The following is a 43,748-nucleotide window of genomic DNA, read 5'->3' as shown; positions in this document are numbered from 1 at the left end:
CCGTCGAACGCGAGACCATCAGTGAAGAAGTTGTCGTCGACAGACTCCACCGGCAGATTGAAATGCTGCATCACACCCGGCAGGTCACAGAAACGAACATCGACGAACTTCACGTCCTCGGTCGCCAGATAGCGCGGAAGCTCCTGCGGGTCGGTGAACATGGAGTCCTCCCACGGTGGTCCGGACATCGGCCAGGTCGGCGGCCTGACCTGCGCGGTCGGCGAGCCGTCACCTGACGGTACGACGACGTGCGGCGTCACGTCGGCCATCCGCCCGGCTTCGCCCGGGCTCAGCCGGTCACGGCGCTACTGGGCCGGTCACGGCGCTGCCGGGCCGGTCGCCGTCAACGGGCCGGTCACGGCGACGCCTGCGGGCCGGTCGTTCGACGGGTACGACTCAGACCCGGGTGGTACGCGGCGCGACGGCCGGGGGCCGACGGCGCGGGTACGGGGCATCCGGCAGGCCCAGCAGGGCGGTGATCGCCCGCCCGCAGCGCCGGGCGGCGTGGCCGTCGCCGAAGGCCCGGCTCTGCCTGGCCGGTGTCGGGTGGTCGAGCCGGTCGCGCACCGCGCGGACGATCCGGTCGGGGTCGGTGCCGACCAGGTCGCCCAGGTGCTGCGCGACGATCTCCGGCCGTTCGGTCGCGGCCCGGGTCACCACGACGGGTACGCCGAGGCTGGCGGCCTCCTCCTGCAGGCCCCCGGAGTCGGTGACGACCACCCGGGCGGCGCGGAGCAGGCCGATCATGTCGGGGTAGGGGAGCGGGTGCAGGAGGCGGACGTTCGACGCGCCCTCGACGCCGGCCCGCACCTGTGCGGCCAGGTGCGGGTTCGGATGGGTGATGAGGGCCAGCTCGACGTCGGTGTGTGTCGCGGTGACCCGGGTCAGCGCCCGCAGCACCTGGCTGATCCCGGTGCCCCAGTTCTCCCGCCGGTGCGCGGTCGCCACGATCAGTCGACGATCGGGGTCCACCCAGGACGGTACGCGGGCCAGGCCCTCGCGGAGCAGGGTGTGCACGGCGTCCACCACGGTGTTGCCGGTGACCACGACGCGGTCGGCGGGTACTCCCTCGGCCAGCAGGTTGTCCCGTGCGGTGGTGGTCGGGGCCAGGTGCAGCGCGGCGATCCGGGCGAGCATGGCCCGGTTGGCCTCCTCGGGGAAGGGCTGCGTGAGGTCGTGGCTGCGGAGGCCGGCTTCCAGATGGATCACCGGTATCCGGTTCCAGAAGGCCACCAGCCCGCCGACCAGCGCGGTGGTGGTGTCCCCGTGCACCACCACCGCGTCCGGCCGGTGGAGGGCGAACAGGCCCTCCACGGCGGTGCTCAACCCGGCGGCGAGTTCGGCGAGCGTGCCGGTGTCCCGGGCGACGCTCAGGGTGGCTGTGGCGTGGAGCCGGAACGGCGCCAACGCCTCGTCCACCCGGCCGGGTTGCTGGCCGGTGTCGACCACCGTCACCGTCAGGCGTGGGTCGTGACAGAGCAGGCGCACCACTGGCGCGATCTTGACACCCTCGGGACGGGTGCCGGCCAGGACCATGATCTGGCGGGGCCCCACTCTGTCACGACCCATCGGTCAGCTCCGGCGCGCGGCGCGGTGACGGCGCAGGAAGAAGCCACCGGCGCCGGCGACGACCGCGCCGAGACCGAGGGCGACCGGAGCGCCGGCCAGCGGGATCACCGGGATGGGCGGCGCCACGGCGTTGACGCCGCAGCTGGAGGTGCCGATGACCACCGAGGCGAGCGCGCCGCCCAGGGCGGACAGGTCCAGGGCGGTGACCGTCAGTTGCCCGGTCGTCGAGCTGGTCTGGCCGTTCAGGGTCAGGTTCAGCAGCCCCGGAACGCTCAACCCGGTGTTGGGCGCCGGGTTGGCGGGCAGGCTGAGCAGCGTCGTCGGGATGCCCAGCAGGGTCGAGACGATGCGCGCGTTGACCAGGGTCGCCGAGCCGCTCGCCGACGGGCTGCTGGTCGCGGTGCACTCGGAGTAGATGGCGTCCGCCACGAGGCTGATCGTGGCGAGCCCGTTGGTGCCCAGCGTGAGGGTCACCTCGGAGCCGGGGGTCACGATGCACGAGCCGCCGGCCCCGATGGTGATGGCGCCACCGGCACCGAGCACGCCGGCACAGGCGGCGGAGGTGCCGTCGTTGTAGGCGCGGACGGACTGCCCGAGCACACCGGCGGTGATGACGGTCTGACCGCCGAGCACGGCCAGCGGCGGGTTCGTGTTGCCCGAGATCGACTCCGTGGTGCCGTCGTTGGTGGCGCTCGCGGTGCCGGAACTCGCCAGACCGCCTCCGACGAGGCTGATCTGCAGTGCGGAGGCGCTGGACTGCGAGGTGTCGGCCATCGCTGGCGACGCAACGGCCAGGGCCATCACCAGACCACCGGCGATCGCCGTCGCAGCCCGGGCGACGCCGGACCTTACTTTGTGCATGTGAGATCTCTCTTTCTGCTTCTGACGGTGACGTCGGGGCGGTCGAACGGGGTGGGCTGCACCGGGGGTTGCGGCACGGAGACCGTGCCGCGCGGGCGGTAGTGCGGGCGCCGAACGGTGGCGGTGCCAATGGCGGTGCCGGAGCCCGTGACAGGGCCGGCGGCCGTGACAGGGCCGGCGGTCCTGGCAGAGCCCGTGCCGGTGGCGGCGGGTGCCTTTGGGGCGGCCACGTCGTCGGGGGCCGGGGTCTGGTCGGCGTCGCGGGCGGTCTTCTGCCACTCCGAGCGGGAGGTGAGCATCCGGGCGAAGGCGAACCAGACGGCCACCGACTGCACGTAGCTGTAGAGCCAGTGGCTGACCCCGAGGCCGAGCGCGGCGGAGACGGAGAGGTGTGGTTCGGAGCGGTTGCGGTAGACCAGGCCCCAGATCGCGAAGGGCAGGACCCCGAAGACCACGATCAGCGGCAGTACGCCCCAACCACCCGCCGTCCACCAACCCGTCAGGCCGCCCGGTGTCCGGGAGACGTACCAGCCGAGGACGGCGAGGCAGCCGAGGTAGACCGGGGTGCCGAGAAGCTGGAACCACGGTGCCGCGAGGAAGTGGGCGATCTCCAGGGTGGCCGAGTTGCTGACCCGCCGGGAGTGCAGCACGGCGGCGAGATAACGACCGCACTGCATCGAGCCCTGGGCCCAGCGGGTCCGCTGACGGATCAGGGGCCGGATCCTGGTCAGCGCCTCCTGGGCGACCCAGCTCTCCGCGCAGTACTCGGTGCGGCTGCCCTGGAGCAGGATGTGCAGGCCGAGTTCGAAGTCCTCCAGCAGGGCCCCGTGCCAGGGTGTGCCGTGCTCGGCGGCGAGCTGCTTGAGCAGCGACACCCGGGTGAACTGGCCGTTGCCGCCCATCGCCACGCTCGCGGTGTAGCGGCGCAGCGACTGCATCGCGGCGATCGGCGCCCGGAACTCCATGTCCTGCAACCGGACCAGCAACCGGGCCAGGCGGCCCATTCCAGCGGTCGGGCGGGCGCACTGGATCATGCGGACCTCGACCTGGACGGCGGCGACCGCGGTGGAGCCGAAGTAGCGCGGGCCGGCGAGCGCGGAACGGCACCGGGGGTCCAGGTAGCTGTCGGCGTCGAGGACACCGAGGATGACCCGTTCCGGGTCGACGTCCGCCGGCAGGTGGCGTTCGATCGTCTGCCACGCGGCGTTCAGCGCCGCGCCCTTGCCCAGGACGGCGTCGGGCAACCGGCGGGAGACGACCCGGACGCGGGGATCGCCGGAGAAGGACTGCAGGACGGCGTCGGTTCCGTCGTCGGACGCGTCGTCGACACACCAGACCGTGACGTCCGGCAGGTCACGCAGCAGCCGGTGCAGGGTGTCCGCGATGACGCTGGCCTCGTTGCGGCACGGGATGACGATGTGCCAGTCGAAGCCGGTGTGGTCGCCGCCCTGGGAGCGCGGGGTCCGCAGGTGCAGCACCAGGATGCTCAGCACGTACGCGCAGAAGTAGACGCAGAGCAGGAACGCCGCCGTGTTCAGGACGGCCAGGGACTGGATCTCAACGGGCACCGGCGGACCTCCGTACCCGGCCGCCGCGTCCCACCAGGAAGAGGAAGACGATGGCGACGGCGATCAGCCCGACGGTGCTGATCGCCGAGCCGATCAGGACATGGCTGCGCTGGTAGCCGACCTCGAAGCCCCACAGCCGCATCGAGGCGACGACGGCGGCGAGGCGCATCTGGTTGACCACCACGAGCAGCCCGACGGCGAGTGCCACCGCGACCAGGCCCCGGGTCAGGGTCACCCGCCGGAAGCCGACCAGCAGTGCGGCCAGCACGAACGGCGGTATCAGCAACAGCGCCACCGAACATCCGGTGGAGACCAGGAAACCGACCCAGCGCTGGTCCAGCGGGAAGATGACGGCCGCGCCGATGGAGTCGGTGTCGGCGAGCCCGATCGCGGCGACGAGCCGCGCGTTCAGCCACGCCTCGACCACTGCCACGTCGTGCCACCGCTTGAGCAGCAGGGCGCCCAGGGCGACGCCGCAGACGGCGCCGAGCGCCGCCTGCAGCCAGCTCGCCACGGTGGACCGGGTGGTCGGCCGGTCGTTCATCTGGGTCGGCTCACGAAGGTGGCGAGCCACAGGGCGGCACCGAGCAGGACCAGCCCGATCCCCACGAGCAGCCAGGACTGAATCGCCACTCCGGTCGTCGCGAGACCTCCGCCGATCGCCGGACCTTTCGTCGGGTACATCCGCCGTCACCTCTCCGTTGGAACGCTGCCCCCAAGCGGGCCAAAGCGAACATATCGGACAGAACCGTACGTAGCGGATGTTCCTTGAACGTGACGAAAGCTCGGGACCGGCACGGGCTCCGGGCCCGATCGGCGGGGTGTGCGAAGCGGCCCGGGTCGGCGGCGCCGGGCGGCTGGGCCGGGGCAGCGCGAAGCGCCCGGCCACCGGCCGGCCGGTCGGGCCGCGCGGACGCGGGCCGACCGGCCCGGCCGGGCGCCGGGCGCTACGAGGTGACGGAGATCGGTGAGGTGGTGCGGAAGGTCAGTGGCCGACGCCCACCGGCTGGCCCTGGCGAGGCTGGTAGCTGCGCGGGGCGCCGGTACGCCGCCGCCGTGCCTCCCGCACGGTCAGCTGGACTCCCTCGGTCAGCCCGATGGTCGGACGCCAGCCCAGTTGGGTGAGGGCCTTGCTGCTGTCCAGCGCCATCCGGCGCACCTCCTGCGGGTGTGGATGCGGCGCGTAGTGCGGGTCGCAGTCCGCGCCGACCACCGAGCAGACCAGCTCGAAGAGGTCGTTGACGGTGGTCTCCCGGCCGGTGGCGATGTTGACCAGCCCCGCACCCGGGTAGTGGCAGGCGCGGGCCACCGCGTCGGCCACGTCCACGATGTGCACGTAGTCGCGGGTCTGCTGGCCGTCGCCGTAGATGGTGGGCGGTTGGCCGTTGAGCAGGGCCTCGGTCATCAGCGCCACCACGCTGGTGCCGCCTCCGGTCGGGCGCGGTCCGTAGACGTTGCCGAAGGCCAGGGCGGTGTACGACATGCCGTGTTCGCGCCGGTACCAGTCCAGGTAGCAGATCCCGACGGCCTTGCTGATGCCGTACGGGCTGGTGGCCGCCAGCGGCCGGTCCTCCCGGATCGGCAGGGCGTCCGAGGAGACGTTGCCGTAGATGGCGCTGCTCGCCGCGTGTACGAACAGCCGAACTCCGCTCCGGGCGCAGGCGTCCAGCACGTTGATCGTCCCGAAGGTGTTCACGTCGGCGTCGAACAGCGGCGACTCCCGGGCGGCCTGGAGGCTGCCCTGACCGGCGAGGTGCACCACGACCTCGGGCCTCCATTCGTGGATCACGTCGACTGCCTCGGCGGTGCGGATGTCACCCCGCAGGACATCCGACTGTGACAGCCCGCCGTACGCGGCGTCGGCGAGGTTCTCGACCCGACCGGTCGAGAAGTCGTCGAGCACTTTGACGTGGATACCCATCAGCATCAGGCGTGCGACGACGTGACTTCCGATGAATCCGGCTCCACCGGTCACCAGCACGCGATTGGGAACCGAGCTGCCTTGCGCGGATGGCTCGGCTCCGTTCAGCGGAACTTCCATCGTGAACTCCTTGGCGGCGGGGTGGTCAGTTCTGGTGGGCATCGGCGGTGTGACCAGCCAATTCCCTACTATCAGCGGGATCATTCTGACATATCACCCGCAAAGGGATGTCGATTACCATAAACGAAAAAGCTTTGTTTTGCGGCAAATGAACTGTTTATGCTGCTGAATCGTTCATAGTGCTGTCGAGGGCATTCAGGGGGAGCGCTCCGCCGCGTGGCGAGGAGGAAAGCCACATGGAGAAACCGTCGGTCGCCGTCCCGTTCGACGAGGACCTGCGAACGGTGGCCCCGGAGCCGGTACGCCGACACGGCCGTGAGTTCCTGCTCAATGGTCATCGACGCGGCTCAGGGCAACATGCGGCACCACCGGCACGCGGTCGCGTCCGCGCGCTGGTGATCGAACCGGTGGAGACACCCGCGCGGCCGGACCGCCTCAACGACGAGTTCGACGTCGTCCTGCGGCTGCCCGTACCCGCCGACGTCGAGCAGCTCACCGCGGTCCTCCGGCGACTGCGGCCCAAACTCCTGCTGCTCAAGAACTCGCTGGACAGCATCGACGAGCCGATCGTGGCCGCCTGCCAGCAACTGGGCGTGGAGATCCTGGTGCTGGCGCGGCCGGTCTACGGGCTGCTGCCCACGCCCAGCCTGCGGCGCTTCGGCGGGCTGCCCTGGATCCGACTCCGGTCGGGACCGCACCGCCGCACCGGTGAACGCGTCAAGCGCTACCTCGACCTCGGCGTCATCGCGCTCAGCGCGATCCTGGTGCTCCCGCTGATCCTCGCCATCACCGTCGTCGTCTCGTTCACCGGGCCACCGTTCTATCGCCAGCAACGCGTCGGTGCGGGCGGGCGACTCTTCTCCATGGTCAAGTTCCGCACCATGCGACCCGGGGCGGAACGCGAGACCGGGCCGGTGCTCGCCCAGCCGGACGACCCCCGGATCACCCGCGTCGGCCGCCTGCTGCGGCGTACCCGCCTGGACGAACTGCCGCAACTGTGGAACGTCGTACGCGGGGACATGAGCCTGGTCGGTCCCCGTCCGGAGCGGCCCGAGTTCATCGCCGAGTTCCGGCAGTTGCCGTACTACGACCTGCGCCACCTGGTCCGGCCCGGACTCACCGGGCTCGCCCAGCTCACCGGTGGCTACGCCGCCACGGTCGAGGAGAAGCTGCGCTGCGACCTGCTCTATCTCAACTGTCGATCGCTGCGGGTGGACCTGACCCTGCTGGCGCTGACCGCCCTGGAGTTGGTCCGGGGATTCCCTCGTGGCTAGCGCGGCCGGCACGGTCGGCGCACGCCTGACCCGCAACACGCTGAGCATGCTGGGCGCCCGGATCGTCATGGCGCTGGCCGGCCTGGTCTCGTTGCCCGTCGTCTATCAGCACCTCGGGCCGGAGGCGTTCGGCGTCTGGGTGCTGCTGACCGGACTGCTCGCCGTCGTCGCCCTCTTCGACCTCGGGCTCGGCTCGGCGCTGGTCCGGGAGGTGGCGGCGGCCGAGACCGAGGCCGGACCCTCCGACGTGCTGCGGCGGCTGCTCGGTCTCGGTCTGACCTGGGGGCTCGTCCTGGGCGGGCTCACCTTCGCCGCCCTCGCCGCCGGCTGGCCCTGGATCGCCCACCTGCTGCGGCTCGGCGAACTGACCCGCGACGCGTGGCACGCCACCCTGTGGCTGCTGCTCGGCGTGGTGGCCGGCGGCGTGGAACTGCCCTGGCGGGCGGTCCTTGAAGGCGTCCAGCGGTACGGCGCGCTCGCCCTGGTGAACGCCGTGACGGCGGTCCTCGGCGCGGTGCTCACGATCGCGGTGGTCCGCCTCGGTGGCGGTCTGGTCGCGCTCGCCGCCGCCGCCGCGTCCACCGGCGCGATCCGGACGATCCTGCTCGCCGCCGCCGCGTACCACCGGCACCGCGACCTGACGCCCCGCTGGGGCCGCCTGGCCGGACCCGACCTGCGCCGGGTCGGCGGGTACGGCCTGCGGGTCCAGGTGTCCAGCGGCGCCGCCGCGGTGAACGTGGAACTCGACCGGCTGGTGCTCGGCGGATTCTTCGGCCCGGCCGTCGCCGGTGACGCCGACCTCGGCACCCGCCTGCTCAACCTGCTGCGCCTGCCGCCCGGCTTCGCGTTGCTGGTGCTCTTTCCCGCGGCCGTGCGACGCGCGGTCACCGGCGGGCGGGCCTGGCTCGACACCTTCTACCTGACCACGGTGCGGTACCTGGCCGTCTTCCTCGCACCGGCCGGAGCGGCGCTGATGGTCAGCGCCGACCCGCTGGTGCGGCTCTGGCTCGGACACCCGGTCTCCTGGGCGGGGGCGACCATCGCCATCCTCGCCCCGGCGTACGCGCTCAACCTGATCATGGGTGCGGCCACCATCGTCGCCCGGGTCGAGGGTCGTCCCGGCCTCGAGACCCGCTACGTCCTGCTGTCGGTCGTGCTCAACGTGGCGCTGACCGTACCGCTGCTGATGCTCGCCGGCCCGCTCGGCGTGCCGACCGCGACGGCGCTCGCGGTGGTGCTCGCCACCGGGTACTTCCTGGCCCACTTCCACCGGGCCACGGGGCGTCCGATCCGGCCGGTGCTGCGCACGCTCTGGCCGCCGATCGCCGCCGCGACCGTGGCGGGCCTCGCCACCGCCGCACTGCTCGGGCATCTGCCGGACGGGCCGGGACGGTCCGGCGCGGCGCTCGCCGTGGCCACCCGCGCCGGCCTGACCCTGACGTTCGCCGCCGCGCTGCTCGTCGGCGGCGGATACCTGAGCACCGACGAGCGGGCCCGGCTGCGCACGCTCGCCCGGCGGGCTCGCGCGCTGACCCCGGGAGTACGCCGATGAGCCTCGACGTCCGCCCCACGGCCTGCCTCAACTGCGGCGACGACCACCCGCACCGGGGTGACCTGGACGGCGTGCTGCGCCGCTGCTCCGGCTGTGGACTCGGTTGGACCGTGCCCGACCCGCACGCCGCTCCGGCCCGCTACGACCTGGACTACTTCACCGGCGGCGGCTACGAGGACTACTTCCTGGCCGCGCCCCGCCGGTTCGAGGCGGGGCGGCGGTTGCGGTGGTTGTCGTCGGTGGTGGGGCCGTCGGTGTTGGTGGAGGCGGGGTGTGCGGGTGGTTATTTCCTGGAGGCGGCGCGGGGTGCCGGTTTCACGGTGACGGGGGTGGAGGTGTCTCGGGTGGCGGCGGCGTTTGCCGTGGATCACCTGGGTGTGCCGGTGCGGCAGGGGTATTTCGAGCAGGTCGCGCCGTCGTTGCGGGCGGATGTGGTGTGTGCGTGGCATGTGTTGGAGCACGTGGATGATCCGCGTCGGTTCCTGCGGGCGGCGCGGCAGGTGTTGACGCCGGGTGGGTGGTTGGCGTTGGAGGTGCCGAACATCGCCTCGCCCGCCGCCGCCCGCCTCGGTCACCGCTGGCCCGGCCTGCAACCGGAGTACCACCCCTGGCACTTCACCCCGACCTCGTTGACCAGGCTCCTGGCCGCCACCGGATTCGAGGTGGTCCGGCAGGACACCACGGTCTTCCGGTTCTACATGCCCGTCGCATACCGGATGCGACACGCGCGGCGGCTGCTGCCGCCGGACCTGATCACCCTGCGCTCGCCGCGCCTGACCCATCGGTGGCGGGGAGACCTCCTGCGGGTGATCGCCCGCAGACCGCGCGACGGACGGAACGGCTGATGAAGCTCAGAGACGACGAACTGACCACCTGCGCGTTGTGCGGCCGGGACGGGCACGCCGCCCCGGCGCTCGACGGAGTGCTGCGCCGCTGCACCGACTGCGACTTCCGGTGGACCGCGGAGGCCGCCCCGCCTCCCGACGAACTGTACGACGAGGACTACTACCTGACCGGCGGCTACCAGGACTACTTCGCCTCCGGCCGGCAGCGCCGGTTCGAGGCGGGGCGGCGGTTGCGGTGGTTGTCGTCGGTGGTGGGGCCGTCGGTGTTGGTGGAGGCGGGGTGTGCGGGTGGTTATTTCCTGGAGGCGGCGCGGGGTGCCGGTTTCACGGTGACGGGGGTGGAGGTGTCTCGGGTGGCGGCGGCGTTTGCCGTGGATCACCTGGGTGTGCCGGTGCGGCAGGGGTATTTCGAGCAGGTCGCGCCGTCGTTGCGGGCGGATGTGGTGTGTGCGTGGCATGTGTTGGAGCACGTGGATGATCCGCGTCGGTTCCTGCGGGCGGCGCGGCAGGTGTTGACGCCGGGTGGGTGGTTGGCGTTGGAGGTGCCGAACATCGCCTCGGCCGCTTCCGGTCGTCTCGGTCACGGCTGGCCCGGCCTGCAACCGGAGTACCACCGCTGGCACTTCACCCCGGCCACCCTGACCCGGATGCTGCGCCAGACCGGCTTCGAGGTCGTCTCGTACGACACGGTCTTCTCCCGGTTCTACTGGCGGCCGATGGCGCGCCTGCGGCAGGCCCGGGACCTGCTCGTCGCCGACGTCGCGGCCAGCCGCTCGCCCCGGATGCGCCACCCGCTCCTCGGCGACCTGCTGCGCGTATTCGCCCGTCGCGACGCCTCGGGGGTGACCCGATGAGCCCCGAGCCCCGCCACCGGGACGCACCGCCGTCCCTCTCCATCCTGCTGACCAGTTGGAACACCCGGGAGCAGACCCGGCAGTGTCTGGAGTCGCTGGCCGCGACCGTGCCACCGGACCTCGACTACGAGGTGGTGGCGGTGGACAACGCCTCCCGCGACGGCTCGGCCGACCTGCTCGCCCGCTCGCCGCGCGTACACCTGATCCGCAACGCCCGCAACGTCGGCTTCGCCGCCGCCGTCAACCAGGCGTACCGGCAGGCGCGCGGCGAGCTGATCCTGCTGCTCAACAGCGACGTCGCCTTCCACCCCGGCGCACTGTCCACCATGGTGACGTTCCTGCGGGACCGGCCCGAGGCGGCCGGTGTCAGCCCGCTCTACCTCAACCCGGACGGCACCTTCCAGCAGCACTACGTGCAGCAGCCCAGTTTCCCGGCGTCGATGGCCCTGGTCACCGCGCTGCGTCGGGTCCCCGGTTTCCGGCAGGCGCTGCACACCTTCCAGATGCGCGGCCAGGACTTCAGCCGCCCCCGACGGCTGGCCTCGGGCAGTTGCATGCTGCTGCGCCGCGCCGCACTGCCCGCGCACCACATCTTCGACGAGCGGTTCCCGGTCTACTGGAACGACGCCATCCTCGCCCGGCAACTCGACCGGGCGGGCCAGCAGTTGTGGATGCTCCCGGACGCCGTGGTGACCCACGTCCGGGGCGCCTCCTGCCGGCTCCTCGGCCCGGCCATCCGCTTCCGCCACCTGCTCGGCAGCCTCGTCGGCTATCTGCGGCTGACCCAGCCCGGTCACCGGGTCGCACTGTTCCGGCTGGTCGTCCTCATCGACCACGCGGTGAAGCGGATCTGCGGACGCCACGTCCAGCTCACCCTCGCCGACCTGCGGGCCGCCCTGCGGGGCGACGTCGGCCCGCTGCCGGACGGCGACATCCGGGACTGGCTGATCGTCTTCACCCGCACCCCCTCCACGGCGGAGGCCGACCAGTCGGTGATCACCGAGTCGCTGCTCGACGACCCGGACCGGCGCCTGCTGCTGGTCGACCCACCGGCGCCCCGCCCACGCTGGCGCAGCCGGATCACCCCCATCGACGACGCCGCCTGGCACCTCACCCCGCCGACCCCGCTGCCCTTCGGCGCACGGTGGCGGACCGCCGACACGGTCAACCGGCGCTTCGCCGCCGCCGCCGTACGACGGTGGCTGGACCGCCAGGCCGGTGCCCGGCTGCTCCGGCTCGACGACGACTCGGCCCGACCCGTGCTCGGCCGCGTCGGTGAGGACGAGGTGCTGCCGGCCGCCCGGCGGGTACCGGTCAGACAGCGGGCCGGTCGTGACTGACCTGGGCAGCCGGGAATCCCGGACCGCCCCGCCCGACGCGGCGGGGGCCGCCGCCGACTGGGTGGTCTACTTCAGCGCCACGCCCTGGCACGGCGGCGCGCACCGGCAGCACGCCCTGGCGCGGCAGCTCGCCACCGGATACCGGGTGCTGTTCGTGGACCCGCCGGGGCTCCGGGTGCGGACCGGCACCACCGTGCGTCGGGTCGAGCCCGCCGTCTGGCACGCCGTGGCGCCCACCCCGGTCCCGTTCGGCCGGCACCTGCCGACGGCCAACGCGGTCAACCGGCGGGTGGCGGTGGCCGCGCTGCGGCGCTGGCTGCGCCACGACCCGGCGGGCGTACGACTGGTCTGGCTGGACGAGGACCTGGCCGCGCCCTGCGCCGACCGGCTCGACGCCGCCGCCGTGGTCTACGACGCGACCGACCTGGACTGGACCTTCACCCGCCGGTGGAACCGGCACCACCTGCGCCGCAGCCTGGACCGGGCGGTCGCCGCCGCCGACCTGGTGCTGGCCTCCTCGGCCGCCCTGCCGACCCGGATGCCGGCCGGTCGACACGCGCCGGTGGTGCTGCCCAACGCCTGCGACCCGGAGCACTTCGCCCCGCAGGGACCGACCGTGCCCCGCCCGGTCGCGGCGTCCCGGCCGCTGATCGGGTACTGCGGTGCCGTCGACACCCGGGCCTTCGACGCCGACCTGGTCGCCACCGTGGCCCGGGCCCACCCCGACTGGACGTTCCTGCTGATCGGCCCGAGCACCGCCGCCGGTCGGGCGCCCCTGGCCGGCCTGGCCAACGTGCTGCTCACCGGCCCGATCCCGTACGCCGACCTGCCGGCGACGCTGCGCGCCTGCGACGTGACGGTGATCCCGTACCGGATCGGCGGGCTGGTGGACTACGTGCACCCGAAGAAGTGCTACGAGTACCTGGCGCTCGGCAAGCCGGTGGTCGCGACACCGCTGCCGGCGTTGACCGCGCTGACCGACGTGGTCCGCCTCGCCGCCGGTCCCGACGAGTTCGCCAGGGCGATCGCCGGGGCGTTGACCGACGCGACCGCCCCGGACCAGCTCGCCCGCCGCCGCGCGGTGGCGACCGCGAACAGTTGGGCCGCCCGGGGCGAGCACCTGCACCGACTGCTCGCGGGGCTGGCCCGGTGAACCGGGTCGTGGTCGGAGTGGGCGTGGCCACCGTCGGGGCCGCGCTCGGCACCGCCGTCTCGCTGGCCACCATGCTGCCCGGGATCATGGCGTTGGCCGCCACCGGTGCGCTGGTCTTCCTCGCCGTCTTCCTGCTCTGGCCGTGGACCGTACTGCCGGTGGGGATCGTCGGCGGCGCGGTGGCCGGCGGCCTGGTCGGCGGGGGAGACGTCCGCACGTACGTGGCGGCGCACCTGCTGCTGCTGGCCGTCGGCGCGACCGCCCTGCTGATCCGCTACGCCTTCGGCATCGGCCGGGGCGGCCGGCGGACCGCCGCCGACACCGGCATGCTGATGGTGATCGGGCTGACCGTCGCCGCCGCCTGCTACGGCCTCGCCATCGGCAACCTGCCCACCGAGGTCGTCGTCGCCGGATACCAGATCGCGATCCTCCCGCTCTATTTCTTCCTGGCCACGCACACCCTCATCACGGATCGCCGGCTGGTCGCCGCCGGGCTGCTCTACGTCGGTGTCGTGGCGGTCCTGGCCGCCATCTCGATGACCGTCCCCGGTCGGCACGGCGGGCTGCTCACCCTGCTCGCCGTCCCGCCCCTGATCTGGTACGCCGGGCGGGCCCGGGGCTGGCGCCGGGTGGCCTCGGTGCTGCTCGCCGGCTTCTTCACCATCGACGTGGTGCTCGCCTCGTACCGGGGCATCTGGCTCGCCGCCGGGGTGACCCTGCTCGTCATGCTGGTCTTCGGCGGCCGGGCGGTCCGCACCGGACTGGCCGCCACCGCCGCCACCGGCTGCGTCGTCGCCGCGCTGCTGGCACTCGATCCCGGCGTACGCGAGCGCGCGCAGGAGATCGCCACCGGGCTCGAACAGTCCGCCGGTTACCGCGCCTCGGAGTCCGTCGTCGGGCTGGACGTCTTCGCCCAGCGGCCGGTCCTCGGCGCCGGGCTCGGACAGTCCACCACCGACGTCTACCTGGCCGACTTCGCCCTCACCGACGTCGGCCCGGTCTACCACGCCTTCTACGTCACGTTGCTGGCCAACGTCGGCCTGCTCGGGCTGGCCCTGGTGCTCTGGCCGGTGCTGCGCGGCATCCGGTCCGGGATCGCCGACCGGGACGGCGCGGCCCTGCCGTTCGCGGCCCTGTGCTGTGGCTTCCTCGGCGCGGCGATCTTCGCCGCCCCCACCGACGGGCACTGGGAACTCGGGCTGCTGCCCGCGCTGGCGCTGCTGACCGTCCGCACACGCCGGACCCGGGATCCCGGGCTGCTGCCCTCGCCCACGCGGATCCCCGAGGCGGTGTCGTGATGGTCGACGCGACGGCGATCGTGGTGACGTACAACTCGGCGGGGCAGATCGCCGCCGCGCTCACCGCGCTGCGGCAGGCCGGCCTGCCGGTCCGGCTGGTCGACAACGGCTCCACCGACCGGACCGTCGCGCTGGTCCGGTCCGAATTCCCCGAGGTCACGGTCGTGTCCGGCCAGGGCAACGTGGGCTTCGCCGCCGCCGTCAACCGGGCCGCCTGCGGTGTCCGCAGCGAGGTGCTGCTGCTGGTCAACCCGGACTGCGTGGTGCCACCGGAGACCGCGCGGGCCCTGGTCGGTGCGGTGCTGGGCCGCCCGGACGTCGGCGTCGCCGGGCCACGACTGCACGACGCCGCCGGCCGGGTGGCGGTCAGCGCGCATCCGTTCGAGACGCTCGGCACGGTGGTGGCCAGCCGGTTCGGCGGGCCGCTGGTGCCGGCGCAGGTACGCCGGTGGCTGGGCGGACGGCACCGCCGGGCGGCGTACGAGGCGTGTCAGCGCGGCGCCGAACCCACCCCGGTCGACTGGGTCTCGGGCGCGTGCCTCGCTGTGCGGACCAGCCTCTTCACCGCCGTCGGCGGGCTCGACGAGGCGTACTTCATGTACTACGAGGACGAGGAACTCTGTCTCCAGGCCCGCCGTCGCGGTGCCGAGGTGCTCTATCTGCCGTCGGTGGCCGCGATCCACAGCGGCGGGGCGAGCAGCAGCGACCCGGCCTGGATCTGGCCGCACCTCTACCGCAGCATGCTGGTGTTCTTCAGCCGTCACCGACCCCGGTCACGACAGGCCGTCCGGGCCGTCGTCCTGCTCCGGGCGCTGCTGGGAGTGGCCCTGGCCACCGTACGGCTGTCCCTGCAACCACGGGCCGGCATCGCGCGGATGCGGGCCTGGACCCGGGTGGGCCGGATCGCGGTCACCCGTCTCCACATCGGAGGAAACCACTGATGCACGTACTGATCACGGTCGTCGGAGCGCGCACCGAGCACTGGATCGACCTGTTCGACTCGCTCTGCGAGCGACCCGACCTGCGGCTCACCGTGCTGGCGGCCGACGTGTCACCGACCACCCGCCGGGAGTTCGAGCGCCTGGAGCGGCGGCACCCCGGCTTCCGGGCGCAGATCCTGCCGCACCGGCTGGGGGAGGGCCGGACCGGTCACATGGCCTCGGTCATGTTCCGCTTCGGCGGCCGCAGCGGACCGCCGGTGTCGCCGCCGCCGGACGTGGTGCACATCATCGGCGAGGCCGCGTACCTGTCGACCTGGCAGGTCCTGCGGATGTGCCGCCGGCACTGGCCGACGGTGCCCACGACGTTGTACGCCGCGCAGAACGTGGTGATCCGCTTCCCCATGCCGTTCCCGGTCCTGGAGCGGTACGCGTACCGCCGGGTCGACATGGTCCTGCCGATCACCCCGGCGGCCCGGCAGGTGCTGCAGGTCAAGGGTTACCGGGGCGCGGTCACGACCGTCCCCCTGGGCGTGGACACCAGGATCTTCCGCCCCCGACCCGAGCCGGACACCACCCGGCCCTTCACGGTCGGCTTCGTGGGCCGGTTCGAGGCGCACAAGGGTGTGCTGGACCTGCTGCGCGCGGCCGAACTCGTCGACTGCGACGTGGTGCTGGTCGGCGAGGGCAGCCTGGACGACGACGTGGACCGGGCCGCGCGACGCCGTCCCGGGCGGGTCCGGCGGTACGGCTGGACCGGCCACACCGAGCTGCCCGACGTGCTGGCGCAGACGAGCGTGCTGGTGCTGCCCGCGCTGGAGATCGTGCAGCGCAACGTGCTGCCGTGGGTCGGCATCCCGCTGCGCGAACAGTTCGGCCGGGTGCTGGTCGAGGCGATGGCCAGCGGCGTCCCGGTGATCGGCAGCGACGTCGGCGAGATCCCGTACGTCGTCGGCGACGCCGGGCTGATCTTTCCCGCCGGGGACGTGACCGCGCTCGCCGACCGGCTCGGCCGGCTGCGCGACGACCCGGCGACCGCCCGCGAGCTGTCCGAGGCCGGGCTGCGCCGGGCGACCGAGGAGTTCGCCTGGGACCGGATCGCCGACCGGCTGGACCGGGTCTGGCGACAACTGCACGAGGAACGAATGTCCATACCCGTCCCGGCGCGAGCCGGTCAGAAGGTCCGCGACGACGCGGACCGAGAGGTGGCCGCGTGATGCGTACCGTCGACTTCAACGACCTGCTGGACACCGCCCGGCGGCGGATCGCCCTGCCGCTGCTCGGTCTGCTCGCCGGGCTGGCGGCGGCCCAGGCGGTGTCGCCGCTGCTGCCGGCCCGGTACGAGGCGCACGCCTCCGTCCTGGTGGTGGCCGACACCCCCGAGGGCGACCGCCCGGCGGAGATGAGCCTCGCGCTCGCCCAGAACCTGGCACCCACCGTCGCCAAGCTGATCGGCTCGCGGGAGGTGGCCGTCGCCGCCGCCGGCCGCCTGGGTCTGCCCGAGGAGGCGGTCACCGGCAACGTGCACGGCACGTTCGAACCCGGCCTCCAGATCGTCACGGTACGGGCCGACGCGGCCTCCGCCGGCCGGGCCGCCGCAATCGCGAACGCCGTCAGCCAGGCCATGGGCGAGCAGTTGGAACGCCTGAAGCTGGGCGGCGACACGGTGGTCACCACGCGGGTGGTGGACACCGCCAGCGTGCCGACCCGGCCCGCGTTCCCCAAGCCGCTGCTCAACAGCGCCCTGGGCGCGCTCGTCGGCCTGCTCGCCGGCTGGGGGGCGACGGTGCTGCGCGACCGCTTCGACCGCCGGCTGCGCGACATCGCGCAGATGGAGTCCCGCCTCGGCCTGCCGGTCGTCGGCGGCCTCCCGCACCTGCCGAAGCGGTTCGCCCGCCACCACGCCGCCGCGCTGTTCGCCCGGCGGGAGATCGCCACCTCGACCCGGGCCACAGTTTCGGCACTCAGTGTGCTCACCACCTCGTCCCGACGCCGCCTGCTGGTCACCAGCGCGCACGACGACGACGGTGCCACGCTGGTCAGCGCCCTGCTCGGGCTGGCCATGGCGGCCGAGCGACGCAAGGTCACCGTGATCGACGCGGCGGTCCGCGACCCCGCCCTGGCCGGACACTTCCCGGACGCCTCGTTCACCTGGCAGCAGGTCCGGACCGGACAGCACGCCCCGGTGCCGACGCCCGACCTGCCGACGCTGACGGTCCTGCCGACCGAGCCACGGGAGAGCCTGACCACCGTGCACGCGCGGGAACTCGGCCAGTTGCTCGACGTCCTGGCGGACACCGAGGACTGCGTGATCGTGCACGCGCCACCGGTGCTGGCCGGGTGCGACACCGCGACCCTCGCCGACCACGTCGACGGGGTGCTGCTCGTGGTGGCGGCCGGACAGACGAACCTGACCGAGGCGGCGCGGGCGGCCCGGCTGGTGCGCCGCCTGAACCTGCCGCTGGCGGGCATCGTCGCCGTCGGGGCGATCGACCGGGTCGGCCGTCCCGGTACCGACGAGGTGACGCCGACGACCCTGCCGGGCAGCACGAGCCTGCGGCCCGTACGGCGGGTGCCGTCGGGCGCGCACCGGGTCCGCGAGGTGCCCTCGGGCGGGGTGCACCGGGCCCGGGAACTACCGCCGGTGTCCCCGGCGGGTCCGTCGACGTCGCCCGAGCCGGCCCGGACCGGCCCGCCGCCCGGCGGTGACCAGACCGTACCCGTCGAGGTGGTCACCGACGTGCGCCCGACGCCCGCCCGCGTCGACCACCTCACCCCGGCACCCGCCCGCGTCGACCACCTCACGCCGGCGCCACCCCGACAGGCTCACCCGGACGTCGCGGTCACGGCCCGTTGGCGCTCGGGGCCGCCCTCACCGATCGACGACGTGGCGCCCTGGTCCACCCCGCTGGTGGCGGGCGGACGCGAAGCGGTCGGTTCGGCCCTGGGCCGACCGTTGGCACCGCGCGCGGAGACGTCCGGACGGGTCCACCGGTCCGCCTCGGCGGCACCGATCGAGCCCGCGCCGTTGCGCCGTCCGGCGGACTCGCCGGTGGCCCCGCAGTACGTCCGTGGCGAACCGGTCTCCGACCTCGACCACCACCGACACACCACACCCGACGGTCCCCGCTGGCCGTCCAACTGAACCCGCACCGAGTACCGATCAAGGAGTAACCGATGAGCGAGACGCTCACCCACCTGCCGTCCACTCTCAGCGACCCGCGGGCGTTGTACTGCGACCTGCTGAAGAAGGCGCTGACCCGATACGTCTTCCAGGAGACGTGGATGCCCTACCAGCCCCGGGCGGCGTCGCTGCACGGCCGGGTGTACGCCCGGTACAAGCACCTGCTGCAACGGCGCGGCCTGGAACTGGTGCTGAAGTTCCCGTTCGACGCCGACGCGCGGGCCAACGGTCGGGACTGGCCGCCGGAGGCGGACACGATGATCGGCCTGCGCCGGCTCGACAACCTGGAGCGGTGCCTGCGGGACGTGCTGGCACAGGACGTACCGGGTGACCTGATCGAGACCGGGGTGTGGCGTGGCGGCGCGGTCATCTTCATGCGCGGCATGTTGCAGGCGTACGGCGACCAGAGCCGATCGGTCTGGGTGGCGGACTCGTTCCGTGGCCTGCCCAAGCCGGAGGCGCACCGCACCGAGGACGTCGAGGACGCGCTCTGGACGCAGCCGTTCCTCGCCGTCTCACTCGACCAGGTCAAGAACAACTTCCGCCGGTACGGGCTCCTCGACGACCGGGTGCACTTCCTGCCCGGATGGTTCAAGGACACCCTGCCCACCGCGCCGGTCGAGCGGCTCTCGCTCATCCGGCTCGACGGCGACCTGTACGACTCGACCATGGTCGCGCTGCGCAGCCTCTACCCGAAGCTCTCCGTCGGCGGATACGTCATCGTGGACGACTACCACGCGGTACGCGGCTGCAAGCAGGCCGTCGACGACTTCCGGGCCGAGCACGGCATCACCGACGAGCTGCACCAGGTCGACTGGACCTGCCGGTACTGGCAGCGGACGAGGTGAACCGCTCAGTTCGGCGCTGACGTGGCGGACCGGCTCGCGAACCACTCGTCGAGCCGGTCCTCACGTACCGCCGCGAACAGGGCGGCGGACCGCTCCTCGTCCAGCAGCACCGACGAGCCGGCCGGGGTGGTCAGGTCGGTGTCGGCGGCGGGGACGGTGACGAACCGCAGGGACGACGCCGAGATCCGCCGGACCGCCAGCACCAGCTCGGTGAGGTCGAGGTCCTGGTCCACGGTCAACGACTCCGCCGTGGTGGTCAGCACCCGGTCCAGTCGGGCCGGATCGGTGAGCAGGTTCTCCGAGGTGACCTTCTCCACGATGGCCCGTACCACGAACTGCTGGTTCTTGATCCGACCGAAGTCGCCGCCGGGCACGTGGTGCCGCTGCCGCATCAGGTCGTCGGTGTTGCGCCCGTCGAGCTGATTGCAGCCGATCGGCCACCGGGTGGCGGTGTCGGTGGAGAGCACCTCGTACGGCAGGCAGACCGTGATGCCGCCGATCGCGTCGACGATCCGCCGGACTGCGGCGAAGTTGGCCACCAACACACCGTCGATGGTCACGCCGGTGAGCCGGTGCACGGTCTCGGCCGCCAACGAGGCGCCGCCGAACGCCAGCGCCGCATTGATCTTGTTCTTGCCTCCGGCCCAGCTGCCCTCCCGCGCCGGAACGTCGACGTAGCTGTCCCGGGGAATCGACACCACCGTGGCGGCGTCGCGCGTGGCGTTCAGGTGCACCAGCATGATGGTGTCCGACCGCTGCCCCGGGTAGAGGCCCTGGTCCGGCTCGCCGTCACGCGAGTCCGAGCCGAGCAGCAGCAGGTTCAGCGGCCCCTCGGCCCACCGCTCGTCGTCGCGGGGCGCGGTGCCTCGACCGAGGATGTCCTCCCGCTGCACCCGGCCCTCGTACCGGTGCTTGAGGCCGACGCCGAGCGTCACCAGCCCGACGCAGGCGACCCCGAGCAGCGCGACCAGGGCGATCGTGGCCTTCTGCCACTCCGCCAGCCGTCGTCGGATGCTCGCCGGTGCGATGTCGTTCGTCATGTCGATCAGCGCTTTCTCGTCTCCGGTCCGGGCTCGCGCCGACGCGGCGACCGTCCGTCGGCCGCCCTACGGCGGACCACTTGATCTAGCAATTATCTCCCAAATGGTGTATATCGGTGCAAAAGCCGCAATCCTGCGGCGGTGATCGCGACGCGCCGTGGCGAGGTGGGCGCGGGTGTGGCGCGGACGCGGGCTTGGGCTTGGGCTTGGACGAGAGTGCGTGGTGGCGGCGGGCTGCCGGCGGTCGACCTGACCCCCCTCGGTCCCTTTGCTCTGCTTACGCGGACGCAACGGCCGGGATGCCGCAAGGGGGCCGTTGCGTGGGTTGAAGCAGAGCAAAGGGGCCGAGGGGGGGCAGGGGTCGGCGGCGGCGGGATGAGGGCCGGCGGCGGGACAAGAGGACGGCGGGGGAGAAGGTGGCGGGGACCGGGACGGCGAATGCGGGCGGCGGGGAGCGTCGGGCGCTCGCGGACTCGCCGTGCTAATTCGTATTAGCGTCTTGACCGCCGGGTAACCACACGCGCAGACTCATCGATCACATGAACCGGTTCGGGGCGAGTATTCGCAGCGTATCGGCTGCTCGCCGTGGGTGACTGGCGTCCGCTGACCCGTCCCGCCCGGTCCCGTCCCCCTGCCCCCGTCGTCCATCCTGAACGGAGGGAACGATGACCCGTACCCCTGAGAGCCCCTTCACCCGACGCACGCTGCTGCGCGGTGTGGCGGCGGCCGGTCTCGCGACCGCGACCACCGGCGCCGGCCTCGCCGTCACGTCCGCACCGGCCGCCGCCGCACCCGCCGGTTTCCCCAACTACCGGTACGTCCGGGACGCGCTGCCGGCGTCGTTGCGCTACAACCCGACCCGGGAGTTCATCTTCCCGTGCGTCCGTGGCGTCTACGACAAGGTCAGCAACTATCTCGGCCGCTACTACCTCTACTATGCGCCGCACGACGCGCCGGGCGGCATCTGCCTCGCCTACGCCAACCGGCTCGAAGGCCCCTACACCGAGTATTCCGGCAATCCGGTCATCGACCGGGTGCTGCCGACCACGACGGTGAGCCACGTGTCGTCCCCGCACGTCATCTGGGACGCCCCGACGCGGCAGTTCTACCTGTACTTCCACGGCGAGAACTTCACCACCCGGGTGGCCCGCTCCACCGACGGCGTCCGGTTCACCGACGAGACCCCGATCCTGTCGACCAGGCTGGTGCCGAACACCACCGAGACCTCGTACGCGCGGGTCTTCGAGCACTCGGTGGCGGGCAAGGGCAACCGCTACGTGATGGTCTTCATGGGTGCCCACACCATCGGACCCGGCACCCGGAAGATCTTCTGGGGCTGGTCGCCGAACGGCTGGAGCGGTTGGCAGTTCGCGCCGAACCCGCTGGTGTCGCCCGCCGGCGACGGCCTCACCGACATCTCCGCGCCGCACCTGCTCAAGCGCAACGGCACGGCGTACCTGGCGTACCACGGCAACAACGGCAACATGTACCTCACCGAGGTCGGCAACAACTTCGACCGCGAGGTGCACCTCGGCGTCTTCCACCGGCCGATCGCCTCGGACAACGGTCGGGTGGCGTCACCGGCGTTCGGCACCGACGGCGGCGTGTCGTACATGCTCTACGAGGCCGGACCCCGCCTGAACGCCCGCATCTGCGTGGCCCGCGAGGTCTAGGGACACCGCCGACCGGCCCTTCGCGGGCCGGTCGGCGGGATACCGCTCAGCCCTTGAGGCCGGTGTGCGCCAGGCCCTCGACGAACTGCTTCTGCGCGATCACGAAGACCACCAGCACCGGCAGCGCCGTCATCGACGCCGCCGCGAGCTGCACGTCCCACATCGGACCGCCGTACGCGTCGACGAACTGGGTGAGCGCCTGCGGCAGGGTGAACTTCTCCGGTGTGGAGAGGAACACGATCGGTTCCAGGTAGAGGTTCCAGCTGTGCAGGAAGGTGAAGATGGCGACCGCGCCCAGCGCGGGCCGGGACAGCGGCAGCGCGATCCGCCAGAACGTGGCGAACCGGCCCAGCCCGTCGACCCGGGCCGCCTCCTCCAACTCCCCGGGCAGGGCGAGGAAGAACTGCCGCATGATGAACGTCGCCAGCACGCTCGGCGCGCCGAGGATCGGCACCAGGATCAGCGGCCAGTGCGTGTCGATCAGCCCGAGCCGGAAGAACATCTGGAACAACGGCACGATCGTCACCTCGCTCGGGATGAGCAACCCGGCGAGGACGACCAGGAACAACACGTTCTGGCCACGGAAGCGGATGCGCGCGAAGGCGTACCCGGCCAGGGCCGCCACCGCCAGCGTGCCGACGGTGACCACCAGCGCGATGTAGAGGCTGTTGAGGTACTGCTGCCCGAAGGGTTGCAGGTCGAACACCCGCTGATAGGCGTCGAGCCGCGGATCGACCGGCAACAGTTGCGGCGGGAAGGCGAAGATGTCCGCCACCGGCTTCAGCGACGAGGTGACCATCCACCAGGTCGGGAAGACGAAGGGCACGGCCAGCACCAGCAGCGCCCCGTAGAGCACGAGCTTGGTCCGGGGCGACAGGTCACGACTCATGGAAGACCCACCTCTTGCGCATCTGCCACTGCGCCACGGTCAGCGCGAGGACGATGCCGAACAGCACGATCGACAGGGTGGCGCCGTAGCCGAAGTGGTGGAACTGGAACGCCTGCTGGTACAGGTAGTAGACGAGCACCGTGGTCGAGGTGCCCGGACCGCCCTGGGTGAGCACCGCGATCTGGGCGAAGACCTGGAGCGAACCCACCACCGTGATGATCGAGGTGAGCAGGATCGTCGGGCTGATCAGTGGCACGGTGATCCGCCAGAACTGGCGCAGTCGGCTGGCCCCGTCCACCTCGGCCGCCTCGTACAGCTCGGCGGGCACGCCCTGGAGGGCGGCCAGGAACAGCACCATGTTCAGGCCGACGTTCTTGAACACCTGCACGACGACGACCGAGAACATGGCGGTGGCCTCGCCGCGCAGCCAGTTCGGTCCGTCGACGCCGATCGTGTCGAGCAGGCCGTTGACGCCGCCGTTGTCCTGCAACAGGAAGCCCCAGACGATCGTCCAGGCCACCAGCGACACCACGACGGGGGAGAAGAACAGCGTGCGGAACACGATCGTGCCGCGCAGCTTCTGGTTGAGCAGGACGGCCAGCAGCAGGGCCAGGGCCAGGTTGAACACCACCAGGCCGACGGAGAAGAGCCCGGTGGCCCGCAGCACCGAGCCGAGGTTCGGGTCGTCGGCGAGCGCCGCGTAGTTGTCGGTGCCGACGAAGTCGAACGTGCCGGCGAGCACGTTCCACTCGTGCAGGCTGTACCAGACGACGAGGGCCAGGGGCAGGATCACGAAGACGGCGCTGCCGAGCAACTGCGGGGCGATGAACAGGTAGCCGGTGAGGTGGTCGCGACGGCGGCCGGTCCAGAACGGCCGGGCCCGGTCCGGGGTGGACCCGGCCGTGGCCGGGTCCACCCTGGTGTCCGTACGGGTCATCGGTCGCCTTACTTCGCCAGCAACGGCTGGATCTTGCCGCAGACCCCGTCCAGGACGGCCCTGACGTCCGCGTCGGCCTTCCACAGCGGGTCCAGACCGGCGCGGACCTGCTGGCTGATCTCGGCCTGCCCGGCGTGACTGGGCTTGACCACGCCGTTGGTGATCCCGTCGATGACGACCTTCTGCAACTGCTCCGGTTCGAGCTTCGGGTTCGTCTTGGCCAGCGTGTCGGCGGTCAACTGGGACTGGCGCGGCGGCGGGAAGAACTGGGCCAGCTTGGCGGAGTTGGTGGGGTTGGTGAGGAAGGCCAGGAAGTCGGCGGCGGCCTCGGCGTTCGGGCTGCGCTTGAGCACCCCGATGCCGGCCTGTCCGACCACCGCGTACGGCCCCTTCGGCCCGGCGGGCAGCGGGACCAGGTCCCAGGCGAACCCGTCGTCCTCGAGCAGTGACGCGCGGGAGATCTGGGTGATGGTCATGGCGGCGTCACCGGCGAAGAAGTCGGCGGTGGTGCCCGGGCCGGGCAACGCCTTGTCGGTGAAGACGGCACGGTGCAGCCGCGTCATCGCCTCGACCATCTCGGGTTCGGCGAAGCCGCAGGTCCTGCCGTCCTCGCTCCAGGCCCGAGCACCCCACCCGGTCCAGATCGTGGACAGGTTGCTCCAGTCCTTGTAGTCGAAGTCGCGGATCACCAGCCCGGCCTTGCCGGTCGCGGCCTGGGTGGCACCGGCCGCGCCGAAGGCGTTGTCCCAGGTCCACTGGCCGGCCTCGATCAGCTCGGCGGGGGTCCGCTGGTCGGCCTGCTTGAGCAGGTCGGTGTTGACGAAGACACCGAACGGCGAGGTGGAGAAGGGGTACGCGTACAGCTTGCCGTCGTCCTGCCAGAGCTTGAGGGTGGCCGGCAGGATGTCGTCGTACTGGTAGCCGTCGGTCTTCTTGAGGGTCTCGTCGAGTGGCAGCAGCGCGCCGGAGGCGACGAAGTCGGGCGCCGAGTTCTCGAACACCCAGGCCAGGTCGGGGGCGTTGCCACCGGCGATCTGGGTGGTCAGCGCCGTGGTGTACGTGTCGAACGGCAGCGGATCGAAGGTGATCTGCGTGACGTCGGGATTTTTCTGGCGGTACTCGTCGGCGATCTCGTTGAACAGCGCCAGATGCGCCTCGTTGGCCGACCAGACGGTGACCCGCAGGGTGGCCGGGCCGCTGTCCTGCGTCTCACCGCCGCCGCAGGCGGACATGGCGAGAACGCCGGTCAGCGCCGTGGCGACAACGCGTATTCCCTTTCCTGATCTCATCGTCTCTCCTCACCGGGGGGTCAGTAGCCCGCGATCTCCGGCCACCGGCATTCGACGCCGGCGGCCGTGACGCGGTCGGTGAACTCGGCCAGCAGCCGGGGGGTGCCGCGGACCGCGCGCGGGGACTCGCCCCGCGCCAGACAGAAGTCGGCGAGCAGACCGGCGACCTCGCCGACGTTCCACTCGACCGGGTGCAGCCGGTAGCTGCCGTTGGTGACGTGCGTGGTGCCGATGTTCTTGCCGGCCGGCAGCAGGTTCTCCATCCGCTGCGGGATCAGCGCGCCGAGTGGGATCTCGAACGGGCAGGACCCGACGTCGATGTAGTTGTCGCCGCCGGTCGACGGGTGCAGGTCGATGCGGTACATCCCGACGCCGATCGAGTCGGGGTACCGCACGGCGCCGTGTGCGCCGCGTACCGCGAGGGAGAGGTCCTGCTCTACCACGGTGTACTCGGCCCTGATCCGGCGCGACTCCCGGATGTAGGGCGCCTGGGCCAGACCGGCCGGGTTGCCGGTCACGTCGCCGCGCAACCGCAGCCCGGGGAAGCCGGTGCCGCCGTCGGGTCGCGGTGCCTCGGTCTGCAACCAGTAGAAGAGGGAGTACGACAGTTCGCGTGCCTTGGCCAGGTGCCACGACGCGTTGGGCACGTCGATGACCGGGCCCTCGAAGTAGTCGATCATCGGCCAGTTGACCAGGGTGATGTCGCTGGCGTACGCGCCGTCGACGAAGTTGCGCCGGGCGGCGATCCGGCGGAACGTCCACAGGTTGCCGTCGCCGGGGTTGACGCGCTGGTCGGCGTTGACCGCCCAGGGCTCGTCGTCCGGGTTCGGGGTGAAGCTGCGCTCCAGGATCTCCAGGGTGCGCGGGTTCGGCGAGCGCCAGGAGAGCAGCCGGTCACCCCAGAAGTCGGGCTTGTAGTCGCGCCAGAAGTCGTAGCCGGCGGGCCGGTCGATGGTGTGATCCCCGTCGACGTGGTCGATGGCGAAGCAGACCGACACGGCCTGCATGTTCATCGGCTGCGCCTCGGCCGGGGCGCTCGGCTCACCGGTCTGTTCCCGCGACTCGAAGCCGGTGACGTACTCGGTGCCGGTCAGCGGCAGCAACTCGCCGGTCTCGGTGGCGTCCAGCACGTACGGCGCGGTGACGTCGATGCGGTCCTCGCGGTCCCGGTGCGCCAGCGTGACGCCGGTGACCCGGTCCCCGTCGGTGGCCGCCGCCACCGGCCGGTACGGCTGGAGCACGGTCAACCGGCCCGAGCCCCGGTACGGCGCGAGCATCTGTTCCAGCACGGCGACGGCCACCCGTGGCTCGTGGCAGAGCCGGCTGACCCAGCCGGCACCCGGATTCAGGTCGGTCCAGGACCGGGAGCGTTCGGTGAGCGGGTAGTGCCGTCGGTAGTATTCGCGGATGCCGGTGCGTAGCGCCCGGTAGCTGGCGGTGGCACCGAACTGCTCGATCCAGGAGTGCTCGTCGGGCGGGACGGCCTGGCTGGTGAGCTGCCCGCCGAGCCAGTCGAACTCCTCGGTCAGGATCACCGACCGACCGGCCCGGGCCGCCGCGAGCGCGGCGGCGACCCCGCCCAGTCCGCCGCCGACGATGAGGACGTCCGCACGCATCTGTGCCACTTGCTTCCTTCCAGTCGCGCGGGCCGCCTATCGGCGGTCGACCGCCGGTTCGGGGGCGCCGAGGGTGTCGCCCTCGACGAACTCGCAGGGGAGGAGTCGTTGCTGGACGCCGTCGGCGCTGCCGTCGATGACCCCGGTCAGCACCTCGACCGACTGCCGGCCCATCTCCTCGCGCGGGATGTGGAAGCCGGTGAACGCGGTGTCGGTGGGCACCGGCACGGTCGGGTCGCCGAGCGTCAGGATCGACAGGTCACCGGGTACGCGCAGCCCGCGTCGGCGGGCGGCGGACTCCAGGGCGACGGCGGTGGCGAAGTCCTCGACGAAGACGACCGTGCTGCCGTCCCCGGCGAGGTCGTCCAGGACGGCGTCGGCGTCGCGGGTCGGGTCGGTCAGGCGGCGGGCCGACTCGGCGGCCGGTGCGGCGGCGTCGAACCCGTGCCAGCGGTCGGCCGAGGACTCGGCGGTGGCGTCCACGCCCAGGTAGGCCAGGCGCCGGTGGCCGCGTCCCAGGGCCAGTTCGACGAGCTGCCGCACCGCCGCGGCGTAGTCGGCGCCGACGTAGGGGACCGGTCCACCCGCGTCGTCGCGGCGACCCACCGCCACGTACGGGTATCCGTCGCGGTTGAGCCGGAGCAGCTCGGCGGCGTCGATCTCGCGTCCGAGCAGGATGCACCCGTCGGCCAGACGGAGCCGGTTGTCGCGGTGGAAGATCCGTCGACGCCCGTCGACCACGGGTGCGCTGGTGAACAGCAGCAGGTCGCAGCCGACCCGTTCGGCGTACTCCTCGATGCCGAGCAGGAAGGGGTGGAAGAAGTCCCGGCTGCCGCTGGGGAACGCCGGCTCGTAGGTGAAGACGCCGATGATCCGGTTGAACCGGGACGCGAGCCGACGGGCGACCGGGTCGGCGGCGTACCCGGTCTCGGCGATCACCCGCAGCACCCGGTCCCGGGTCTCGGGGGCGATGCGCACCTCCGCGTCGGCGCGGTTGTTGAGCACCAGCGACACGGTTGCCTGGCTGACGCCGGCCATCCGTGCGATGTCACGTTGTGTGACGCGTCGGGGTGCAGGGGGCACGGGGGAGTCCTTCCACTGCCGCTAATGCGTATTAGCGTTCGGGCTGGGAAGGAGCTTCGCGGCTGAACCCGATCGATGTCAAGGGGGTGACGGCAGATTTCCGTCTGATGAACTCCCTGAACTAATGCGGATTAGCGAGCGTCCTCGGCGGACCTGTGAACGAGGCGCGGCGCCCCACCCGCCCGACGGGGCGCGCTCGCCGTCGGCTCTTGACAGCGCCGCCCCGGAGTCGCAGTATTCAAGAACTCGACGGCGCTAATACGTATTACCGCAACGCCTGAACGCCCCGGCGCTCCCCGCTGTCCACGGAGAGCTGCACGGAGCGTGACTGGTGCTGCGGACGCGGCCGGGTGCCCGGCGGCGGGTCGTCTCAGACCCGGCCGCTGACCAGGTACTGCATCTGGTGCTCGTGGTTCGGTGCCACGCCGTACCGGTGGTCCAGCTCGTAGATCGACGTCAGCGGGACGGCCGTGACGTCCGTCAGGCCCGCCTCCTCCAGCACCGCCACGGTCTTGTCGATGGAGGTCGCGGTGGCCAGCGGCAGCTCCGCCTGCACCTGGCTGTCGTAGTGGCCGGTGAAGTTCTCCGAGGCGTTGTCGAGGCCGTGCGGGAACCAGGTGCTGTCCACCACCGCGACCGTGCCGCCGGGGCGCAGCAGGCGGATCCAGTTGGCCACGGCCCTCTGCGGCTCGCGCAGCGTCCACATCAGGTATCGGCTGGTGACGGCGTCGAAGCTGGCGGCCGGGAAGTCCGGCGCGACGGCGTCGCCGAGCCGGATGACCGGGCCGTCGGTGACGGTCGCGGCGTGCCGGCGGGCCTCGGCGAGCATGCCCTCGGCCAGGTCGATGCCGGTGACGCGGTGCCCGAGACCGGCCAGGACCATGGCGACCTGGCCGGTGCCGGTGCCGACGTCGAGCACGTCCAGCGGTGCGGCCGGCAGGGCCTGCGCCCAGATCTGCGCCCAGGCCCGCTGGTCGTCGGCGAGCCGGTCGGGGCGCTGCTGGTACTCGTCGTACTCGGGTGCGCGGCCGGTCCAGTAGGCGTTGATGCGCTCCTGCGTGGTCATGCCGCAGTCCTCTCGTCGGTGCTCTCATGGATCGGGTGGAACAGCAGGTGGACGGTGCCGTCGAGGTCCAGGCGCCGGATGCCGATGCCGTAGACGGGCTCCAGGACGGCGGGGTCGAGGACCTCGTCGACGGTGCCGGCGGCGGCGACCCCGCCCGCGCCGAGCAGCACCAGGTCGTCGCAGTAGCGGGCGGCCAGGTTGAGATCGTGCAGCACGACGACCGAGCAGGTGTCCAGCGTGCGGACCAGGTGCAGGATCTCGTGCTGGTAGCGGATGTCGAGGTGGTTGGTGGGCTCGTCGAGCAGCAGGTGGGTGGCCTGCTGGGCGAGCGCGCGGGCGATCAGCACCCGCTGCCGCTCACCGCCGGAGAGCTGGACGAACGCCCGCCCGCTCAGGTGCGTGGCACCGACCCGGCTCAGGCAGCGGGCGGCGATCTCGTGGTCGGCCCGACCGGTCCGCTGGAACGTCGACAGGTGCGGCCCCCGGCCGAGCAGCACCAGCTCCGCCACGGTCAGGGCGGTCTCCCCGCCGCTCTCCTGCACGACCACGGCCAGCCGCCGCGCGGCCTCCCGGGCGGGCAGGGCGACCAACGCGTCGCCGTCCACCACGACCTGCCCGGTCCGGCTGCGCAGGGCGCCGTAGAGCAACCGCAGCAGCGTGGTCTTGCCGCTGCCGTTGGGCCCGATCAGGCCGAGGACCCGACCCGGCCGGGCGGTCACGCTGACCCCGTCGATGACCGGATTCGCGCCGTAGCGCCACGTGACGTCGGTGGCCTCGATCACGAGCCGTTCCCGAAGCGCTGCACGATCCGCTCCAGACCGTCGATGGACAACGGCGTCGGCGGCTCGGTGAAGTTGAACAACTGGGTCATGACCTGGCCGTTGCGGACCGCGTTGAGCTGCTGCGCGCCCGGCAGCCCGGTGAGCCCCTGCTCGACCGCGCGGGGGTCGCCGTCGCCGTAGAGCAGGATCAGCACGTCCGGGTTGCGGCCGAGCAGTTCCTCGACGGTGACCTCGAAGACCCGCTCCTTGACGTCGCCGAAGACGTTGCGGAAACCGGCGGCCGTCAACTGCGGGTGGGCCATGCTGCCGGTGCCGTACGCGTACGTGGTGCCGCCGCCGACGGTCGGGTAGAGCACCGCCGCGGTGCGTCCGGACCCGTTGCCCGCCTCGGCCTGGACCTTCGTCATCCGGTCCTGGAGCGCGGTGACCGCAGTCGACGCCTCGGTCTGGCGGCCGAACACCCGGCCGTACGTCTCCATCTGCCGGTAGATGTCGTCGAAACTCGGCACGGCGGTGCTGTCCGGGCACATCGCCGGCTCCTCCAGCAGCGGGATGTCCACCGCCGCGAGGGTGTCGCGGGAGAGGTTGTCGACCTCGCCGAGGACCAGGTCGGGCTCCTGGCTGATCACCACCTCCTTGGAGATCTGGAGGTGGCCGCTGGTGTCGGTCTTGTCGGTCAGCAACGGGATGCGGTCCAGCTCGCCCTGGGTCGCCGCGTCGTAGTACTCCTTCGGGTACTGCCCCGCCCGCGCGGTGACCCGGTCCAGCACGCCGAGCGCGTGCAGGTACGGCACGGCGGCGCTCTTGAGTAGCACGATCCGCTGCGGAGGGGCGTCGAAGGTGACGTCCACGCCGCAGTTGGTCACGGTGACCGGGTAGCCGGGGGCGGCGTCGGTCGGTCCGTCGGTGCCGCCGCCGCACCCGGCGACGAGCAGCACGCACGCGGAGGCGGCGGCGGTGGCGAGGCGGCGAGCCTTCAACATCGGTTCTCCTTGACGGACGGGCGTTCAGGCGCCGGAGGCGTGCAGACGACGGATCAGGACCAGCAGGAAGGGGGCACCGAGCAGGGAGGTGATGATGCCGATCGGGATCTCCTGCGGTGCCAGCAGCACCCGGGCCAGCACGTCGGCCCAGACCAGGAGGATCGCCCCGAGCAGCGCGGCCACCGGCACCACCCGGACGTGCGGTGCGCCGACGATGCGGCGGGCCAGGTGCGGCACGACCAGGCCGACGAAACCGATGCTGCCGGCGGCGGAGACCAGGATGCCGACGCTGAGCGAGACCAGCACGAGCAGCCGGAGGCGGAACCGGTCCGGCGAGACGCCCAGGGTGTGCGCGGTCTCGTCGCCGATGGCCAGCACGTCGAGCCGCCGTCCGACGACGGTCAGGTATCCGATGGTGCCGATCAGCACCACGGCGGCGATCAGCAGCAGGGCGTTCCAGCGGGCCAGGCCCAGCGACCCGAGGAGCCAGAACATCACCGACCGGGCACCCTCGGCGGATCCGGAGGCGAAGATCAGGAAGCTGGTGGTGGCGTACAGCGCGTACCCGACGGCGACGCCGGCCAGCAGCAGCCGGATGGAGGTGACCCGGCCGCCGCTGCGCGCGATCAGGAAGACCAGCAGCGAGGCGCCGAGCGCGCCGACGAACGCGCTGGTGGAGAGCGCGTACTGGCCGAAGCCGGCGCCGGCGCCGAAGAGGATCGCGGCGGCCGCGCCGCTGGAGGCGCCGGAGTTGATCCCCAGCAGGTACGGGTCGGCGAGCACGTTGCGGACCATGGCCTGCAAGGCCACGCCGCAGACCGCCAGCCCGGCGCCGACCAGCATGCCGAGCAGGACCCGGGGCAGTCGGACCTGCCAGACGATCGCCTGCTGCGGTCCGGTCCAGCTCACCTCGCCCGGCACGCCGACGAGCTGGTGCCCGATGATCCGGGCCACCGTGAGCGGCGGGATGCCGATCGCCCCGGCCCCGACCGCGACCAGGCCGGTCAGGACCAGGCCGAGGGTCAGCGCGAGCAGCCAGAGGCCGGTCCGGCGGCGCTGCGCCGCCACACCGAGCACGTCCGTCGGGCTCGTCGGCAGGGTGGTGACGCTCACCGCTCTCCCACGCAAAGTCGTTGTTCTTGCCAAGTCTTTGCAAAAAGCTAACACCAAGATCACGCCAGCGGAAGCCGGATGAGTCGTTGTTCACGCTCCGCTCGACCCCGTGTCGCCGTGCGGACATCACACCCGCGCGCCGGTCGTCACGCGTGATCCGGACGCTAGGATCCGAGACGGTACTGGTTCGCCCCGGCCGTCCGGTCGAGGCGTCGTAAGAGGGAACCCGGTGTGAGTCCGGGACTGCCCCGCAGCGGTGAGTGGGAACGACCGCCGTCACACGCACTGGACGCCCTGTCGGGTCCGGGAAGCGACGGCCAGTAGGAGACCGGCCCAGCCGGTCGCGCCCACGAGTCCGAAGACCTGCCCGTGCCGCGTGCGCAGCCGCGCACGCCGCCGTCGGCCTCGCGGGAGGGCCCGGGCGAGGTCGGTCGTCGCACCGTGCCCTCCCCAGCCTTCCCCGGAGCCGTACCGCCGGACCTCGAGGGAAGGGAACCCTGGCGACATGACCACTCCGTTCGGCACGAGCACCGTGCTCGGCTATCCGCGCATCGGCCCGCGCCGTGAACTCAAGACCGCAGTCGAGGGCTACTGGGCCGGCCGCATCGACGAGCCGACCCTGCGGGCCACCGCCGCGCAGGTACGCGAGGAGACCTGGCGTACGTTGCACGACGCCGGCCTGTCCGCCGTACCGTCCAACACGTTCTCGCTCTACGACCACGTGCTCGACGCGGCCGTCACGGTCGACGCCGTACCCGACCGGTTCCGCCGGCTCGGCCTCGGTGAGCTGGACACCTACTTCGCCATGGCACGCGGCACCGCCCAGGAGCCGCCGCTGGAGATGACGAAGTGGTTCGACACCAACTACCACTACCTGGTGCCCGAGATCGGCCCGGACACCGCCTTCGCCGCCCGGGCCGACACGCCCCTGACCGATTACGGGCGGGCGCGGGCGCTCGGCATCACCACCCGTCCGGTGCTGGTCGGCCCGGCCACCCTGCTGCTGCTCGCCAAGCCCACCGCCGACGCGCCGGACGGGTTCCGCCCGTTCGACCGGCTGGACGACCTCGTCGACGTCTACGCCGACCTGCTGACCGCGCTCGCCGACGTCGGGGTGCCGTGGGTGCAGCTCGACGAACCGGCGTACGTCGGCGACCGGTCCGACGCCGAGATCCGCGCCCTCAGCGCCGCCTACGCCCGCCTCGGCGCGCTGACCCACCGGCCCCGCCTGTTCGTCGCCGCCTACTTCGGCGAACTCGGCGACGCGCTGCCCGCCTTGCTGGACACGCCGATCGAGGCGATCGGGTTGGACCTGGTCGCCGGTCCGGGTGACCTGGACCGGCTCGCCGGCCACGGCGCGCTGCCGGGCCGGACCGTGGTCGCCGGGCTGGTCGACGGCCGCAACGTGTGGCGGACCGACCTGCGGGCCGCTGCGGCTGTCGGCGCCACCCTCACCGGGCTCGCCGACAGCGTGGCCGTGTCCACCTCCTGCTCGCTGCTGCACGTGCCGGTGGACCTGGCCGCCGAGACCGAGCTGGACCCCCGGCTACGGGACCGGTTGGCGTTCGCCCGTCAGAAGGTCGACGAGGTGGTCGCGCTCGGTCGGGTGCTGCGCGACGGGGTGGGCGAGCTGCCCGCCGCGCCTGCGCCGGTGCCGGCACAGTGGCGCGACGACGCGGTCCGTGCCCGCCTGGAGGCCCTACGGCCCGAGCACACCCGACGCGGCCCGTACCCGCAGCGCGCCGAGGCCCAGCGCCGACGCCTCGGGCTGCCCGTGCTGGCGACCACCACCATCGGGTCGTTCCCGCAGACCGAGGCGTTGCGCCGGGCCCGGGCCGAGCACCGGGCCGGTCGCCTGGACGCGGCCGGCTACGCCGAGCGGATGCGGGCCGAGATCGCCGAGGTGGTGGCCGAACAGGAACGCCTCGGGCTGGACGTGCTGGTGCACGGCGAGCCGGAGCGCAACGACATGGTGCAGTACTTCGCCGAACACCTCGACGGCTTCGCCGCCACCGCCCACGGCTGGGTCCAGTCGTACGGCTCCCGGTGCGTACGCCCACCGATCCTGTACGGCGACGTGACCCGGCGCGCACCGATCACGGTGACCTGGTCCCGGTACGCCCAGTCCCTCACCGACCGGCCGGTCAAGGGCATGCTCACCGGTCCGGTGACCATCCTGGCCTGGTCGTTCGTCCGGGTGGACCAGCCGCTGGCGGAGACCGCCCGGCAGGTCGCCCTGGCCCTGCGTGACGAGGCGCGGGACCTGGAGGCGGCGGGCATCCGGATCATCCAGGTCGACGAGCCCGCCCTGCGGGAACTGCTGCCACCACGCCGCCGGGACCACGCCGGCTACCTGGACTGGTCGGTGGCGGCGTTCCGACTGGCGACCAGCGGCGTCGCCGACGCCACGGCGATCCACACCCACCTGTGCTACTCGGAGTTCGGCGAGGTGCTGCCCGCCATCGACGCCCTGGACGCCGACGTGACCAGCATCGAGGCGTCACGTTCCCGGATGGAGATCCTCGACGACCTGGCCACCGTCGGCTACACCCGGGGCATCGGGCCGGGTGTCTACGACATCCACTCGCCCCGGGTGCCCGACGGCGCCGAGGTGGTCACCGCGCTGCGCCGGGCGGCGGCGGTCGTCGGGCCGGACCGGCTCTGGGTCAACCCCGACTGCGGGCTCAAGACCCGGGGCTACGACGAGGTCCGTCCCGCACTGACCGCGCTGGTCCGGGCCGCCGCCTCGGTCCGCGCCGAACTGGCCGCCGACGGGCCGACGCCCGCGCCGAGCGACGCCTGACCCGTGGTGCCCGCCGGTGGGAGCCGCCCACCGGCGGGCACCGCCGACGGACCGCACACCCGAGAGGACCGGAAGGGTCAGGGTGCGGTGGCCTTGACCACGACCGCCTCCGGGGGCGGTGGCTGCTCGGCCGGCGGGAGGCGTCGGGCCAGCCGCCGGACCGCGGTGTTGAGCACGGCGATCAGCGGTACGGCGATGAGCGCGCCGAAGATGCCGTCGAGCACCACACCGGCGGTGACCGCCAGCACCACGGGCAGCGGGTGCAGCGCCACCGCCTTGCCCATGATCCACGGCTGGAGGACGTTCCCCTCGACCTGCTGCACCACGATCACCGCGCCGAGGATGAACAGCGCGGTGACCCAGCCGCCGTCCACCAGGGCGACCAGCACCGCCACCGCGCCGGAGAGCGTGGCACCGACGATCGGGATGAACGCGCCGAGGAAGACCAGCGCGGCCAGGGCGAAGGCGAACGGCACGTCGAACAGCACCAGCGCGATACCGATGCCCACCGCGTCGATGAACGCCACCAGCACGGTGGCCCGCACGTAGGCGACCAGGGTCTGCCACGAGGCCCTGCCCGCGTCGTCGAGGCGCCAGCGGGCGGGGGCCGGGAACATCCCCACGATGAACCGCCAGATGCGCTGGCCGTCGCGGAGGAAGAAGAACATGGCGAAGAGGACCAGCAGCGCACCGGTGAAGATCTCCACCACCGTGCCGGCGGTGGAGAGCGCGCCGGTGGTCAGCGCCTGGGTGTTCTCGTTGATCCAGTTCTGCCCGGCCTGGATGTACTGGTTCAACGTGCCGTCGGAGAGGTTCAGCGGCCCGTCGCGCAGCCAGTTCTGGATCTGACCGATGCCGTCGGCCGCGTTGCGGCTGAGGTCGGGCAGGCCGGTGACGAACTCGCTGACCACCATGGTCAGCGTGCCGACCACGGCGGCCAGTCCACCGATCAGCACCACGGCGGTGGCCAGCGAACGGGGGAAGCGGGCCCGCAGCAGCCAGCCGACGGCGGGTGCCAGCAGTGCGGAGAGCAGCAGCGCCACCAGCAGGGGCACGATCACGACGCGGATGGTGCCCATGAACCGCAGCATCGCCCAGCCGACGATGCCGATGACGATGATCCGCCACGACCAGGCGGCGGCGATCCGCAACGAGTGCGGCACCCCGGCGTCGTCCCGGCTGATCGTCGAGGGATGGCCGTCCTCGCCGTCGTTGCCGGCGCGGGGCTCGGGGATGGGCCGGGCGAACTCCTCCGCACGGTCGGCCTGCCGGGTACGGTCCCGGTCCCTGGCCGCGCGTACCGACTCGCGTCCCCCGTCGTACGCCCGGCGCAGTCGGTGCCGCAGCTGCTCGAACCGGCTCAAGGGAACCCCCAGGTGAAGATCGGTCGGTACACCGTAACGGGTCGGGCCACACACCGGCACGGTGACCAGCGGCCAGGCCGGAAACGACCGGACCGCCGCCGGTCTTCGCCGGTGACGTCGGGTCGCTTCAGCCCTATCCTGGCGCTTCGTGCCCGGGTGTCCGGCCGACGCCGCCCCGGCTCGCGGGTGGGTCCCTCCGGACGCCGAGGGCTCCATCTGCCACGAGGAGGTTCCCGGGTGAGAAGGTTCGCGGTACTCGTCACCGCGGTGACGGCGGCCACGGCGGTCGCCGTACCGGCGCAGGCGCAGTCGACGTCGACCCCGACGGCGGTCACCCTCAAGCCGCCGCTGAGCGGCCTGGTCGACCGGGCCGAGCCGGCCACCGGTGCGTACGCGCCGGTGGTGGACAGCTTCGTCATCCGGGTCAACTGGAGCGACCTGCAACCGCAGCAGCAGGCCGGCACCGACCACGGCGGTGCGCTCGACACCACCGCGATCGACCTGGCGGTCACCGCCGCGAACGCGGCCGGGATGCACGCCCGGCTGCGGGTGGTCGGCGGCATCCACGCCCCGGACTGGGCGAAGACGTTGGGCGGTGCCAGCCCGATCCCGTGGTACACCAGCGGCACCCTGGCCGGCACGATCGGTGCGTTCTGGACCAGCGAGTACGGAACGGCCTACCAGAACCTCCAGGACCGGCTGGCCGCCCGCTACGACGACGAGCCCCGGATCCGGGACGTGGTGATCGCCCGCTGCACCACCGAGTTCGCCGAGCCCTACATCCGGCAGACCGGGCAGCTCAGCCTGAACCGGCCCGGCCTGGAGGCGGCCGGCTACACCGGGGCGGCCGACGACCAGTGCCACCGCGACGAGATCGACGCGCACGACGTGTGGGAGCAGACCCGCTCCTACCTGGCCTTCAACCCGTACCAGCGGATCAACGAGGTGACCTGGACGGGCTCGGTGGACATGCCGTACACCCGGCAGATGATCGACTACTGCCGTACCTCACTGGGCGCCCGGTGCGTGCTGGGCAACAACTCGATGTACCCCGACCGCCCGAACAACTACTACGCGATGTGGGCGTACATCGCGGGCAAGGGCGGCCCGATCAGCTACCAGACCGCGACCGCCGACCTGGTCTGCGCCGACCAGGACCCGTGCCCGGCGTCGACCTGGAACCAGACGCTGGAGCTGGCCCTCACCTACGGGGCGAACGCCGTGGAGCTGCCCAGGACGAAGACCGGCTACCAGAGCTGGTCGATCGCGGACGTGTCGCCGAACCACGGCCTACAGCACTACGACGACCTGCTGGAGGCCGCCGCCGGGCCGTGACGCGGCTGCGCCGGACGCGGCCGTGGGCGGTGCGTAGACTCCGAACCGGACGATCGCCCTGCTCACGGCCGCTCTCGACGCGCCATCCGGCGGCGAGCTGCGGAAGAGGCCCATGACCAAGACGTACGACGTACCCCTGCTGGTGCTGACCGTGGCGACCGGGGCGATCGACGGCGTCAGCTACCTCGCCCTGGACCGGGTCTTCACCGGCAACATGACCGGCAACGTGCTCTTCATCGGTTTCGGCCTGGCCGGGGTTCCCGGGCTGCCGGTGCTCAACAACCTGGTGGCGTTGCTGGCCTTCATGCTCGGCGCGGTGCTCGCCGCCCGGCTGACCCGGGGCGCGACGGGCCCGGCGAAGCTGCCCCGCTCCGGCCTGGTCGTGCTGGTCGCCGGTAGCGCGTCGACGCTGGCGTCGGCCGGGCTCTGGCTCGGCACCGGGTCGCCGGAGGGGATCGTGATGCTGGTCGTCACCGGGTTGTTGGCGCTGGTGCTCGGCGCCCAGGCCGCGGCGGTCCGCCACATCGGCATCCGGGACCTCTCCACGGTGGTGGTGACGATGACCATGGTGAACCTCTCGGCGGACAGCCGGGCTGCCGGAGGCGCGGGCACGGCGTGGGCCCGACGGCTCGCCGCGATCGTCTCGATGGGCCTCGGCGCCCTGGTCGCGGCGCTCCTGACACTGCGGGTCGACGGGTCCTGGGCCCTGCTGATGGCGGGGGTGGTGATGGCGGCCGGCACGGCGATGATCGCGGCGGTCCGCCGCCGGGAGATCATGGCCGCGACGCACGCGCGGGCGGGCGATCCGGCCACCTGACCGCCGCGCGACGGGCGGGCCGGTGACGCGACCTGCGGCCCCGCCGACCGGGTAACCCTGGGCGTGCTCGGTCGACACCGCAATGCCAGCATGACGGCATGGATATCTACGAGGACGAGCGGACCGTGTCGCGGGCGGATCTGGCCGCGTGGCTGCGTCAGGTGGCGAGCCAGGTGGAGGCCGGGCAGGTCTTCTACGGTGCCGCCGGCACCATCGCCGTCGCCGACCAGGTGCACTGCGAGCTGGAGATCGAGCAGGAGGGGAAGGACGAGTACTCGATCGAGATCGAGTTCTCCTGGAAGAACCCGGTGGTCGAGGCGGAGAAGCCGAAGGCCGACGCGGAGAAGACCGACGCCGAGAAGGCGGCGGCGACCGAGGCGGACGAGGAGCCGGAGACGGAGTCCTCGGCGACCGCCTGACGGCGCGCCGACCCCGTTCGGGGAGGGCCGCCGTGACCGGCGTGGGCGGCACGACCCGCTCGTCCGGTGGCGCGGCGCGCCCTCGCCGATGGCAGCGGTCGCCGCGTCGTGCTCACCGCAGCCGGCCGCGCCGACCGAACCAGTCGCGGGAGACCCGGGTGTTCAGCGCCCACAGCACCCAGAGCAGCAGGAGCCCGCCGACGCAGGTGATCGCGCCCCACAGGCCGAGCGAGGCGGCGGCCAACAGGCCGGTCAGCGCGTACGCCGGGTAGGGCGCCCACTGGCGGCGGGCGGCCAGGCTCACCGCCACCAGCGTGCACGCCACGGCCATCACGGCGAAGAAGACGGCGGCGCCGAGCGAACCGCCGTCGACCACCGCGCGGTGCGCGGTCGCCAGCGCGAACAGCAGCGCCAGTACGCCGAAGACGAGCACGGTGAGCCGGACGGGTGTGGGCGTCGCGGGGTGTCGGAACGTGTCGCGGTAGCCGCCGTCGTGGACTCGTCCGACCATACCGACAACGATGGGTGTCGACACGCGACCGCAGGCCGCCACTGTCACCAATGCGACACTTTCCCGGCCTCGCTCTAAGCTTCCGGCCATGGCCAGGTACTTCGACGTGCATCCGGACAACCCGCAGCCGCGCATCATCGGTCAGGTGATCGACATCGTCCGGCGCGACGGCCTGATCGCCTACCCGACCGACTCGTGCTTCGCGCTCGGCAGCCGGCTCGGCAACAAGGCGGGCATGGACCGGATCCGGGAGATCCGCCAGCTCGACAGCGGGCACCACTTCACCCTGGTCTGCCGCGACTTCGCCCAGCTCGGCCAGTTCGTGCAGCTCGACAACGCGGTGTTCCGGGCGGTGAAGGCCGCCACCCCGGGCGGTTACACCTTCATCCTGCCGGCCACCCGCGAGGTCCCGCGCCGGCTGCTGCACCCGCGCAAGAAGACCGTGGGCGTCCGCATCCCCGCGCATCCGGTCACCCGCGCGCTGCTCGACGAGTGGGGCGAGCCGTTGCTGTCGAGCACCCTGCTGCTGCCCGGCGACGAGGAGCCGATGACCCAGGGCTGGGAGATCAAGGAACGCCTCGACCACGCCGTGGACGCGGTGGTCGACGCGGGGGAGTGCGGCACCGAGCCGACCACGGTGATCGACTTCTCGGACGGTGAGCCGGAGGTCGTCCGGGTCGGCGCCGGTGACCCGGCCCGCTTCTCCTGACCACCCACCGCACCCCGGTCAGGGGCGGTGTCGCCGAACGGCCGACGCCTGACGGGTGGGGCGGCGCAACACCGCGATCCGGTCGCCCCGGGTCCGCACCGACGTGCGCCCACCACGTCGGCGCCGCACCGTCAGGTCGAAGGTGTGCCCACCGACCCGTACCCCCTCCAGCGTGAGGTCCGGCAGCCACGGCGGCAGGTGCGGGTCGAGGAGGACCGCCCGCAGCGGCGCGGCCGGGCGCAACGCCAGCAGCGCCTGCACCAACGCGACGACCGAGCTGGCCGACCACGCCTGCGGGGAGCACGAGTTCGGGTAGACCCCGGGATGCGGAAAGGTGTCGCGGGGCAGGCCGCTGAGCACCTCGGGGAGGCGGTGCTCGGCGAAGAGGGCCGACGCCGCGAACGTCCCCTCGGCCAGCCGGTGCAGGTGGTCCCAACAGCCGTACCGGGCGAGCCCGAGGCCGATGGTGCCCGCCTCGACCGGCCAGACACTGCCCCGGTGGTAGCTGAACGGGTTGTACGCCGGGTGCGTGGCGGAGAGAGTGCGGATGCCCCACCCGCTGAACATGTCCGGCGCGAGCAGCCGGTCGGCGACCACGGGCGCGATCCGGGCCGGCACGATGCCGGAGGCGAGCAGGTGCCCGTCGTTGGAGTTGACCGAGCGCACCGGCCGCCCGTCCGGGCCGAGGGCCATCGCGTAGCAACCCCGGTCCGGCATCCAGAAGGCGTGGTGGAACCGGCGACGCAGGGCCCGCGCCCGCCGCACCAGGGCCGCGCCCGTCGCGGGATGAGCGGTCACCGTGAAGATCACGGCCGCGTGCCGCAGGGCGGCGTACCAGTACGCCTGCAACTCGCTGCTCGCGATCGGGTTCGGCACCGGCCGACCGTGTTCGTCGACCACCGCGTCGTCGGAGTCCTTCCAGCCCTGGTTCTTCACGCCGACCCGGGAGCGGCAGTGGTACTCCAGGAACCCGTCGTGGTCCTGGTCGCCGAACCGGTCGAGCCAGTCCAACGCGCGCCGGGCCGCCGGCAGCAGCGCGCGGACCGTGTCGAGGTCCGCCGTCCAGGCGTAGTACTGGCCGAGGAACATGAGGAGGTCCGGCGCGGTGGACCAGTCACCGTGGTAGTGCGACAGCGGGTCGAGACCGAGCGCGGACACCGGCCCCTGGCGCGCCTCGTGCAGCGGCTTGCCGGGCTCCTCGTCGCGCCAGTCGTCGATGCGCCGTCCGAGGTGGGCGGCGTTGAGTCGCAGACTGTCGGCGAGCATCGTCGGGCCGGCGAGCATCGCCTGCCACGAGGCGGTCATCGTGTCCCGGCCGAAGATCTCCTGATAGATCGGCAGGCCGGCGATGGGTGCGGTCGGGCCGGACGGCTCGCCGAGGGGTAACCCGGCCAGGTCCTCCGTCGCGCATCGCCAGGCCGCCGTCACGTCGAAGTTGGTGCTGGTCAACTGGGTGAACTCGCGTTCCAGCCGGGTGCGTGCCGCACCGGCGAGGTCACCGGAGTCGGTGAAGCTCGGCGGTGGCGCGACGAGCCGTTCGCCGTCGAAGACGGGCTCGACGAGGATCTCCACCTGCCGACGTTCGCGGGTCGGCAGCGCCAGGTCGACCTCGAAGCCGTCGTCGGCGTACCGGAGCGGCTGGTCCGTCCGGGCCCGGATCGCCACCGCCCGGTCCAGGCCGTCGCAGCGGTAGATCAGACGGAGCTCCCGCTGCGCCGGGTCCCACCGGCGCTCGACCGTGCCGGACTGCACCCGCCGGCCCCGTTCGGCCTCGCCGGTGTCCGCGAAGTCGGCGTCCAGCTCGATGCGCAGTCGCAGGTCCAGCGGTGTGTCGGCGTAGCTGAGCACGGTCAGCCGGGTCCGCAGCCCCGCCCCCACGAACCGGGCCACGGTCAGGTACGCCGCCCGCGAGGGCAGTTCGTCACCGGCGCCCAGCTCGGCGTAGGACAGTTGGGCGTACCCCTGGACGGTGGCCGTGCTGAACGGCACCGGCTCCCGTCCGTCGACGGTGATGCGCTCGGTGTGCAGCACCCGGGTGTTGCGGGCGAAGAATCCCTGCGGCCCGGTGCCGGTGATCCGGCCCCGGACGTCGGTGACCAGCGTGCTCCAGCCGCTGGCCAGATAGAGCAGGTCGGGGCGGACGCGCAGATTGCGGACCCGGCTCATCCGTTCCCCCTGGCCTGCGGTGGACCTGGCGTGGCGACGGTGCGACACGCGGCGGCGTCGGTCGGCGGTTCCTACCCCCTCGCCGCCCGGGTACACCTGTAGGCATGGCGCGGGGGAGGGTTCCGTGGCTCGGAACCCTCCCCGCAGGTGCGGGTCGGATCAGCCGGTGAATCGGAAGTAGGTGCGGTACTGGAAGCCGTTGTCCAGGGTCAGGACGAACTCACGGCAGGTGCCGGCCCAGGCGGGGTCGGTCTTCCAGACGTAGTTGTACTGGCCTCTGGCATTGGCGGACATGCGGGAGTTGCCGGGATTGACGGCGGCCACCGGGAGCGGTCGCGGCGTGACCGAACCGTCCGGGTTGACCGTCTGCAGCGTGTCGCAGTCGACCAGGCGGGAGTACGGCGAGTTGCTGGCCAGGATGTCCAGCCCCCGGTTTGCGGCGAGTTGGAACTTCATCGGTGCCGCGTCCCCGGCGGGCAGCGTGTTCAGGCCGGGCGCTGCGGTGCGGCCGACGAAGTCGCCCCGGCAGGACGGGTGCGTGTCGAACGCCTCCGTGTTGTCGTCGCGGTTGGTGGTGCCCTGCACCGCGCTGTAGCCGAGACCCCGGCGGGCGAACGAGGCCCAGAGGGTGCAGGCGTTGTCGCCGCCGGTCAACGCCGCGTCGGCGGCGATGATGGCGTTGCGGCCGACCACGAAGCCCGGCCCGCAGCCCTGCATCTTCAACCCGTCCATCACGAGCTGCATGGCGAGGTTGTTGCCGCCGGTGTTCCAGTCGCCGTAGACGTTCGGGTTCAGACCGTGCCGGTCGATGAGGTCCCAGGTGACGTCCCAGAGGACGGCGGCCCAGCCGTGCCCGATGCCGTGCGGCGCGGCCAGCGAGGTGCCGTTCAGCCAGCCGCCCGTCTTGATGCTGTCGTAGGTGAACGGCTGGGTCTCCATGTTGCGCGAGTACGGCCGGGGGCGCAGCCCGTTGCCGGTGCGGTCGGACTGATAGAGCACGTACGGCACCAGGCCCCGCGAGCCGTCGGCGGTGTCGAGGGCCGGGTCCAGCAACGTGGTGATCGCGAAGAAGTCGCTCCAGCCCTCGCCCATCTGCTCGTTGCCGGTCAGGCAGTTGATTCCCGGGCCGCCGGTCAGCCGCAGCGAGATGCCGTGGCCGTACTCGTGGATGATGATGCCGGCGTCGAGGTCGCCGTCGCGCATGCCCGGGTGGCTGGGGTGCTTGCGGACCGAGCCGGTGACCGTGCCCTCGGCGATCGCGGCCTTGAGCGTGGTGCCGTCGGCCTGGGTGACCGCCACCGCCGGGATGGCGACCGGCGCGGTCGTCATGGCGCCGGTGAGCACCGGCGCGGGGCCGGCCGCGTTGTGCGCGACCACCACCGCGTCGGCGCCGAGTGACTCGGCGATCTGGGTGCGCAGCAGGTAGGTGCAGGCGGTGGTGCCGCCGTCGACCACCGCGACCCAGCCGTCGTCGGGCAGCGTGGCCGGGTACGACGAGGCGGCGCAGCCGGTGCCGCCGTGCACGAACGGGCGGGCGGACAGGCCGGTGCTGGTCGGTGCCGGGCTGTAGCGCGACCAGGTGGCGTCGAACGACCCGACCCCGTCGACGACGACCTGGTTCTGCGCGCCGAACTGGTTGCCCGGCCACAGGTACATCTGCATCCGGGGCGTGCCCACACCGTCCACCGCGGGGGTGGAGAAGTTGGCGTTGTTCGTGCCGCCGCCGTCGGCCGCCTCGGCGCGGACGTAGTCGCCGCCGACCCCGCCGCGACCGTAGTTGTTGGCCTGGAAGTTCCCGGACGCCTCGTCGAAGCCGTAGCGGTACGAG

General features: G+C 72.3%; 38 protein-coding genes and 1 riboswitch (1 of these 39 cut by a window edge). Of the genes, 17 read left to right on the top strand and 21 right to left on the bottom strand.

The features are described from left to right. The 7 genes from ACFYTT_RS27320 to ACFYTT_RS27290 form a co-directional block, all read right to left on the bottom strand. A partial coding sequence (locus ACFYTT_RS27320) for a glutamine synthetase beta-grasp domain-containing protein (protein ID WP_387263404.1) occupies positions 1 to 188 on the bottom strand: 188 nt, incomplete at its 3' end. Positions 189 to 396: 208 nt separating this feature from the next. Then, the gene (gene wecB / locus ACFYTT_RS27315; protein WP_387263392.1) at positions 397 to 1,569 is read right to left on the bottom strand and encodes a non-hydrolyzing UDP-N-acetylglucosamine 2-epimerase; all 1,173 of its coding nucleotides are present in this window, start codon (positions 1,567 to 1,569) and stop codon (positions 397 to 399) included. Positions 1,570 to 1,572: 3 nt separating this feature from the next. Then, positions 1,573 to 2,430 (bottom strand): choice-of-anchor P family protein, encoded by an 858-nt coding sequence (locus ACFYTT_RS27310; protein ID WP_131056403.1) that lies wholly within the window; start codon positions 2,428 to 2,430, stop codon positions 1,573 to 1,575. Beyond that, complete coding sequence (locus ACFYTT_RS27305; protein WP_387263389.1) at positions 2,418 to 3,998, bottom strand: glycosyltransferase family 2 protein; 1,581 nt, start codon at positions 3,996 to 3,998, stop codon at positions 2,418 to 2,420. Before ACFYTT_RS27305 ends, ACFYTT_RS27310 begins: the two co-directional genes overlap by 13 nt. Then, positions 3,988 to 4,542, bottom strand: a complete 555-nt coding sequence (locus ACFYTT_RS27300) for a hypothetical protein (RefSeq protein WP_131056399.1) — start codon at positions 4,540 to 4,542, stop codon at positions 3,988 to 3,990. The genes ACFYTT_RS27305 and ACFYTT_RS27300 overlap by 11 nt, the downstream gene beginning before the upstream one ends. Next, positions 4,539 to 4,682 (bottom strand): hypothetical protein, encoded by a 144-nt coding sequence (locus ACFYTT_RS27295; RefSeq protein ID WP_161595048.1) that lies wholly within the window; start codon positions 4,680 to 4,682, stop codon positions 4,539 to 4,541. Before ACFYTT_RS27295 ends, ACFYTT_RS27300 begins: the two co-directional genes overlap by 4 nt. A gap of 301 nt (positions 4,683 to 4,983) precedes the next feature. After that, on the bottom strand, positions 4,984 to 6,039 hold the full coding sequence (locus ACFYTT_RS27290; RefSeq protein ID WP_387263385.1) for a GDP-mannose 4,6-dehydratase: 1,056 nt from the start codon (positions 6,037 to 6,039) through the stop codon (positions 4,984 to 4,986). Positions 6,040 to 6,275: 236 nt separating this feature from the next. Between ACFYTT_RS27290 and ACFYTT_RS27285 the strand changes: the two genes are divergently transcribed. The 11 genes from ACFYTT_RS27285 to ACFYTT_RS27235 are packed head-to-tail and all read left to right on the top strand — an operon-like array spanning position 6,276 to position 19,325. Beyond that, entirely contained in the window at positions 6,276 to 7,313 is a 1,038-nt protein-coding gene (locus ACFYTT_RS27285) for a sugar transferase (protein ID WP_131057589.1), read from the top strand. Next, a complete protein-coding gene (locus ACFYTT_RS27280) occupies positions 7,306 to 8,865 on the top strand; it encodes a lipopolysaccharide biosynthesis protein (RefSeq protein WP_387263382.1) in 1,560 nt (519 codons plus the stop codon). Before ACFYTT_RS27285 ends, ACFYTT_RS27280 begins: the two co-directional genes overlap by 8 nt. Then, a complete protein-coding gene (locus ACFYTT_RS27275) occupies positions 8,862 to 9,710 on the top strand; it encodes a class I SAM-dependent methyltransferase (RefSeq protein ID WP_176094946.1) in 849 nt (282 codons plus the stop codon). The genes ACFYTT_RS27280 and ACFYTT_RS27275 overlap by 4 nt, the downstream gene beginning before the upstream one ends. After that, positions 9,710 to 10,564, top strand: coding sequence for a class I SAM-dependent methyltransferase (locus tag ACFYTT_RS27270; protein ID WP_131052940.1), 855 nt, complete (start codon positions 9,710 to 9,712; stop codon positions 10,562 to 10,564). The genes ACFYTT_RS27275 and ACFYTT_RS27270 overlap by 1 nt, the downstream gene beginning before the upstream one ends. After that, positions 10,561 to 11,904: a glycosyltransferase family 2 protein gene (locus ACFYTT_RS27265; protein WP_387263379.1), complete on the top strand. Its 1,344-nt coding sequence runs from the start codon at positions 10,561 to 10,563 to the stop codon at positions 11,902 to 11,904. Before ACFYTT_RS27270 ends, ACFYTT_RS27265 begins: the two co-directional genes overlap by 4 nt. After that, complete coding sequence (locus ACFYTT_RS27260) at positions 11,897 to 13,057, top strand: glycosyltransferase (RefSeq protein WP_176094502.1); 1,161 nt, start codon at positions 11,897 to 11,899, stop codon at positions 13,055 to 13,057. The genes ACFYTT_RS27265 and ACFYTT_RS27260 overlap by 8 nt, the downstream gene beginning before the upstream one ends. Then, positions 13,054 to 14,355, top strand: coding sequence for an O-antigen ligase family protein (locus tag ACFYTT_RS27255; protein ID WP_387263376.1), 1,302 nt, complete (start codon positions 13,054 to 13,056; stop codon positions 14,353 to 14,355). Before ACFYTT_RS27260 ends, ACFYTT_RS27255 begins: the two co-directional genes overlap by 4 nt. Then, on the top strand, positions 14,355 to 15,296 hold the full coding sequence (locus ACFYTT_RS27250; protein ID WP_176094500.1) for a glycosyltransferase family 2 protein: 942 nt from the start codon (positions 14,355 to 14,357) through the stop codon (positions 15,294 to 15,296). Before ACFYTT_RS27255 ends, ACFYTT_RS27250 begins: the two co-directional genes overlap by 1 nt. Next, the gene (locus ACFYTT_RS27245; RefSeq protein ID WP_176094499.1) at positions 15,296 to 16,510 is read left to right on the top strand and encodes a glycosyltransferase family 4 protein; all 1,215 of its coding nucleotides are present in this window, start codon (positions 15,296 to 15,298) and stop codon (positions 16,508 to 16,510) included. Before ACFYTT_RS27250 ends, ACFYTT_RS27245 begins: the two co-directional genes overlap by 1 nt. Then, positions 16,510 to 18,438, top strand: a complete 1,929-nt coding sequence (locus tag ACFYTT_RS27240; RefSeq protein ID WP_387263372.1) for a hypothetical protein — start codon at positions 16,510 to 16,512, stop codon at positions 18,436 to 18,438. Before ACFYTT_RS27245 ends, ACFYTT_RS27240 begins: the two co-directional genes overlap by 1 nt. Positions 18,439 to 18,470: 32 nt before the next feature. Continuing rightward, on the top strand, positions 18,471 to 19,325 hold the full coding sequence (locus ACFYTT_RS27235) for a TylF/MycF family methyltransferase (RefSeq protein ID WP_131052933.1): 855 nt from the start codon (positions 18,471 to 18,473) through the stop codon (positions 19,323 to 19,325). Between the two features lie 5 nt (positions 19,326 to 19,330). On the opposite strand, the gene ACFYTT_RS27230 is transcribed toward ACFYTT_RS27235, so the two are convergent. Next, positions 19,331 to 20,365: an LCP family protein gene (locus ACFYTT_RS27230; RefSeq protein ID WP_387263369.1), complete on the bottom strand. Its 1,035-nt coding sequence runs from the start codon at positions 20,363 to 20,365 to the stop codon at positions 19,331 to 19,333. A gap of 665 nt (positions 20,366 to 21,030) precedes the next feature. Here ACFYTT_RS27230 and ACFYTT_RS27225 point away from each other — a divergent pair. Next, positions 21,031 to 22,038, top strand: a complete 1,008-nt coding sequence (locus ACFYTT_RS27225; RefSeq protein ID WP_176094496.1) for a hypothetical protein — start codon at positions 21,031 to 21,033, stop codon at positions 22,036 to 22,038. Positions 22,039 to 22,084: 46 nt separating this feature from the next. Here the strand turns inward: ACFYTT_RS27225 and ACFYTT_RS27220 are convergent, their stop codons facing one another. The 9 genes from ACFYTT_RS27220 to ACFYTT_RS27180 all read right to left on the bottom strand — a co-directional run bounded on the left by ACFYTT_RS27220 (position 22,085) and on the right by ACFYTT_RS27180 (position 31,796). Further along, positions 22,085 to 22,927, bottom strand: coding sequence for a carbohydrate ABC transporter permease (locus ACFYTT_RS27220; RefSeq protein WP_131052930.1), 843 nt, complete (start codon positions 22,925 to 22,927; stop codon positions 22,085 to 22,087). Further along, entirely contained in the window at positions 22,917 to 23,864 is a 948-nt protein-coding gene (locus tag ACFYTT_RS27215) for a sugar ABC transporter permease (RefSeq protein ID WP_357216762.1), read from the bottom strand. Before ACFYTT_RS27215 ends, ACFYTT_RS27220 begins: the two co-directional genes overlap by 11 nt. 8 nt (positions 23,865 to 23,872) lie before the next feature. Beyond that, positions 23,873 to 25,153: an ABC transporter substrate-binding protein gene (locus tag ACFYTT_RS27210; RefSeq protein ID WP_387263364.1), complete on the bottom strand. Its 1,281-nt coding sequence runs from the start codon at positions 25,151 to 25,153 to the stop codon at positions 23,873 to 23,875. A gap of 20 nt (positions 25,154 to 25,173) precedes the next feature. After that, positions 25,174 to 26,769 carry an FAD-dependent oxidoreductase gene (locus ACFYTT_RS27205; protein ID WP_387263401.1) on the bottom strand — a complete coding sequence of 532 codons (1,596 nt, stop codon included), beginning with the start codon at positions 26,767 to 26,769 and terminating at the stop codon, positions 25,174 to 25,176. Between the two features lie 36 nt (positions 26,770 to 26,805). Continuing rightward, positions 26,806 to 27,852 carry a LacI family DNA-binding transcriptional regulator gene (locus tag ACFYTT_RS27200; RefSeq protein WP_387263362.1) on the bottom strand — a complete coding sequence of 349 codons (1,047 nt, stop codon included), beginning with the start codon at positions 27,850 to 27,852 and terminating at the stop codon, positions 26,806 to 26,808. A 370-nt stretch (positions 27,853 to 28,222) separates the two neighbouring features. Further along, on the bottom strand, positions 28,223 to 28,918 hold the full coding sequence (locus ACFYTT_RS27195) for a class I SAM-dependent methyltransferase (protein ID WP_357216767.1): 696 nt from the start codon (positions 28,916 to 28,918) through the stop codon (positions 28,223 to 28,225). Further along, complete coding sequence (locus ACFYTT_RS27190; protein WP_131055466.1) at positions 28,915 to 29,700, bottom strand: ABC transporter ATP-binding protein; 786 nt, start codon at positions 29,698 to 29,700, stop codon at positions 28,915 to 28,917. The genes ACFYTT_RS27195 and ACFYTT_RS27190 overlap by 4 nt, the downstream gene beginning before the upstream one ends. Beyond that, entirely contained in the window at positions 29,697 to 30,683 is a 987-nt protein-coding gene (locus tag ACFYTT_RS27185; RefSeq protein ID WP_387263357.1) for an ABC transporter substrate-binding protein, read from the bottom strand. The genes ACFYTT_RS27190 and ACFYTT_RS27185 overlap by 4 nt, the downstream gene beginning before the upstream one ends. Positions 30,684 to 30,707: 24 nt before the next feature. After that, a complete protein-coding gene (locus ACFYTT_RS27180; RefSeq protein ID WP_176094494.1) occupies positions 30,708 to 31,796 on the bottom strand; it encodes an iron ABC transporter permease in 1,089 nt (362 codons plus the stop codon). A 166-nt stretch (positions 31,797 to 31,962) separates the two neighbouring features. Further along, a riboswitch (cobalamin riboswitch) is annotated at positions 31,963 to 32,182 on the top strand. A 119-nt stretch (positions 32,183 to 32,301) separates the two neighbouring features. Between ACFYTT_RS27180 and metE the strand changes: the two genes are divergently transcribed. Further along, entirely contained in the window at positions 32,302 to 34,599 is a 2,298-nt protein-coding gene (metE, locus tag ACFYTT_RS27175; RefSeq protein ID WP_387263354.1) for a 5-methyltetrahydropteroyltriglutamate--homocysteine S-methyltransferase, read from the top strand. 77 nt (positions 34,600 to 34,676) lie between these two features. Here the strand turns inward: metE and ACFYTT_RS27170 are convergent, their stop codons facing one another. Beyond that, positions 34,677 to 35,963, bottom strand: a complete 1,287-nt coding sequence (locus tag ACFYTT_RS27170; RefSeq protein WP_357216772.1) for an AI-2E family transporter — start codon at positions 35,961 to 35,963, stop codon at positions 34,677 to 34,679. 237 nt (positions 35,964 to 36,200) lie between these two features. On the opposite strand from ACFYTT_RS27170, the gene ACFYTT_RS27165 reads away from it, so the two are divergent. The 3 genes from ACFYTT_RS27165 to ACFYTT_RS27155 all read left to right on the top strand — a co-directional run bounded on the left by ACFYTT_RS27165 (position 36,201) and on the right by ACFYTT_RS27155 (position 38,534). Continuing rightward, on the top strand, positions 36,201 to 37,298 hold the full coding sequence (locus ACFYTT_RS27165) for a hypothetical protein (RefSeq protein ID WP_387263351.1): 1,098 nt from the start codon (positions 36,201 to 36,203) through the stop codon (positions 37,296 to 37,298). Between the two features lie 112 nt (positions 37,299 to 37,410). Continuing rightward, positions 37,411 to 38,115: a YoaK family protein gene (locus tag ACFYTT_RS27160; RefSeq protein ID WP_387263349.1), complete on the top strand. Its 705-nt coding sequence runs from the start codon at positions 37,411 to 37,413 to the stop codon at positions 38,113 to 38,115. Between the two features lie 98 nt (positions 38,116 to 38,213). Continuing rightward, positions 38,214 to 38,534 carry an amphi-Trp domain-containing protein gene (locus ACFYTT_RS27155; RefSeq protein ID WP_131054700.1) on the top strand — a complete coding sequence of 107 codons (321 nt, stop codon included), beginning with the start codon at positions 38,214 to 38,216 and terminating at the stop codon, positions 38,532 to 38,534. A 112-nt stretch (positions 38,535 to 38,646) separates the two neighbouring features. Here the strand turns inward: ACFYTT_RS27155 and ACFYTT_RS27150 are convergent, their stop codons facing one another. Next, positions 38,647 to 39,045 carry a hypothetical protein gene (locus ACFYTT_RS27150; RefSeq protein ID WP_131054701.1) on the bottom strand — a complete coding sequence of 133 codons (399 nt, stop codon included), beginning with the start codon at positions 39,043 to 39,045 and terminating at the stop codon, positions 38,647 to 38,649. Between the two features lie 88 nt (positions 39,046 to 39,133). Between ACFYTT_RS27150 and ACFYTT_RS27145 the strand changes: the two genes are divergently transcribed. Beyond that, the gene (locus ACFYTT_RS27145; RefSeq protein ID WP_131054702.1) at positions 39,134 to 39,754 is read left to right on the top strand and encodes an L-threonylcarbamoyladenylate synthase; all 621 of its coding nucleotides are present in this window, start codon (positions 39,134 to 39,136) and stop codon (positions 39,752 to 39,754) included. An 18-nt stretch (positions 39,755 to 39,772) separates the two neighbouring features. Here ACFYTT_RS27145 and ACFYTT_RS27140 read toward each other — a convergent pair whose 3' ends face one another. Next, positions 39,773 to 41,920 (bottom strand): glycogen debranching N-terminal domain-containing protein, encoded by a 2,148-nt coding sequence (locus ACFYTT_RS27140; protein WP_387263344.1) that lies wholly within the window; start codon positions 41,918 to 41,920, stop codon positions 39,773 to 39,775. Between the two features lie 159 nt (positions 41,921 to 42,079). Beyond that, positions 42,080 to 43,748 carry the 3' portion of a M36 family metallopeptidase gene (locus ACFYTT_RS27135; protein ID WP_387263342.1) on the bottom strand. Its footprint extends 1,154 nt past the window's final position, so only the last 1,669 of its 2,823 coding nucleotides appear in the window; its start codon lies off the right edge, out of view; it ends in the stop codon at positions 42,080 to 42,082.

Origin of the sequence: Micromonospora sp. NPDC003816 (assembly GCF_042874705.1) — a bacterium.
Lineage (GTDB): Bacteria > Actinomycetota > Actinomycetes > Mycobacteriales > Micromonosporaceae > Micromonospora.
The sequence above is the reverse complement of the archived record's forward strand: the minus strand, read 5'-3'. Positions and strand labels throughout refer to the sequence as shown.

Bases quoted from the DNA above. Each gene is read 5' to 3' on its own strand.
- wecB (WP_387263392.1), bottom strand. From the start codon at position 1,569: ATGGGTCGTGACAGAGTGGGGCCCCGCCAGATCATGGTCCTGGCCGGC.
- ACFYTT_RS27310 (WP_131056403.1), bottom strand. From the start codon at position 2,430: ATGCACAAAGTAAGGTCCGGCGTCGCCCGGGCTGCGACGGCGATCGCC.
- ACFYTT_RS27300 (WP_131056399.1), bottom strand. From the start codon at position 4,542: ATGAACGACCGGCCGACCACCCGGTCCACCGTGGCGAGCTGGCTGCAG.
- ACFYTT_RS27295 (WP_161595048.1), bottom strand. From the start codon at position 4,682: ATGTACCCGACGAAAGGTCCGGCGATCGGCGGAGGTCTCGCGACGACC.
- ACFYTT_RS27290 (WP_387263385.1), bottom strand. From the start codon at position 6,039: ATGGAAGTTCCGCTGAACGGAGCCGAGCCATCCGCGCAAGGCAGCTCG.
- ACFYTT_RS27285 (WP_131057589.1), top strand. From the start codon at position 6,276: ATGGAGAAACCGTCGGTCGCCGTCCCGTTCGACGAGGACCTGCGAACG.
- ACFYTT_RS27275 (WP_176094946.1), top strand. From the start codon at position 8,862: ATGAGCCTCGACGTCCGCCCCACGGCCTGCCTCAACTGCGGCGACGAC.
- ACFYTT_RS27270 (WP_131052940.1), top strand. From the start codon at position 9,710: ATGAAGCTCAGAGACGACGAACTGACCACCTGCGCGTTGTGCGGCCGG.
- ACFYTT_RS27265 (WP_387263379.1), top strand. From the start codon at position 10,561: ATGAGCCCCGAGCCCCGCCACCGGGACGCACCGCCGTCCCTCTCCATC.
- ACFYTT_RS27250 (WP_176094500.1), top strand. From the start codon at position 14,355: ATGGTCGACGCGACGGCGATCGTGGTGACGTACAACTCGGCGGGGCAG.
- ACFYTT_RS27245 (WP_176094499.1), top strand. From the start codon at position 15,296: ATGCACGTACTGATCACGGTCGTCGGAGCGCGCACCGAGCACTGGATC.
- ACFYTT_RS27240 (WP_387263372.1), top strand. From the start codon at position 16,510: ATGCGTACCGTCGACTTCAACGACCTGCTGGACACCGCCCGGCGGCGG.
- ACFYTT_RS27235 (WP_131052933.1), top strand. From the start codon at position 18,471: ATGAGCGAGACGCTCACCCACCTGCCGTCCACTCTCAGCGACCCGCGG.
- ACFYTT_RS27230 (WP_387263369.1), bottom strand. From the start codon at position 20,365: ATGACGAACGACATCGCACCGGCGAGCATCCGACGACGGCTGGCGGAG.
- ACFYTT_RS27225 (WP_176094496.1), top strand. From the start codon at position 21,031: ATGACCCGTACCCCTGAGAGCCCCTTCACCCGACGCACGCTGCTGCGC.
- ACFYTT_RS27220 (WP_131052930.1), bottom strand. From the start codon at position 22,927: ATGAGTCGTGACCTGTCGCCCCGGACCAAGCTCGTGCTCTACGGGGCG.
- ACFYTT_RS27215 (WP_357216762.1), bottom strand. From the start codon at position 23,864: ATGACCCGTACGGACACCAGGGTGGACCCGGCCACGGCCGGGTCCACC.
- ACFYTT_RS27210 (WP_387263364.1), bottom strand. From the start codon at position 25,153: ATGAGATCAGGAAAGGGAATACGCGTTGTCGCCACGGCGCTGACCGGC.
- ACFYTT_RS27205 (WP_387263401.1), bottom strand. From the start codon at position 26,769: ATGCGTGCGGACGTCCTCATCGTCGGCGGCGGACTGGGCGGGGTCGCC.
- ACFYTT_RS27195 (WP_357216767.1), bottom strand. From the start codon at position 28,918: ATGACCACGCAGGAGCGCATCAACGCCTACTGGACCGGCCGCGCACCC.
- ACFYTT_RS27185 (WP_387263357.1), bottom strand. From the start codon at position 30,683: ATGTTGAAGGCTCGCCGCCTCGCCACCGCCGCCGCCTCCGCGTGCGTG.
- metE (WP_387263354.1), top strand. From the start codon at position 32,302: ATGACCACTCCGTTCGGCACGAGCACCGTGCTCGGCTATCCGCGCATC.
- ACFYTT_RS27160 (WP_387263349.1), top strand. From the start codon at position 37,411: ATGACCAAGACGTACGACGTACCCCTGCTGGTGCTGACCGTGGCGACC.
- ACFYTT_RS27155 (WP_131054700.1), top strand. From the start codon at position 38,214: ATGGATATCTACGAGGACGAGCGGACCGTGTCGCGGGCGGATCTGGCC.
- ACFYTT_RS27150 (WP_131054701.1), bottom strand. From the start codon at position 39,045: ATGGTCGGACGAGTCCACGACGGCGGCTACCGCGACACGTTCCGACAC.
- ACFYTT_RS27145 (WP_131054702.1), top strand. From the start codon at position 39,134: ATGGCCAGGTACTTCGACGTGCATCCGGACAACCCGCAGCCGCGCATC.
- ACFYTT_RS27140 (WP_387263344.1), bottom strand. From the start codon at position 41,920: ATGAGCCGGGTCCGCAATCTGCGCGTCCGCCCCGACCTGCTCTATCTG.